Consider the following 56,686-nt stretch of genomic DNA (forward strand, 5'->3'; position numbering starts at 1 on the left):
CGGACTGCGGGGTGTAGCCGATGTGGGCCATGACGGGGATGCCGGCGTCGACGAGGGTGCGGATCGTCGGGGCGATCTCCACCCCACCCTCGATCTTGACGGCGGCGACGCCGGTGGACTTCATGAAACGCACGGCGGTCTCCAGGGCCTGGGCGGGGGAGACCTCGTAGGAGCCGAAGGGTAGATCGGTGACCACGAAGGCGCGGGAGGTGGCGCGGGCGACGGCGGTGGCCATGCTCATCATCTCCTCCACGGTGATCGACAGGGTCGAGTCCTGGCCGAGGATGACGTTCGCGGCGGAATCGCCGACGAGGAGCAGGTCGATGCCGGCCTCGTCGAAGATGGCCGCGGTCGGGGCATCGTAGGCGGTGAGGCAGGAGATCTTGCGCCCCTCGGCCTTGGCCTGGGCGAAGTGGCGGGTACGCATCCGGGAAACCATGGCTTCAGAGTATAAGGGGTGGCCTGGAAAGGGGGAGGCGGGCCGGAGCTCAAACTCGACGGCCCGCCTTGAGGAGGGACTGGATCGGTGGCAGCCCACCGGATGGACGCGATCCGATCCAGTTACGCCGCTATGATAGCTCACATGGAGCTGGAGGGGAAGCTTGCCGCACAGACAGTCTCGAGGATCCTGGAACTTTCATCCAGTGAAGCGAAGTGGAACCGTCGACTCTGGAGAACGGGAACTCTACAGCTAGGACGTGAGTTTCTGGGGCAAGTAGTCGATCCTTCGACCTCGGTGAAGTCGAAGGGTGAACTCGCGAAACACCTGAGAGACGCTTTCCGCAACGATCCCGGGGTGAAAAGCATCAACTCAGACGTGCAAGCTTGCCTCTCGGAAATTGGGAACAGTTCATCGCGGTCGAGCCATGCGTGGCTGATGCTACAGAAGCTTCTGGAGCAGGCTGATCGAGAATACCTCGCGTCATGGCAGGCGCATATCGAGGGGTGCGAGGATTTCGAACCTGAAGGGTGTGCGCGCCGCCTAACTTCGCATCTCGTGGACGTTGGCTACAACAAGCAGAGCATCCACTCGTGGTTGAGGTCCGCTGATGAAGGCAATAAGAGGTCGGTTCTGATTGAGTTCGTCTCGGAAGCTGGCAAGCGAATCGCGAAAAAGTCGTCGTTCACCTTCTGCGTCCCTGTGGCAAATATGCCAAAGTTTCGTCGGCAGAGCGGTCAGAAATGGCTGACTGCCAGTCAGACGCTGGCGTGGAAGAAGGAAAACGCCCCTGAGGCCGAACGAATTCGACACCAAGGCTCTTTCGTCCTGGAAGTAGAGGCCTTCGAAATCAATGGCGCGCTCGAGCGGGCTCGGTCCCAGATCTTTGACCTGCAGTGTCAATTCGATCTTGGGTGCCGCCAGGAACTCAAGATCTGTGATCAGATGTGGTCAGCAGAAAAGGCGCAGTCCTATCCGACCCAGAACCGAAACCGGCATATTGAGGTCAAGACTCTTGCTATCCAGAACCGAGACAAGGACTTAGAGCTTCCTGCCTATATCGGCAGTACGTTGTCCTTGATTCACCCCCTTCGTACCAGTCCTCCGCACCTTGCTTTGTCGACGGGGTGGACTGCGGTTGAATCCCTTCTGACCAGCGAAGATGATCAGGATAAATCGGTAGCGGCGGGCCGCTTTGCCTTAATCATCGCGGTGAGCCTGGTCAGGGCCGAGTTGACACAGCAGGCATGGACCTACGCCAACCAGTTCGAAGATGAGTTGGCGCAGAATATCCGGGGTGCGGAAGATAACTTGACGAGAACGAAGTTGTATCAACAGCTCGTTATGGGCCCTGCCTTCCCAGTTTTTGAGCACCCCGCCGACCAGCTTGCGGTGTCCCGCATGGCAGATCTGCTCGCAGACCCACCCGCTGTGCTTCTCAGAACCAAATTAATCATCGAGCGGGAGCTTCTACGGCTTTATAGGAAAAGGAACCAGGTTGTTCACGGCGGGGAAACTCGTGATGATTCTCTGTTCTCCGCCTCGGAGTTGGTTTCTCCATTGATAAGTGCCGGGATGGATCGCATTGTTTACGTGGGCCTGCGGTACGGAGTTGCGCCCATGGATCTGTCGGCGCGTCTGAACGTGTCGCTATCGACCTACTCGTTGGGGCGGGCTTTCGCGCGCCATGATGTTTTGGAGGCCTTCGAGTGTGGCTAAACGAAGCCCCTACACGCGCCCGGCGGCCAACACGGTCAGCGGCTCCCGCAGCAGCGGGTCGAGGGCGACGGCGCGGGCGATGGCGCGGACCACTTCCCGGTGGGTGGGGATCAGTCGCAGCTGGATCTCTGGGGCGTGGGTGCGCACGGCGGCGGCGAAAAGTTTCGGGGCGGCCGGGTCATCGAGGAACGCGGAGCCGGCGACTACGACGGTGGTGGGGGAGTGCTCTGCCACGAGCTGGCCGGTGAGGGCTCCGAGGTTGCGGGCGCGGGCGTCGAGAAGCGGGCGCGCCGCGGGGTCGGCGGTGGCCTCCGCCAGGCTTGGCCACCGGTCGCCGAGGACCGCGGCGGTGGTGAGGTCGCGCGCTCCGGCGGGCAGGTCGATCTGGCGAACGCCCTGGTCATCGGCGACGGCGGCGCCGATGGAGTCATCGGCGAACAGTGCCATGGTGTCGCTGTGGGAACCGCTCGGCAGGTCGGAGTTCTGGATCTCTGAACCCAGGATCGCGGGTACCGCCGCGGAGACCACCACCGGCACGGAGAACTGGTAGCGAAGTCGGCCGGCGACGTCGACACCGTGCCATCCGAGGTTAGGGGCGTCGACGATTCCGCCGTCGCTGACGCGGCCGGAGGTGGTCACGCCGACGGCGGCCAAGGGGCGCTCGAGACCCGCGGTCAAGCGGTTGAGGCCGGCCATAACGTGCTCGATGAAGTCGGTTTCGCTGAGTTCGGCGACGGGGGTGGGGACATCGGCGTCGCGGATGGTGCGCCCGCGGGTATCGAAAAGTCCGATGTAGGTGGTGGAGGTACCGACGGCGATACCCGCGTAGAGGGAGCCGTGGTTGGTCAGCTCGAGCGGGATGGTCGGGCGGCCACGCCCCTGGGACCGGGTGAGGTCGGTGCGCTCATGGACGAGCCCGGCGCCGATCAGGGCATTGACGGCGCGGGTGATCGTCGGCTGCGACAGCCCGGTGGCGTCCACGAGTTCGCCCCGGGTGACAATCTGGTGCAGCCGGGCCAGGTGGAGGCATTTCGCCGCGGGGGTCCGCGGCCGGGAGAAAACGGTGGCCATAGCGGCATAGTACATAGTTTCAGACTATTCTGTCTAATTTAGTGAACAGATCAGTCTGTCGTGGGTTGGGAGTCCACCGTCTGGGCGCCAGGTTTGAGGTAGTTAGTGAACGAAGGCACGAACACCGCGCACAGCAGCGTTCCGACGATCACCAGCACGCCACCGAGCATCGTCGCCAAGCCCACCCCGAGTGGTGCCGCCGCCCACCCATGTAGGACATCCGCCAGGCGCGGCCCGCCGACAACGACCACGATGTACACGCCCTGGATGCGCCCTTGCACGTGCTCGGCCGCGGACTGCTGCAGAATCGCGGTACGCAGCGCGGCAGAGAACATGTCCGCCGCCCCGCCGAGCACGAGCATGAGCACCACCATCCACGCCCACAGCGTTACCGCCCCAGGGCTGGCCATAACCGCCAAACCTGCGATGATGACGGCCACACCCCAGGCCACGATGCACACGATCACGGCCAGGCCCTGCCGCACCACCCGAGACACCCACCCGGAAAGCAGGCCGCCGAGCACCGCGCCCGCCGCCATCGACGAGTACAGCAGGGCGAGCATCATGCCACCGCCCCCATCGCCACTCTCGCCGAAAGACTCCGCGGCGATTTCGGGGTAGAGGGCGCGGGGCATGCCGAAGGTCATGGCGATGAGGTCGAGCAGCATCGCGACCAGCAGGATCGGCTGGGTCCACAGGTAGGACAGGCCGTCGACAACCGAGCGGAATCCGGCCTTCTGGGCCTGCCCGCTCGGCGGCAGGGTGGGGAGGGCGAAGACGGCGCCGAGCGTCGGGATGAGCAGCGCGGCGTCGAGCGCGTACAGCCACGAGAACCCGATGAGCGGGATGAGCGCGCCGGCAATGAGTGGCCCGACGATCGCTCCGAACTGCATGAGCATCATGTTGAGGCTTGATCCGGCGGGCAGTTGCTCCAGTGGCAGGATCGAGCGGAACACGGCGGTGCGGGTCGGTTGGTTGACGGCGAAAAACGCCTGTTGTAGTGCGAACACCCACAGCAGTGCCCAGACGTTCGTGTTGTCGGCGATACTTAAACCCCAAAACGCCAGGGCGGTGGCGATCATGCCGAGGGTCGTCGCCACCAGTACTTTCCGCTTGTCGAAGCCATCCGCGATCGATCCGCCGTACAGCCCGAAAATCACCAGCGGTACAAGCCCGAACAGGCCGGTCAGTCCGACGTAGGCGGAGGATCCGGTGAGAGCGTAGATCTGCACCGGAACGGCGACGACGGTGAGCTGCGCGCCGATGGTGGTGGCGATGTTGGCGGTCCACAGGCGTCGATAAGCGGGGACCTGCAGGGGCCGGGTATCGGCAAAGATGTCACGAAAGCTCACAAGGCGACATCTTAGGGCCTGAGGTTGGCGGTCTCTGCCGCGACGGCTTCGTAGCGGGCAGCGTCGGGGCCTTCGGCCACGAGGCGGCCGTCGCGCCATGTGTGGTCGACGACGAAAACTTCGGTGACCCCCTCAGCGGTGGTACGCCCGGCGTGTCCGTGGAGGACCTGGACGGTGTTGTCGTCGATGCGACTCGAGTCCTCGATGCTCGTGATCTCTGAGGGAACCGGGTCGGTGATCAACTGGTCGTAGTGGAAGAACACCACGACGGCCGCGACTGAAGCTCCGGTTCCCGCTGGACCGCGTTCATCTCCGTTAGCCCCGCCTATGACTGCCCAGCTCAATGGCAGACAGGGGTCGAAAAAGTCATTGACTCCCTCGGGCCGGAATACGAAGAGGAAGTCGCTCCAGTCGGTAGGGATCGCCGTGTATTCGCCCCACTGTGTTGTCAGGGTTCGCGCGTTGTCGTAGAGCCCGGAGTCCTCGATGGTGGCGTCGGGGTTCGCGCATTCGTCGCCCTCTGCTGTGGTCTCCGGTGCGGGTGACTCCCCGGCCGTTGCCTCCGGAGCTGCTGACTCCCCGGCGGGGGCTTCCGCGGCGTCGTTCACCGTGGTCATAACGGTGACGTTGTCCTGGCTGCCGCCGCTGCAGGCGGTGAGGGCGAGGGCGGCGATGAGGGGGAGTGCGAGCCTTTTCATGTCTGCAGTCTAAGCCGCGGTGACACTCCTGGGCAGCACCTCGGGGATTGGTCCCCTTTCCTTGTCAAATGAAGTATGAGGGGGGACACTGGAGATGACCCCTCTCACAGAAGGAGGACACCATGTCCACCCCATCGCCCGACGCCCACGATCACGACACCCACGCCAACCATCCCCATGAGCACGGCCCCGGTTGCGGCCACGAGGCAATCGAGCACGGTGACCACGTCGACTACCTCCACGACGGCCACCGCCACGCCAAGCACGATGACCACTGGGACGAGCATTAATCCAGAGTTAGTCCCATGACGAGGGCGAGGTCTCCAGGAGCTTCGCCCCGAGCTGTTTGGCCGCGGCCCGCTGCAGGGTCGCGGTGAGCAGCGCGGCAGAGAAGATGTCCGCCGCCCCGCCGAGAACGAGCATGGGCACCACCATCCATGCCCGCAGTGCCACCGCGCCGGCAATGAGTGGCCCGACGATCGCGCTGAACTGCAGGAGTATCATGTTGAGGCTTGATCCCCAGAACGCCAGGGCGGTGGCGATCATGCCGAGGGTGGTTGCCACCAGTACTTTCGGCTTGTCGAAACTGTCCGCGGTCGACCCGCCGTACAGGCCGGTCAGTTCGACGTAGGTCGAGGAGCCGGTAGTGGTGGCGATGTTGGCGGTCCACAGGCGTCGATAAGCGGGGACCTGCAGGGGCCGGGTGTCGGCAAAGATGCCACGGAAGCTCACGGCGTGGCCACCGTTCCCGCAGGGCAAGGCAGTGGTTCACGGCTGAAAGACTGCGATTCGCGGGGCCCTGGGGAGGGGTGTGGGGGTGTGGATCTGAGCCTAGCCCTTGGCAAGAGGCGGGGTAGCAGGTTAGCCTTACCTACGTTCGCCCAACGAACCTATGACATTCATCGACTCTTGCAAGGGGAATACATGCGTTTCACCACGCGCTTCGCCGCGGTTGCCGTCGCAGCCTGCGGTGCCGCGGCCGGATTGGTCGCCTGCGGCAACGGCGACTCAGCTGACACCGCCGGCACCACCGGCGCCACGACCACCTCCGCGGCGCAGGACGAGGGCACCCTCGTCATCTACTCCGGCCGCAGCGAGGACCTCGTCGCCCCGCTCATCGAGGACTTCACCGAGGAAACCGGCATCGAGGTCGAGGTCCGCTACGGCTCCACCGCCGAGCAGGCCCAGCTGCTGCTCACCGAGGGTGACGCCACCCCCGCCCACGTCTTCCTCTCCCAGGAGGCCGGTGCTCTCGGCCTGCTGCAGGAGCAGGGCATGCTCACCGAGCTGCCCGCCGAGACCATCGCCCAGGTCGCCGACGGCTACTCCTCCGAGGGAAACGAGTGGGTCGGCATCACCGGCCGCGCCCGCGTGGTCACCTACGACCGGGACTCCGTGAGCGAGGACGAGGCCCCCGACACCGTCGAGGAGATGGTGGACCCGAAGTGGAAGGGCCAGATCGGCGTCGCCCCGGGCAACGCCTCCTTCCTCGCGTTCGTCACCGCCATGCGCGTCACCGAGGGCGACGACGCCACCCGCGAGTGGCTGGAGCAGCTCGCCGCCAACGAGCCGCAGACCTACAAGAGGAACGGCGACATCCTCGAGGCCGTCGACAACGGTGAGGTCCAGCTCGGCCTCATCAACCACTACTACTGGTACTCCGCCGCTGCCGAGAAGGGCGCTGAGAACATGCGCGCCCAGCTCAAGTGGGGTGCGGACGGCGACCTCGCCGGCCTCATCAACGCCACCGGAGTGGGCATCCTCACCAAGGGTGCCGGCCGCGAGGACGCCCAGGCCTTCGTCGATTTCCTCCTCTCCGAGCAGGCCCAGACCTACTTCGCTGAGGAGACCTTCGAGTACCCGCTGGTCACCGGCATCGCCGGTCCGGAAGGTGTCCCGCCGCTCGATTCCATGCAGGCCCCCGACGTCGATCTGGCACAGCTGGGCACCGTCGAGGAATCCGCCGCCCTCATCGATGAGGCCGGTCTCACCGTCGACTGATGATTAACCAGCAGCCCCCGGGCCGTCGCGCATCCGCGCGTCGGCCTCTCGGCCGTTCCCGGGCCCCGCAACAGCTCCAGCAGTGCCGACCGCCGGTGCCCCGCCGCGCGCGTCTGAGCCGGATGCCTCTGCGTGGCGTTCACCCGGCGCTGCTGGCCCTGGCGTTGATCACCGTTGCGGTGGTGGCCACGCCGCTGGTGTTTCTGCTCACCGAGGTCTTCGCGGCGAACCCGGAGCGCATCGCCGGCGCGCTCCAGCGGCCCCGCACGCTGCAGCTCATGGTGAACACGCTGCTGCTCACCGCGGGGACGACAGTGGGTACCGTGCTCATCGGAGTGCCCACGGCGTTTTTGCTGGTGCGCACGAATCTGGTGGGTCGCCGCTGGTGGTGGGTCGCGGCGGCGCTCCCGCTGGCGGTGCCCTCCTATGTCGCAGGGCTGGCCTGGGTGAGCGCCACCCCGCTGCGCGGCTATCTCGGATCGGTGCTTGTGCTGGTGCTCGTGTCGACGCCGTACGTCACCCTCCCGGTCGCCGCGGCCCTACGACGCGCGGACACCTCCATCGAGGATGTGGCCCGCACCCTGGGCCGGGGCCCGGTGCGTGCCTTCCTCACGATGACCCTGCCGCAGGTCGCGCCAGCGGCGGGGGCGGGGGCTCTGCTCGTGGCGTTGTACACGATCTCGGAGTTCGGTGTCGTCGCCATCATGCGCTACCCGGCGCTCACCCCGGCGGTGCAGACCGCCTTCTCCGGCACCTTCAACCGCGAGTTGGCGATGGTCCTTTCGTTGCTGCTCGTGGTGCTGGCTCTGCTCGTCGTTGCCGCGGAGCGTGCTTTACGACGCCCCGTCACCGCCCTCCGCGTCCGCGGCGACGACGCCACGCCGCTCACCCTGGGCCGCGGCGGCCAGGTCCTCGCCACCCTGGCGTTGGGCGGCGTGTTCCTCGCCTCCGTGGGCATGCCGGTGGCGGTGCTCATCCAGCGCCTGCTGATCAGCGTCGCCGAGCGGGAGGTGGAGGTCGAGCGCTTGCTCGCCGCTGCCCGCACGACGGTGTTGCTGGGGTTGGGCGGGGCGGCCGTCGCCACGCTGCTGGCGCTGCCGGTGGGTATCCTCGCCGCCCGGCAGCGCACCCGCCTGGTGGCTGGCCTGGAGACGGCGACCTTCCTCGGGCACGGACTGCCCGGCATCGTCCTCGGGCTGTCGATGGTCTACCTCTCGCTCAAGGTGGCCCCCGCCCTGTACCAGACCCTCGGGCTGCTGGTCATCGCCTACGGCATCCTCTACGTCCCCAAGGCGGTGGGTTCCGTGCGCACGGCCGTGGCCCAGGTGCCGGTGCGCCTGGAGGACACGGCCCGCATTCTCGGCCGCTCGCCCCTGCAGACATGGACGGAAATCACCGGCCGGGTGGCGTGGCCCGGCATCGCGGCGGGTGCGATGCTCGTGGCCCTCACCGTCATGAAGGAACTGCCCGCCACGTTGATGATGCGTCCCACCGGGACAGATACGCTGGCCACCAGAATGTGGCAGCTCACCGACATCGCGGCCTACGGCGGGGCCGCACCGTACGGACTCATGCTCATCGCCGTGGCGACAATCCCCGCCCTGGTGCTCGCCCGCCAACCACGTCCACCCGCCCGCCACCCCGGAGGAGACACATGACGTCCGCCCCGCGCCCGCCTGCGCTGTCCGTCCGCGGCCTGTGCGCCGCCTTCCCCGGGCCCGGCCGCACCCGGAATCCGGTGCTTCACGACGTCGACCTCGAAGTCCCCGAAGGGGAGCTGCTGGCCGTCCTCGGCCCCTCCGGCTGCGGCAAGACGACGCTGTTGCGCGTCCTCGCCGGACTGCTTCCCGCCACGGCCGGGTCCGTGGATCTGGCCGGCCGCCGCGTCGTCGACGGGCCGCACAGCGTAGCCCCGGAGCGGCGCGGTGTGGGGTTGGTGCCCCAGGAGGCGTCCCTGTTCCCGCATCTCGACGTCGCCGAGAACGTCGCCTTCGGCATCTCCCGTTCCCGCCCCCGTCTGCGGCGCGCGCCGGTGCCGGAGCGGGTCAGTGAGCTTCTTGAGCTGGTCGGCATCCCGGAACTGGCCCGGCGCATGCCCTCGGAACTCTCCGGTGGGCAGGCGCAGCGCGTCGCTCTGGCCCGCGCCCTGGCCCCGGAACCTGATCTCGTGCTTCTCGACGAACCGTTCTCCGCCCTCGACGCCTCCCTCCGCCTACACCTGCGCACGGAGGTCCGGGCGGTGCTCGCTGCCCGCGGCGCCACCGGCCTACTGGTCACCCACGACCAGGACGAGGCACTCTCCGTCGCCGACCGCGTCGCCCTACTCAAGGAGGGCCGCCTCATCCAGGTGGGCACCCCGGTCGAGGTCTACAGTCTGCCCTCGACGGCGTGGGTGGCTGAGTTCGTCGGCAGCTGCGCCCTGCTCAACGGCACCCTCCAGGAGAACCTGGTCAGCTGCGCCCTCGGCACCGTCGAGGCCACCCGTGCCCCCGGCGTCGACACCGTCGGCAAGGTGGTCGTCCGCCCCGAGCAGGTGCGCCTGTCACCGGCGCCGGGCATCGGCGTGCGGGCCGCGGTGACCGCCGTGGAATACGCCGGCCACTCCACCCTCTATCGTGTGCGTCTGGCATCGGCCGGGGAGCACCTCGTGGCCCGTGAGCAGGGACCTGCCCGTTTCGGCGTCGGCGATGAGGTCACGGTGGCGGCGACGTCTACGCTCCACGTTGTGCCCTGAAACAAAAAGGAGCACACCACGCCAAGCACGACGACCACTGGGACGAGCGCTAATCCAAGGTCAACCCCATGACGAGCTGAGGCAGCCCCTGCGCGGCGGTGGTCCGCCAGGACACGTCTGCCACCCGGCTCAGCTCCGTGGGCTCAGGCGAGATCTCCAGGATCTTCGCCCCGAAGTGCTTCGCCACCAGCGGCAGCCCGGCCGCGGGCTGCACCACCCCGGATGTGCCGACTACGACCACCAGGTCGGCGGCCGCCATACGGGCCTCGGCGCGTCCCCACTCGTCCTGGGGCAGCATCTCGCCGAACCAGACCACGCCGGGCCGCACGAGGTTGCCGCACAGGGGGCACTCGGGAGGGGTGAGCCGCGCGACGGGTTCCTCCGGGTAGTCGATCCGCCCTTTCCAGGGGCGTGAGCAGATGGTGCACCGGTAGGCGAAGAGGGAGCCGTGCAGGTGCACGACGTCCTCCGCGCCCCCTCGTTCGTGCAGGTCGTCGATGTTCTGGGTGGTGACGCCGACGTGCACCCCGTCGAGGCGAGCCCAGTCGGCGATCGCCCGGTGCCCGGCGTTGGGTTCTGCGGCGCGGCAGACGGTACCGCGCCACAAGTACCAGGCCCACATCGGTGCGGGGTCCTTCGCCCACGAGTCGACGGACGCGAATGCCACCGGATCGACCTTCGTCCACAGGCCGGTCTGGGCGTCGCGGAACGTGTCGAGGCCGGATTCCGCGGACATTCCGGCACCGGTGAAGATCTCCACCCGCTCGACGTCGCGGGCGAGGGCGAGAGCATCGGCAAACTGGTCGGTTCCCATGCACCCCACGGTACCGGCGATAGAATCGGGGATCATGGGACTGACTTTCCGCCCGATGACCGTCGACGACCATGAGCTGCGCCGCGCGGCCGCCTTCGACAACACCCACGGCGCCGACCCGGATGTCCCCCCGCTCAGCCTCTACCTCGATTTCCGCCCCGAGCGGGGTGATGCCGGTTTCATCGTCCTCGACGGCGACCGCCCCGTCGGCCTCATTCAGGCGACCTTCATCCAGGCCTGGGGGTACATAGACGCCGACATCCCCGAGATCATGCTCAACGTGGCCGAGGGTTACCGCAATATCGGGCTGGGATCGCAACTCATCGACCGCCTCGCCGAGCACGCCCGCGTCCACGGCTGGCCGGGGCTGAGCCTGTCGGTGGAGGAGGGCAACATCGCCCGCCGTCTCTACGAACGTAAGGGCTTCGTCGACCGGGCAGCCGCCGGCACGATGCTGCTCAACCTCTCCGACCGCATCACCTCCGTGGCGGTGTACTGCGGCTCCTCTCACGGCGCGCGCCCGGAGTACACCCAGGCCGCCCGTGAGCTCGGCCACGAACTGGCCCGGCGGAACCTCACCCTGGTCTACGGCGGCGGAGCTGTCGGCTTGATGGGGGTGGTGGCGGACGCGGTCGTCGATAAGCAGGGGGCCGTAACTGGTGTCATCCCGCGCCAGCTCGTCGACCGAGAGCTCGCGCACCCCGGACTGACCCGCCTCGAGGTCGTGGAGACGATGGCCCAGCGCAAATCCCGCATGGAGGCACTCGCCGACGCTTTCATCGCCCTGCCCGGCGGTGCCGGCACCCTGGAGGAGCTTTTCGAGGTGCTCACCATGCAACAACTCGGTCACATCCGCGGGCCTGTCGCACTGTGTAATACGGAAGGATTCTGGGATCCGCAGATCGAGATGCTGCAGCGTGCCGTGGAGGAGGGCTTCCTGCGCGCCAAGTATGTCGACTGCCTCGTCGTCGCTGATACGCCCGCCGCCGTGCTCGCCTCCTTCACTGAATGGAGATCGCCGGGCCGAAAATGGGACTGAAAGGCCCCGCGGCGGTACACTGCCCTGTCATGAGTTCCGATAACCGTCGCTCGCCTTCGCTTCTCGACGCGTCGTGCGAGGGATTCGTCTATGACCTGGCAGCTCTTTCTCCCACCGACGCCACCGCCTGGGGCATTCCCGGCTTCGACGGTGAACTGCAGGACTTCTCCCCGGACTACTGGGAGGCCATCGCCGACCGCACCCGCGAGATGATCGCGGACGTCGACGCCTTCGACGACGGCACCGACGACTCCGATGATGAGGATGACTTCGACGAGGTCGACCACGTCACCGCCGCTGTCCTGCGCGATCGCCTCTGCCTCGAGCTGGATCTCCACCACCACGGCGAGAACCTGGCGCTGCTCAACAACATCGCCTCCCCGGTGCAGACGATCCGCGACACCCTGCTCATCATGCCCACCGACACCCCCGAGCAGATCGACGCGATCCGCTCCCGCCTGTCGAAGGTCCCGGCCGCGCTGGCCGGTTACCGCGAGTCGCTGGCCGAGGCCGCCGGCCATGGCCACGTGGCGCCGATCCGCCAGGTGGACGAGCTGTACTCCCAGTGCCAGGACCTCGTCGAATCGCCCTCGCTTCTCGACGACATCGGCCTCGACAAAGCCTCCGCCGAGGTCGAGACCGCCAAGCAGGCCTTCGCCGAGATGGCCGACTGGCTCTCCGAGCAGCTGGCCACCCACGCGCCGAAGGAGGACGCCGTCGGCCGCGAGCGCTACCAGCGCTTCTCCCACCTGTTCGTCGGCGACACCGTCGACCTCGACGAGGCCTACACCTGGGGCCTCGAGCGCCTGCACGAAATCGACGCCGAGCAGCAGGTACTTGCCCGGCAGCTCTATGACACCGACAGCGTCCGCCAGGCTTACCGCAAGCTCAACGATGAGCCCGCCTACACCCTCCACGGCACCTCTGAACTGCTGGAGTGGATGCAGAAGACCGCCGACAACGCTGTCACCGCCCTCCACGGCTCGGCCTTCGACATCCCCGAGCCGGTACAGACCATCGAGTGCCGCATCGACCCGGCCGGCACCGGCGGCATCTTCTACACCCCGCCGTCCGACGACTTCTCCCGCCCGGGCCGCATGTGGTGGTCTGTTCCCGCAGGGCAGGAGAAGTTCCACACCTGGCAGGAACTGACCACCGTTTTCCACGAGGGTGTGCCGGGCCATCACCTGCAGATTGGCCAAACCCTCGTCGAGCGACAGAACCTCAACCTGTGGCGCCGCGTCGCCTGCTGGAACTCCGGCCACGGCGAAGGCTGGGCCCTCTACGCGGAGCAGCTCATGGAGGAGCTCGGCTACCACGAGGACCCGGCCACCCGCATGGGGCTTCTCGACGCCCAGCGTCTCCGCGCCGCCCGCGTCGTCCTCGATATCGGCGTCCACCTGGGTAAGAAGGTTCCGGAGGGGTCCATGACCTGGGACGCCACCTACGCCAAGGCCTTCCTCCGCGAGAGCACCGCGATGGATGAGGCTAACCTGCGTTTCGAGCTCAACCGTTACCTCGGCTGGCCCGGCCAGGCCCCGTCTTATGCGTTGGGCCAACGCCTCTGGCAGCAGACGCGCGATGACGCCGTCACCCAGGGCATGACCGTGCGCGAATTCCACTCGCAGGCGCTCTCCCTGGGTTCCATCCCGATGTCGATTCTGCGGGAGCATCTGCTCGACTAGGCCCGGCGCCGCTGTCCATTTGGACCTGACGTTAAACCCCGGTTTTGACCCTGTCCTGGGGTTTTCCGGATCTTGTGTCAGGTCCAAATGGACGGCCGACCTGTCACCACCCTTCGGTGCCACCCACCCGGAGGGTGAAGTGCCACCTGAACAGTGACGTGTCCTCGAAGCTGAGCCGCGCTGGCAGGATGTCACTGGACGGCCCCCCGCCGTTGAGCCGCCACACGACGGTGTCCACGATCTGCTCGACGACCTTGTTCGCGTGCCGGTAGACGCATTCCCCGGTGTAGTGCAGGACCAGCCAGCCGCGGCGGGCACCGTCGTTGGCTTTCCAGCGGTCGATGATGAAGGTGGTTTCGTTTTCGCCGCTGGGCAACGCGGCGTGGTAGCGAAAGCTGTCGAGGTCGATGAGGATTTTGGCCTCGGGGATGGCGTAGTCCCAGTGGTAGAAGCCGAGCTCGTGGTTCTGAATGACGCTGACGCCGCGGCCCTTGAGTGCAATTTTCAGGGCCCGGGCGAGTGTTTGTTCTGATTTGCTGTCGGAGGCTATGGAGGCGGATGCGATGATGTCGCGCAGTGAGGCGGGCAGGCGCGGGAATTGCTGGAGATCCGCGGCCAGGGTGGTGTTGCCTTCTCGTCCGGCGTAGTGCTTTTCGAGGAAGGTACGCACGGCCGATGCATCGGTATCCAGCAGGTCTCGGATGGCGGCGAGGGGCGTGACCACTCGGTGTCCGTTGACGCTTCGGTGAGGGAGTGATCGCACCTGGGTGACTGTCAATAGTGGGGTGTCTTGATAGGTGTGTGGCCTGGCCACCTGCCCTTTCAGTGGTGTGATGACGGTCTTCCCGTCGTAGATCTGTCGTGCTGTGGCGCCGGCGAAGACCAGGTGTGGCCGCGTGAGCGCTACAGCTTCGAGTAGCAGGTCCCCTTCGGCGGGTGCGGTGCAGTAGACGCCGTGCTCGACGCGGTGCAGGCGTCCTTCTTTGAGTAATTCTTCTCGACGCCGCCGTCCGATCCCCAGCTCTTTGAGCTGCGCGGCGCGGTATACGGTCCCCATGTTCTTACCCCCTGGCGGTCACTGTAGGGGGTGACAAGCCTCCCCGCACCCGCTAAGCTTGCTGACATGACAACAACAGTGGTTCGCAGTGAGGAGCGCGATCGGTGGCGCGACGCCGCCATCGATTCGCGGCAGTCCTTCCCCGCCACCGGCAACTTCGATCTGGAGGCCAATGCTTTCGGCCTCCTCCTCGTCCACAACGACGACACCGTGGCGCCCGGTGAGGGCTTTGACATGCACTTTCACAAGGACGTGGAGATTGTCACCTGGGTCATCGAGGGTGCTGTCCACCACCGCGACTCCGGTTCCGAGCACATCACCGAGGTCCGCGCCGGTATGGCGCAGCACATCTCCGCCGGTTCCGGCGTGCGCCATTCGGAGGTCAACGCCGGCGGTTACACGTCCGGCCGCACGGTCCGCGTGGTGCAGTCGTGGTTGCCCGCCGATGAGCTCGGCACCCCGCCCTCGCACGCCAGCCACGATTTTTCCGGTAGGCAGGGCCTGACGCAGATCGCGGGTCCGGGTTCGCCGTTGCCGCTCGGCACCTCCGGTGCCTCCCTGTACATCGCGCTTATCGACGCCACCCCCCTCACCGTTCCCGGTTCCGCCTATGTTCATCTCTACGTCCTGTCCGGGCGTATCGACGTCGCCGGGCACACCCTCGCGGAGGGTGATGTGCTGCGGGGTCGGGACGTCGAGAAGCTTGAGGTGACCGGTGACGGCGAGATCCTCGTGTGGATGATGGATCGGGCGATCAACGCCTGAGCAGGCGGGGCAGGTAGCCGGCGACGATGAGCAGGGTGATCAGGCGGATGAGCTGGATCGCCACCACGGCGGGCCCGGCCCCACCTTCCGAGGACAGCGCGAGGACGGTTTCCAGCGCGCCGGGGCTGGTCGCCAGATAAGCCTCGAAGTAGGTGATGTCCAGCCACCAGGCCAGGGGGAAGGCGGTGGCGGCGCACGCGCCGATGACCACGACGATGAAGGTCACCGTCGCCGGCAATTGCCGCGCGAAGACGCGCAGCGCAGGCACGGAGAGCGCGCCGCCGCACAGCCAGCCGATCGCCAGGAAGGCGGCGATGCGGAAGGGCTCGGGTGGCAGCAGCGACCACGGAAATAAAAGGCCGAGGGCCACGGTGATGAGCAGTGGGCCGAGCACACTGGGCACCGGCAGGCGCACGAGGCGACCGAGCGTCTCGCCGAAGTAGGCGATCAGCGCGATGGCTATCACCATGAACCACGGTTGGGGGGCGGTGTCGGTGACGAACATGCCGCCCGGCTGGTGGAACAGCGCGGTGACCAGCGGCAGCGTCACTGACACGGCCAACAGGCGGAGGTACTGGGCCAGGGCCACGAAGCGATAATCGGCACCCAGTTCCCTCGCCAGGACGGGCAGAATCGACGCCCCGCCGGCCAGCATGGATAGGATGCCGGTCTCGCGAGAGATCTCCGCTTCCCGGCGGGCGAGCAGCAGCCCGCCTGCCACGCCGATGCCGATGGTCACCACTGACACCAACAGCCCCGGGACGAGGAGCCCACCGAGCGTCGCCAGCGGAATCCCCACCAGGGGCAGGCCGGCCAGCATGCCGATGACACCGCGGCCAAAACGGTAGACGCCGACGTTCACGTCCAGCTCCCGGCCCGTGCCCAGCGCCATCGCCCCCGACACGATGATCGCCGCGAGGATCCACGCCGCCGGCACGTTCCAGGAGGCGAACAGCCAGCCCACGGCTATCGACGCCGGGGCGACGACCGCCCACCGCCACATCAGCGCCCCCGCAACAGGAAGCGCAGGATCTGCGGCAGCCAACCGGCGATGAGCAGCACTCCCAGCAGGCGGATGAGCTGGATCGCCACGACCGCCGGCCCCGCGCCGCCCTCCGAGGACAAGGCCAGGGCGGTCTCGATCGCGCCAGGGCTGGTGGCCAGGTACGCCTCAAAATAGGTGATGCCCACCCAGTGCATGATCGGGATGGCCAGCAGCGCGCACACCACGGACAGTCCGACGATGAAGATGATCGTCGCGGGCAGCTGCCGGGCGAAAAGTCGCAACGCGGGCATGGACAGCGCACCACCGCACATCCAGCCGACCACCAGGAAGGCGAACACCCGGAAGAATTCCGGCGGCTGCAGCGACCATTCCGCCGGCAATGTCAGCGCCAGTACCACCGTGATGGCCAGCGGGCCGAAGATGCCGGGGGAGGGCAGGCGCAGGAGTTTGCCCAGGTCCATGCCGAAAAATGCGATGAGCAGCACCACAGGGAACATCCACCAGTTCACCTCCGGCTGGGTGATCCCGGCAGCATCGGGCATAGTGAAAAAGGCCGTGACCAGCGGCAGGGTCATCGATACTGCCAGCAGACGCAGGTACTGAGACAGCGCGACGTAGCGGAAATCCGCCCCCAGCTCCTTCGCCAGCATGGGCATCACCGATGACCCACCGGCCAGCATCGACAACACGCCCGTCTCCCGGGAAATCTCGGATTCCGTGCGCGCGAGCAGCAGCCCACCGATGATGCCGGCGGCCACCACGACCAGCGCCACGACCAGACCGGGTGCCAGGTACCCGGCAAGCTCACCGAGTGCCACGCCCGCCAGGGGGATGCCCGCGAGCATGCCGATCGTGCCGCGCCCTACCCGGTTGACGAACTTGTTCAGTGGCAGCTCCACCCCGCTGGCCAGCGCGGAGGCGCCCGACGCCAGAATGCCGGCGAGGATCCACCCGGCGGGCACGTTCCACCAGGCAAACAACAATCCGAGGGCCACAGATGCAGGTGCGACAATCAACCAGCGAGTGACCACATTCTCGGACTTCATACCTCCGACACTACGGCGGGGGTCAAATCAAACCTGTTCAGTCGCGGAACTCTTCCACCTGCTCGGGCGTGATGCGCACGCCCTGGCCGGGTTCGAGGCCGATGGTGACGGTGTCCGCGTCGCGCAGGTCGACGACCGCGTTGCCTACCCGGTACATCTCGCCGCGGGCCAATGAGGCGAGGCCACTGGCATCCGGCGCGGTGTCGGTGCCGGTGTCTACCCGCGAGGGAGCGATCGTGTACGTGGCGTGGTTGCTGCCGTCGGGCCAGGTGAAGTCGGCGTGGCAGTCGGCGATGACACCGTCGTCACGCCCGATCTCACACTGCACTGACTGGTCCGCATTCAGTGGCAGCAGGTAGCGGCCGGTGGGCAATTCCGCGGCGTAGGGGCTGCCGTGGGCGTTGCCCGCCGGCGGCAAACCGGCCTGCGAATCGAGCGGCGGGTTGCGGAAATCAATGACAGGAACGACGCCGCGCAGCTCGTCCGGCGTGGAGTACGCCATGAGTTCCAGGTGGCCGTTCTCCAGGGAGTAGGTCTCCTCGGAGGTGCGCGGTTCCTGGTTGTGGTTCCAGGTGATCATCGCCGCGTTCTCGTGTAGGCGGCGCACATTATCGACGCCCGCGTACAAGTGCGGTTGATAGTTGTCCACCAACTGCTCGCCCGTAAACAGCACGACCGTCCCGGCCGGGCGGGCGTCGTCGCCGTTGATGTCGCCGATGGTGCCGTCGAGAAGCACCCACGACAGTGCGCTGCACGAATCGTAATTATTCTCCTGAATCTGGAAATGGAAGTACTCGGATGTGCTGGTGAGGATGCGGCTGGTGCGCAGGTGCTCGCCGAACTCGCTGTCGCGGAGGTCGCCGGACACGCAGCCCGGCGGGGTGGGCTCCGGGGAGCGGGCTTGGGTGGTGGATGTGGTGGATGTAGTGGTCGTCGGGGTGGGCGCGGCAGTATTGTCAGCGGGGGAGCACGCGAGCAGTGCCGTGGCGGCCAGTAGTGCGGCCACGGCGGTGGGCTGGCGGTGATGACGCATGATGATCGACCTCCTTCTCTTTAACCTTAAATCGTATTGTGTAGCAAAGTGTTAGCGGGAGGCCCTATGGAACTGGAGCTCGGCGGCTGGGCCGTCCTGGTCTTCGGTGCGCTGATCGCGGGCTGGATCGACGCGGTGATCGGCGGCGGCGGATTGGTGCTCATTCCGCTGCTCATGGCGGTGGTTCCAGGTCTGGCGCCGGCGACGGCACTGGGCACGAATAAGTTGGTGAGCATCTCCGGAACGACATCCGCGGCGTGGACCCTGGTGCGTCGAGTTCGCCCGCCGATCACGCCCGGTTATGTGGTGCTGGGCCTCGTGTGCTCGGGGGCGGGTGCCCTGTCGGCCGCGCTTATCGACGCCACCGTCCTCCGCCCCCTCATCATCGTCTTGCTCCTCGCTGTCGGGACGTTCGTGGCGCTGCGCCCGCAATTCGGCACGGAGACTGGCGGCGCGGCGGTGGGGAGGTGGCGTCGCTGGGTGGTGCTGTTGCTCGTCGGCGTCATCGCGTTTTATGACGGTATCTTCGGCCCCGGCACCGGCATGTTCCTCATCATGGCGTTCACGGCGGTGCTCTCCCAGGATTTCCTGCGGTCTGCGGCGCTGGCGAAGGTGGTCAACTCCACCACCAACCTGGGTGCCCTGCTGGTGTTCATTCTCGGTGGTCACGTGTGGTGGCAGCTCGGCCTGGTGCTCGCGGTGGCGAACATCATCGGCGCGCAACTGGGGGCGCGGACCGTGCTCGGCGGGGGCGCGCGTTTTGTGCGGGCGGCGCTGCTGGTGCTCGTGGTGGTGATGAGTGCCTATCTGGGATGGCAGCAGTTCCAGTAACCTTTATTGGCAGAAACTTTCGAATCTGGCAGGGAAATATCAGTTCGCAGGCTTAACATCGAGGCATGAGCATCACAAAGGTCATTCCTTCCGGCCATGATGGGCAGGACCGCCGGGTCCGTCAAGTCACCGCACCGCTGGATTTGCTGGGCGATTCCGCCGCCACCCTTGACTTCCTCAGCGTCGAGTTCTCCCTGGCGAAGGCAAGCGGGAATAAGTGCCTGGAGATCGCTGCCTCCGCGACGCTGCTGCCCCTGCTGGCGACCGCTGCCGGCGCTTTCGACGCCGCCGACATGCCCGAGTACTTCCGTCTGGTGGAGGAATAATCACATCCGTTTCTTGGTCCGCGCCGTCGCAGGGGCCGTCCACGGATCCTCCGGCCACGGGTGCTTCGGGTACCGCCCGCGCATCTCCGCCCTGACCTGCGCATAGGGCCCCGACCAGAAACTGGCCAGATCATCGGTCACGGCCAAGGGGCGCCCGGCGGGGGAAAGAAGATGAAACTGTACCGGTACGCCCGCGAGCGTGGGGGATTCGGCCAGGCCGAAACACTCCTGCAGTTTGACGCTGACCACCGGCCGCCCGCTGGAGTAATCCACACGGTGCCGGCTCCCGCTGGGCACCACCAGACGCTCAGGGGCCAGCTCATCGAGCCGCGTCGCCTCCGGCCACGGCAGCAGTCGCTGGAGGGCGGGGTACATGTCGATGTTGCTTATCGACGTCCCCCGCGCCACCTTCTCCAGTTCCGGCCCGAGCCAGGTCTGCGGGTCGGCCTGCTCTACGTCCGGCCACGGCTGGCCGAGCTGTTCGTGGAGGTAGTCCAGCCGCTCCCGGAGCCCTTGGGCGGCCGCGGAGAAACGGAACATGCCCAGCCCCTCCTTCTCCACGGCGCGGGCCAGCGCTTCCGCGGCCTGATCCGGCGGGACCTGCACCGGGGTGGAACTGAGTTCGATGGCGCCGAGGCTCAAGAGCTTCCGTCCGCGGACCTTCCCGTCCCTGATGTGCGCCACAATGTCCTCCGACACCCCGACGACTTCCCGGGCCTGCGCTTCCGTCAGGCGCGCCGCGGCACGGATCGTCGCGCCCGTTCGCCCGCTGCTGCGGGTGACCTCGGCGACAGCGAGCCACGGCGCACCCGTCAGCCCCAAATCGCCGGGCAACACGGCACGCGTGCCGCTGACCAGCAGGTATTCCTCGCCGACGCGCCGGGCCACCCGGCCGGGGAAGGCCAACGCGGTGATGACACCGGGATCAGACTCCCCGGAACCGCCGCGCACCAGTTTCTCTAGGCGGCGCACCTCCCGCGCTGGGGCTTGCCCCCGGGCCACGTCGCCGCGCGGGGAATCAGCCAGCACCGCCACCGTCCGGGCGGCCGCCGGACCACACTCGACCAGGGCGCGCCCCAACCGCGGATCCACGGGCATCGCCGCCAGCTGGCGGCCCAGGTCGGTGGCCGCCCCGTCGGCGTCAATGGCACCGATGCCGCGCAGCACCGTCTCGGCGGAGTGGAGGGCGGGGGAGGGAGGGGCGTCGGCAAGCGGGAGCCCTTCGCCGCGGGGCGTGCCCCACACGGCCATCGTCAGGGCAGCCTGCGTGAGGTCGCTGGTGGCGATCTCCGGGGTGATATTCGGGCGGAACTGCTGGTAGTCGGCTTGCGAATAGGCGCGCAGCACCCGGCCCGGGCCCTCACGCCCCGCACGCCCGGCGCGCTGATCCACCGTCGACTGCGCCGCGGAAACGGTGACCAGGCCGGTCATGTCGCGGGTGGCATCGCGGCGCGGCACGCGCGAGAGCCCCGAATCCACCACCACGCGCACCCCGGGGACGGTGAGTGAGGACTCGGCGATGGACGTCGCCACGATCACCTGCGCCTGCCCGGACAGCGCCGCGTCCTGCTCGCGGGCGTCGAGCTGGCCATGCAGCGGCACCGCCCCCGGGATGCGGTCGACCAGGTAGGACACTTCGCGCACACCCGGGACGAAAACGAGCACGGCCTCATCATGGCCGCGGGCCAGACCTGCCAGATGGTCGAGGAACTCCCGCGTGTTGCCAACGCGCCCGGGATGCGGGGCATAGTCGATGCGCAGCGGGTGCGTGACGGCGGGGGTGTCCAGCACCGGCGCATTCATGAGGCCTGCGAACTTCTCGACGTCGAGTGTCGCCGACATCGCCACCACCGCCAGGTCATCGCGCAGTTCCGCCAGCTCCAGCAGCATGCCCAGCACCAGATCGGTGTCCAGCTGGCGCTCATGCACCTCATCGACCGCGACGGCCGCCACGCCGCTGAGCTCCGGGTCGGCCATGAGACGGCGCAGCAACACGCCCGGGGTCATGAACTCCACCAGCTCACCCGGATGGTGCTCCCCGCGCACCGAGAAGCCGACGCGCTCGCCGATCCGGGAGCCGTCGAGATGCGCCAGACGCCGGGCCGCCGCCCGCACTGCCACCCGCCGGGGTGCGGTGACCAGCACTTTCCCGCCCGTGTGGTTGTGCAGGGCGGGCGGCACGAGCGTCGTCTTACCCGTGCCCGGTGGCGCCTGCACCACCAGCGTGCGCTCCAACAATCCGGGCAGCTGATCGATCGTCCGGGCCACCGGCAGGCCCGCGCCGATGCGCCCGAGATCAAACATTCTGACCGGTGACCGGCACTCCATCGGGAAGCTCGGTGCGTTCCAGCTCGCCCTCGGTGAGCGAGCGCACCACCCGCGCCGGGGATCCGAGCGCCAGAGAATCTTCGGGGATGTCCTTCGTCACCAGCGCCCCCGCGCCGATAACGCAGCGGTCGCCGATGCTCACCCCCGGCATGACGATGACCCCGGCTCCGAACCAGCAGTCCTCCCCGACGGTGATGGGACGAGCCTGCTCCCACCCGCCGCGGCGCATCTCCACATCGTGGAGCGGGTGGCCGACGGTGATGAACTGACATCCCGGGCCGACGAGGGTGCGGGCGCCGAAGGAGATGTCGGCGACGTCGAGAAGCACCGTATTGACGTTGAGGAAACACCCCTTACCGAAGCTCACATGCCCGTATTCCAGAAACAGCGGGGCGAATACCTCCGGCACGTGCGGGCTGTCGGGCATGATCTCCCCGAGTAGCTCCTCCGCGCGCTCGGATTCCGTGTTGGCCAGCGCGTTGAACTCCTTGAGCAGCCGCGCGACCTCATCGTGGCGTGCGGACACCTCCGCGGAGGCGGGCAGGTACCAGCGGCCGGCCCGTAGATCGTCCAGGGTGCTGTAGGTTGTGGGATCAAAGCTCATAGAAGTGATTGTCCCAGGAAACCCCATGCTTTTCGACGTCCCCCGCCCCGCCGCCCGCATCCGCGACGGCGTCGCGCACCTGCCTGGGTTCCTCGGGCTGCAGGAGCAGGCCGAGCTGGTCGCGCAGGGCCGGGACATCGCCCGCTCGGTGGCTGGCACCCCCGTGGCGATGGCCCGGCCCGTGGTCGGATCAGGCCAGATGAGCGTGTACACCTTGTCGCTGGGCAGGTTCTGGGTGGCCAACCCCTACCGCTACGTCACCTCTGTCGGCGGGGTCGATGCCGCGGCCATTCCTGGGGCGTGGGCGGGGTTGGCGCAACGGGCACTGGAAGCGGCGGCTGCGGTGGCGGATGAACTCGCACCCTGGGCCGACGGGAGCTTCCGCGCCGAAGCCACCCTGGTCAACTACTACACCCCCGACGCGACCATGGGCCTGCATGTCGACGCCAACGAGATCTCCGAGGCCCCGGTGGTCTCCCTGTCCATCGGGGACGAGGCACTCTTCCGCATCGGGCACACCGAGGGGCGCACCCGCCCCTGGGATGACGTCACGCTCATGTCCGGTGACCTCATGGTTTTCGGTGGCCCGGCGCGCCGGGCTTATCACGGGGTGCCGGTGGTACGTCCTGGGACGGCGCCGGAGGGGTGCGGGCTGCGTGAGGGGCGGTTGAACATCACCTTCCGGCAGGTGGAGGTGTAGGGCGTGTGCAAAAGTTGATGTACATACAAGTGGCGAACAGGCATTATGCACGTATTTGAATGCTGTTCAGGTGGATGTTTGCACACCGGGAACCTTTCGCCATTCCCCGCAGTCCAATAGTGGTGACCGTACTGGGGGCGCGAGAGAGGAATGGGATGGAATATCAGGGAGCTCGCATTGATGGATTGATCGCAGAGGGGCTCGGGAGGATTGTCGTCAAGGACGGCTCAACATTGGACAGCAGGGGACTGATCACACCGAAGCCGCTGCGGGAGGTGACGCTGAGTTCAGCGACCCACCTCGCCGCCCCTCTCGAGGACCCGGCAGTGACCGCCCAGGTGCACAAGCACTACCACCGGGTGACGCGGGATTATGTCATCGCGAGGAATCGGACCCGGCCCAACGCGTTGAGCGCCTTCACGGCGCAGTTTCATCCACGGGGCATGCGCTACGTCGTGAATGCGGCCACCCGCGCCGTGGCGCATCTCGCGGAGCGCCCTTCGGCTGTCGCCTCCCATTTCAGCGCGGCCGCCCTGCTGGGTATCACGGACTTTGCGGATGACGCCGACTCTTCGCTTCTGGGCCCTTACAGCCGGACGATAACCAGCGACGTTCAGCTGCCCACCGTGCGGCGGGCCCCCGTCAATCTCCCTACCTGGACCCTTCACCTCGGGGAGCGCCAGCTCAAGGTCACCCCGCCGATGCTCACGCTGGCGCATTGCCTGCGGGTGGTCCTCAGCAACGAACACGCCTGGCGAACACCGGCCGGTATGCCACATGCCGCCACGACCGTCCGGGCGGTGCAGCTCATTGACCGTTTCCGGCGGGAGTTCGGGCTGGCTGAGAAGGAGGTGGCGGAGGGGCTTCGGGGGCTCGTCGATAAGCGCAAGCTGGGCAGGATCCTCGCGCTCAGCGACGGTGGCGCGGACTCCCCGCCAGAAACTCTTGTGCGCCTCATTGCCCGTCACGCTGTTCCGGAGCTCGAATGGCAGTCCCAGGTTACGGTGCTCAAGGACGGAACCATCGGTGACGTCGACTCCGATCCGGCCACCATTCTCACGGTCCTCGATCTGGCAGCGATCGCCGAGCGCAGGTTCGTCTACTACGACGGTGACCATCATCTCGACCGCGCCCAGCGCGACAAGGATTCCCACATCACCGCGCAGCTCACCGCCTGGGGGTGGGGCGGGATCCGGGTGACGGCCGGGATGATCGACGCGGTTCACCAGCTGAACGCGCACCTCAGGGCCCTAAGCTTCCCCGAGTCCCGCGCCGCGTGACCCCGCCCGCCCCTACACTGGCCCCATGACTGAGAAGAAGATTGCTGTTATTACCGGTGGCGGCTCGGGCATTGGTGCCGCCGCAGCCGTCGCCCTCGCTGCGGATGGTTACCACGTGGTGGTGGCGGGTCGTCGCGTCGAGAAGCTGGAGGAGGTTGCCGCGCGCACGGGTGGCACGGCGCTGCGACTGGATGTCACGGATGATGCTTCCGTCGCTGATTTCGCCGCGGAGCTCAAGCAGCTCGGTAACGTCGATGTGCTGGTGAACAACGCCGGCGGCGCGCACGGCCTGGACACGTTGCGCGAGGCGAATCTGGAGGACTGGCAGGTCATGTACGACACGAATGTCCTCGGTGTCGTCCGTGTCACCAAGGCCCTGCTCCCGCTTATCGACGCCGCCGAAGGCCTCATCATCAACATCGGTTCCATGGCGTCGTTCACCGCCTACCCGGGTGGTTCCGGCTACAACGCCGCGAAGTTCGGCCTGCGGGCCCTGACCCGCGCTTTCCGCATGGAGGAGGTGGCCAACCCGATCCGCATCACCGAGATCGATCCGGGGCGCGTGGCCACCGATTTCTCCCTCGTGCGCTTCAAGGGCGATGCCGCCAAGGCGGATGCCGTCTACGCAGACAAGCTCAACCTCACGGCCGAAGACGTGGCGGAGGCGATCCGTTGGGTCGCCTCGCTGCCGAAGCACATGAACATCGACACGATGAACATCATGCCGCGGGACCAGGCCTGAGCCTGGCGGGCTAGACTGGGCGACCATGCACGCCCATGATGTTGCGATCCGCGACGAGACGATCAAGCTCGGCCAGTTCATCAAGCTCGCCAGCCTGGTGGCCACCGGCGGCGAGGCCAAGGAGGTCATCGCTGACGGGGAGGTCACGGTCAACGGCGAGGCCGACACCCGCCGCGGCCGCACCCTGCGCCACGGGGATGTCGTGTGCGTCGCCGGGCAGTGTGCGCGTGTGACGGCGGCCGCCGAGGGCGAGGATGATTTCTTCGACGAGGCCACCGCCGATGATGATTTCGATCCCGAGAAGTGGAGAAACCTCTAGATGCCCGCATTCGAGGCCGTCGGCGGCATGCCGTACTGGATTGACCTGACCACCTCCGACGTGCGGAAGTCCGCGCACTTCTACTCGCAGCTGCTGGGCTGGGAGATCGAGGGCGATGACTACCGCCTGGCACGTGTCGAGGGCTTGCCGGTCGCCGGGTTCATCCCGCAGCCGGAGGAGGGCGGCGCCTACCCCGACACGTGGGTCACCTATTTCCTCGCCGATGACATCGACGGCCAGGTCGCGCAGGTGCAGCGCCTCGGCGGTCGGGTGCTGGCGCAGCCCACTGAGGTGGGCATCGGCCGGATGGCTTTGCTTATCGACGCCGCCGGCGCCCTGTTCGGCCTCGTCGAACCGGGCGGCGAGGATGCTTTCATCGCCGCCGGTGAGCCGGGCACCCCGGTGTGGCACGAGCTCACCGCCACCGCCGGTTTCGATGAGGCCATCGACTTCTACCACGGCCTGCTCGACTGGGAGCTCGTCGCGATGGAGGCCTCCGAGGAGTTCACCTACACCACCGCCATGGTCGACGGCGCCCCCTTCGCCGGTATCTGGAAGGCGGAGGGTGCTTTCCCGCCGCAGGTTCCCAGCTTCTGGCAGTCCTACCTCGGCATCGCGGATATCGACGCCGCCGTCACCCGCGTCCCCGAACTCGGCGGCGAGGTCATCCGTGAACCCTGGGATACCGAGTTCGGCCGCATGTGCATCATCGCAGATTCCACCGGCGCGACCGTCACCCTGTGTGAGGTCGAGGAGTACGTCGAGCAGGACATCCGCGAATCCGACCCGCTGGAGGGCTTCGACCTCTAGACTCGGGCCCATGCGGGGGATTCTCGTTCTGGTGGCGGCGTGCGGGCTGGTGGCCTGCGACGGCGATGGCACGGTTCTGGAGGCGGAACCCAGCGTCGCAGTGGGGGACGCTGCCCGCCCAGTGACCTGGGAGGATGTTCTCAACGCCCCACTGACAGATCCCTGCGACGGGCTGCACCCCTCAGGCCACCTCAGCGATGGTGTCATGGCCGGGGAACCCGGAATGGGGGAGGTGCGGGTACGCGCGCAGTCGCCGGAGGATCCGCACATCGCATTCGGTGACTTCACCGGTGACGGTATCGACGACGCCGTCGTTAACGTCATCTGCACCACCGGCGGTAACATGGGCCGTTCCGCCCTGCAGTTCTACACCGACGGTGACACCTGGGTCACCGAACTCCTCTCCCAGGGTGATGAGGACCACCGCTCCGGCGGAATGACAGGCATCGAGATCATCGACCAGAAGGTGCACCTCACTTTCGCGCACTTTGCACCCGAGGACCCGAACTGCTGCCCTTCACTGGAGGACACCCAAGTCTGGATCTGGGATGGCCGAGATCTCATCCTCGGTTGAGGCGGTGCTGCGGGTCGTCGATAAGCTCTCTCCAGGTGAGGTAACTACCTACGGTGACGTGGCCGCGGAAGCCGGCACCGGCCCGCGCCAGGTAGGACGCATTATGGCCGAATACGGGCACCTGACCGCCTGGTGGCGAGTCGTGCGCGCCGACGGCTCCTCCCACGACCCCGCGCGCTCGGTCCCGCACTGGGACTCGGAGGGTATCCCCCACAACGGGCGGGCCGTGCGCTGGGCCGACTACGCTCGGGGATCATGAGCACCGCCTCCGGCCACCGACCCCGCCTCACCTCCCGCGGCTGGCGCTACGTCATCGGCCGGGCGATGCGCGAGTTCTGGCTCGGCGGCGGCACCGATCTCGCCGCCAAGCTGACCTTCTTTACCGTGCTATCCTTCGCGCCCACCATCCTGGCGGTGTATTCCCTGGCCACCGTCGTGCTGGCCAACAACTCCGAGCTCGTCGAGGAGCTGACCACCGACTTCATCGCCGGCTACGTGCCCGAGGAATACCGGGAGACGGTGCGCGGGATCATCGACATGGTCATCGGTTCGCAGACCGGGGGCGTCGTCGGTGTCATCGTCGGTGTGGCCATCGCCTTGTGGTCGGCCTCAGCCTATGTGCGCGCGTTCTCCCGCACGGCGAACTCGATCTACGACCAGATCGAGGGGCGCACCCTCATCCGCCTCTGGGCCACCATGTTCCTGCTCACGTTCGCACTGCTCATCGGCATCGTCGGGGTCCTGGTATCCGTCATGCTCAACGAGACCGTGGTCACTGCCACCCTGGGGCAGGTCGCCGAACCCCTCGGCCTGGGTGGCACCCTCGAATTTCTCCTCGGGGCGTTCCTACCCGTGTGGCGGTGGGTAAAATGGCCCATCATCTTCGCGCTGGTGGCCGTGCTCATCGCCGTGCTCTACTACTTCACACCCAACGTGAAGCAGGCGCGTTTTCGCTGGCTGAGCGTCGGGGCACTCGTCGCACTTTCCGGCCTGGCAATCGTGGCCGGCGGATTCTGGCTCTACCTCGCCTACTTCACGTCGCTGAGCTCCTACGGCGCGATCGGCACGATCCTGGCGCTTATGTTCGCGCTCTGGGGATCCAACATGATGCTCGTGCTCGGCATGAAAGTCGACGCCGAGATCGAGCGCGCCCGCCAGCTCAAAGAAGGCCTGCCCGCCGAAAAGGAGATCCAGCTCCCGCCGCGCGCGACCCGGCAGGTCGAGAAGCAGGAGGCCATGCGGGAAAAGCTGGAGTCCCGCGGCCGGGACCTGCGGGAGTCGCAGCCGGGCGGGGATGGGTGACTGCTACCGGATTGCCGGGAATCCCTATGTGTCTGGTTCGACCCGGGGCTTCTTCCGGATGGCTTTGGGGATCCGTGCTGGTCCCGCGATAAGACCCTCTGACCCAGGCCACAGCGATCCAACCATTCGACTCGCCGCACGCGGTGCCAGGTCCGCAGTTCCTCAACATTTAGCAGTGGTTCAAGGTGAGAGGCTCTGTTGCGGGCGTAGATCAGAAGTGACGACCAATAGTAGGCCGTTCCTGCTGAAGCATTGAACCCTGTCCCCGGGGAGCAAACCGTCGAGTTGACGTTAATAGCCTGATCCCACATATCTACCTGAGGAGCTCCCGCGCGTCCGCCCAAGCTGACCGGCCGAGGGAGCATGTGCTTCCAAGTTCCGAAAGTCAACGCTGCTACTAGGTCATCGTGGTTTGGGGCGGTGTTGGTTGGGCGTCCAAGGTGATCTTTCATTCCTCCGATAGCTCTGGCTTCCCACCATTGTGGGTGCAATTCGCCAGGCCTGCGAGAGCGATGGTTTCTCCAGGTGGGGGAGGGGGTGGATCGGACAATGTGCGCGAGGACTCCTTGCGGGTTAATTATCCACTCCTCGGTCCCCCCCTTTAAGAAGATTCCACTCCTTGAGTTTGAGGTCGATGGTACTGCGCAAGGCGACTTCTACGATCGCTAGTGTCCCGGACACCGCTGCTGCAGCATCGATGTTCCACTTGTAAAGCTCTAAGGCCAGCGCTGGGTCTTGGTGGGCTTCGTTCAGATAGGTCTGAAACCTTGGAGCAGGAATGTGATTGATTATCCTCTGGCGCGTGGTTGCTTTCATGGCCGTTCCTTCTTCCCCAGAGGACTGTCGGTTGACTAGAGTTCATCAGGGAACTACATTGTTATGTACTGAGCAGGCATCACCTGCAACCAAAAAGAAATTTCGGTCTCGAGCTTAACGCTCGGGACCGTTTTTCCTTTCCCAGCGCTCAGGCCCTATGCCTGCGCCCGCAGGAACTCCGCCACATCCGCCACCCGCTGCCGCGCGACCTCCGGGGTGGAGACGCGGTGGCGGGAGACGTACTCGCGCACCTCGTGGTCGCCGGTGTCCGGGCGCCCCGCAATCTCATCCTGGAGTGCGATCTGCACGAGGGTGCGCGGCCAGGTCTCCGGGCCGGGGACGGACTGCTCGGCGCGGACCTCATCGGGGAGACCGGCGACGCTGCCGAGGTCGGGGAAGGTGAGGAGCAGGGCGTCGACATGCGAGGCATTCATGGCCGCCAACGCTGCACCGGAGGAATAACCCCACGCGGTGATCGAGCAGGCGTTGTGGTGCTGGGCGTAACCGATGGCCTTACGCACCACGGCGTTCATCTCTGCGACGGTGGATTGTGGGGCCAGGGGGTAATCCAGGTCGAGGATGACCGTGCCGGAGCGCTGCGCCGCGGCCGCTACCTCGGGGCGCCAGGACATTTCCAGTGCGTTGCCGGAGCCCCGCCACCAGCCACCGGAGTGGAAGCTGATGGCCCAGGCGCCGCTCGGCTTGGAAGGGGTGAACAGGCGGCCGCCAACCTCGGGCACCTCGGAGACCTCGACTCCTGCGGACCACACCACCCCCGGCATGGAGTGGTCGAGGCCGGAACCGAGCATGAGCATCGCGGCGTGGGTGGTGCGGTCAGGCAGGCGGGCGATGTAGTTGTCGGCCGGATCCGGGTCACCTGCGCCACCCTTCCACGGTGGGGTGAAATCGGGGAGTTCATAGTGGGCGTCGAGGTAGGAGTAGAGCTGTTCCAGCTGTTCCTCGGCGGGCATCTCGCGGTCGACGCCGCCGACCTGGAACTCGGCGCGGAACTGCTCTTCCTGCAACTGCTCGGGTGTCTTTTCGCTCATGAAGGCCATGCTAGCGGTCATCCGGCTACGCTGGGACCAAGAACTTATCGACACAAAGGGAGCCCCACCATGAGCGGCGAAGCACTCATCTACGACGCAGACCTCGACCCCACGAAGGATGACCTGGCGGCGCGCTACGCAGGCATTGTCACCCTGCTGGGCAGCTACCGTCTGGTCGATCCGGAGGGTGAGGTGGGCATCGAGATCCTTATCGGCTCGGACCTTGATGGCCGCGGTGTTCAACTCCCTCTGACCTATCGTCCCTCCGAGCTCGATCCGGCGCACACCCTCACCGAGATGGAGCACAGCGTCCTCGGTCACCGCTGGGTGTCCAACGCGCTGGGCGATCCGGTGGCGGTCAAGCAGCTGCTGCGCACCATCCTCGAAGGCGATGACGGTGCCACGCGTTCTGACGGGGTGCCTGCCGCGCTGGATATCCGCGGTTCCGGGGACAAGGAAAAGGTCGAGATCGAGGACGTGGAGCTCACCGAAGTCACCCGCCAGCGGGCCGTCGGTTACGCGCGATTCAATGGTGAGCAGCGCGAATTTCAGCTCATCGTCCCGCACCTGCTGCGCCGCCTCAATCTCACCGGCACGGACGCCAACACCGCTCGCCTGCACCTGGTGGGGTGGCTGCCGTCCATGCCGGAGAAGCAGCGGGTCTGCGCGGAGCTGAGCATCCGCGAGTAGGGGGGGGGCAATCTGCAAAAGTCCCCCTGAACAGGGTTCAGTTTCGTGCATTTTCCCTGTTCGGGGGATGTCTGTATGGGGACTTTTGCAGGCGGGTGCCGCCTACCAGATGGTGACGCGCTCCGCGGGGCGGATCCACATGCCCGAGTCTTCCGTGACCTCGGGGAATGCCTGGTAGAACTCGTCGATGTTCGCGGCGATGACGTTGCAGCGGAACTCGGCGGGGGAGTGGGGGTCAATCGCCAGGTACTGCTGCGCCATCTCCGGGCGGATGGCGGTGCGCCACACCCGCGCCCAGGACAAAAACAGCCGCTGCAACCCGTTGAACTTACGGCCCACCAGCTCGGGGGAGGCATCCGTGGCCTCGAACTCGGCGAGGGGGGAGGTGTCGAAGGTGAGGCCGCGGTCGGCGAGGTAGCGTCGATAAGCAATGACGGCGATGCCGAGTCCACCGAGATCGCCGATGTTCTCCCCGAGGGTGAACTCGCCGTTGACGCCCTCGGAGTCGATGCCGGCGTCGCGCAGCACGGAGGGGATCAGGCCGGTGAACTGGCCGACGAGCTTGTCGGTGAGCTGCGTGAACGCCTCGCGATCCTCCTCGGTCCACCAGGAACGCAGGTTGCCGTGGCCGTCGTACTGGGAGCCCTGATCATCGAAACCGTGGCCGATCTCGTGGCCGATGACGGCACCGATGGCGCCGAAGTTCTCCGCGGCATCCATGTCGGGGGAGTAGAAGGGGGCGCGGAGGATAGCGGCGGGGAAGGTGATGTCGTTGACCACCGGGTTGTAGAAGGCGTTGACGGTCTGCGGGGTGCTAAACCATTCATCCCGGTCGGCGGGCTTGCCGATCTTGTCCAGCTCATAGTCCTGCAGGAACGCCGAGGCCGCGCGCACATTGTCCAGCAGCGCGCCGCCCGCGGCGGAGAACTCCAGGCCCTCATAGGAACGCCACACATCGGGGTAGCCGATCTTCGCCTTGAACTGATCGAGCTTTTCCAGTGCGCGCCCGCGGGTGGCCGGGGTCATCCACTCCAGCTCGGTGATGCGCTCGCGGTAGGCCTCCACGAGGTAGTCCACGAGCTCGAGCATCTCGGTCTTGGAGGACTCGGGGAAATGGCGCTCGACGAAAATGCGGCCCACTTCCTGGCCCACGAGGGATTCCACCAGGCTGACGCCGCGCTTCCAGCGGTCACGCTGCTGCGTCGCCCCGGAGAGCAGGGTGCCGTAGAACTCGAAGTTCTTGGCCCCGACCTCCTCGGGCAGCACGCCGGCGCGGGAGCGGAGGATGTGCCAGGTGGCCCAGAGCTGCCAGTCGGCGAGGCGGTCGTCGGTGAGCAGGCCGGCCAGGTGCTCCACATACGAGGGCATCATGGACACCAGCCGCTGGGCGGGCACGCCGGTGGCGGTGAGCAAGGAACGGATCACGGCCGGCAGGGAATCGAACTCCACCGGGTTGTACGTCTTCACCGCATCGCGGGTGGCCACCACATCCCAGTGGCCGGCGGCGATCTCCGTCTCCAGGGCGACGATGCGCTCGGTGGCGATCTCCGGGGTGAAGCCGAACAGGCGCGCCGGGTCGAGGAAGGCGAGCATGTCGGCGATGTGGCGTCGATATGCAGCCACAACAGTGGCGTGGCGCGGCTCGCGGTAATACGCCTCATCGGGCAGCCCCAGGCCCGACTGGATGAGGTAGGCGACGGCGTCCTCAGAGTCAGAATCCTTCTCCACCCAGAACGTCAGCGGGGCGGCGACGCCGAGACGCTCCAGCTCGCCGAGGCGGGCGGCGAAAGCGGTGGCATCGGGGGTGCTGAGCAGGTCGAGGTCCGCGTCGAGCGGGGCCATGCCCGCGGCGTTGACACCCGCGACGTCCATAAAGGAATCAAAAAGGGTGCCGGCGCGTCCGGTGTCGGTCTCGACGATGTCGCGGACATCGGCCTCGGCGTCATCGCGCAGCTTATGGAAGGTACCGTCGACGCCCCGGTCCTCCGGGATCACATGGGTGGCCAGCCAGGGGCCGTTGACGTACGCGTAGAGATCATTCATGCCACCACTGTAGGCGAGGACAAGGGCACTAGTCTGGGGAGTCATGACCCTTTATCGTCTCCAGCCGGATCGTGACCGGCGCTGGTGGCTGGCCCTGTTCGGGATCACCGCCGCCATCCTGCTGCTGCCGGCGATGCTGCTCCCGGTCGTGCCCGCGCGCGAGGTCTCCGAACGTGTGGTCCTCGGCGGGGAAAACTGGGAGGTTCCACTGGACATGGAATGCCGCCCCGCGACGGATGTGCTGCTTTCCGGCTGGTCCTGCGGCGATTTGCAGGTGCAGACCATCCTCGTGGAGGGCGGTGAAGATCCCGACCGCACCCTGCGCCGCATGATGCGCGCCATGCTCATGTTCCCGCCGCCGCAGGATGCGGAGATCCTCAAGGAAGGCGACGCCAGGATGCTTATCGACGACGCCACCCGGTCCGTCGGCCTCTCCCTGGAAGGCACCGGTGAGCGCGAGGGTCTGACGATTGTCACCGTCCTCACCGGACCGGGCACCGCGATCTCCCCGGTGGCTGATGACGTATGGCACGAGTACGCCGGCCGCGGTCTGCCGGAGATTGTCCGTTCAGCAATTGAGGCGCCGCCCCGCGGGACGGATGAGGGCTTCCGTCTCCCCTTTGAACCGGAGGTATTGACAGCATGAGCACGATTTTTCGGGTGAGTGCCCTGCTCGGCACCATCACCGGGGCGCCGGTGCTGCTCTACTTCCTGGCGACCAATTTCCTTTTCTCCTGGGTCGGGGCGCTCATGGGCCTGGGCTTTGCGGTGCTCTACCTCGTCGTGGTGCTGTGGTTGCTCTCGCGTTCGCCGATGTGGCCGCAGCGCAACGGGGCCGGGTGGAAGTGGGTGCTGGCCTCACTGATTTGGGGCGGCGGGGTGAGCTTTGTGCTGGTCATGATCGGCGGGCTGCCCATCACCATCCTCACTGAGCGGTTGGGTTGGAAACTGGTGTCGGCCTCTTTCGGTGGGGCGTATCCGGAGGAGATCGCCAAGGTGCTCGGTGTGGGCGTCATGCTTTTTGCTTTCCGGGCTCTCAACCGACCGTGGCACGGGTTGATGACGGGTGCGCTCATTGGTCTCGGTTTCGAGGTCGCCGAGAACGTCATGTACGGCTCTTTCGGGGCGACGATGGATCCGAACTCGGATGTGGAGGGCAGCCTCTTTGTCTGGGGCGTGCGCGTGTTCGCGGGCCCCGGACTGCACATCGTGTTTTCCGCGCTGGCTGGCTGGGGGCTGGGGCAGGCGGTGTTCATGGCCGGGCGTTCCACGGCGTGGCGCGTGGGGGTGGCAGCCTGGTGGCTGTTTGTGGCCTTTGCGCTGCACTTCGCGTGGAACCTCATGTGGCCCAAGGAGATGTGGCTGCTGGTCAACTACCTGGTGGTCGCCGCGGTGATGTATCCGCTGGTCATCTGGGTATGGGTGCGTGCCCACCGGATGGCGAAGGTGGATAGCAGCTACGCCTTCAGCCCGGCCCCGGTTACCTCCGTGCAGCCTGTGGGATAAGTCACACTCGCGCAATTACCTATTGCGCGACAGGCTTCCCTGATGTTTTCTGTAGACCGATAGACAGATAACGCGAGGAGGCCGAAAAATGGCACGACTGTACAACCCAGCCCACGAGCACGACGCCTGCGGCGTGGGCTTTGTCGCGGACTTGCACGGGCGGGCGTCGAGAAGCATCGTGGACCAGGGCCTGACAATCCTCGCCAACATCGACCACCGCGGGGCCGCTGGCGCTGACCCTGACACCGGCGACGGCACCGGCATGCTCCTCCAGATTCCCGACGCCTTCTACCGCGAGGTCTCCGGCCTGGAACTCCCAGCCCCGGGGCACTACGCCACCGGCATTGCCTTCCTGCCCACCCGCCGCATGGATCTTCTCGACGCCCGCCGCGAGATCGAACTCATCGCCACCGAAGAAGGCGCACAGGTCCTCGGTTGGCGCGAGGTCCCCGTCGACCCGCGCGGCCTGGGCACCGCCGCGCGCGAGGCCATGCCCCGCTTCCAGCAGCCCTTCATCGTGGCGGAAGGCAAAGCAGGCATCGAGCTCGACCGCGTCATGTTCTTCGTGCGCAAGCGCTGCGAGCGCGAACTGGGCACCAAGCACGGTGAAAACACCGTCTATTTCCCCTCGCTGTCCGCCCGCACGATCGTGTACAAGGGCATGCTCACCACCCCGCAGCTCGGGCGCTTCTACCTCGACCTGGCCGACCGCCGCCTCACCTCCGCGATCGCTCTGGTCCACTCCCGTTTCTCCACCAACACCTTCCCGTCCTGGCCGCTGGCGCACCCCTACCGGCTGGTCGCGCACAACGGAGAGATCAACACCGTCACCGGCAACGAGAACTGGATGCGCGCCCGCGAGGCCCTCATCACCTCGGAGGCACTCGGCCCGCTCGAGCGCATCCTGCCCGTGTGCAGCCCCGGCGCCTCCGACACCGCGCGTTTCGACGAGGCGCTCGAACTCCTCCACCTCGGCGGATACTCCCTGCCACACGCCGTCGCCATGATGATCCCGCAGGCCTGGGAGCACAACCCCACCATCGACCCCGAGCTGCGGGACTTCTACGAGTACCACTCCTGCCTTATGGAACCCTGGGATGGACCCGCCGCCGTCGCGTTCACTGACGGCCAGCTCGTCGGCGCCGTCCTCGACCGTAACGGCCTGCGCCCGGGGCGTATCTGGGTGACCGCCGACGACACCGTCATCATGGCCTCGGAGGCTGGCGTCGTGCCCGTCGAGCCGAAGAGCGTGGTCAAGCGCACCCGCGTCGAGCCGGGCCGCATGTTCCTCATCGATACCGCCGCCGGGCGCATCATCCCTGACGAGGAGATCAAATCCCGCCTGGCCGCCCACGAGGACTACCGTCGCTGGATCGCCGAGAACTTCGTGCCGCTGGCCGACCTGCCGCAGACCCGCTACGAGTACATGCCGCACGAGCGTGCTGTGCTGCGCCAGCGCGTCTTCGGCATCACCGAGGAAGACGTCGAGCTCATCATCACCCCCATGGCACTCCACTCTGCTGAGGCCCTGGGCTCCATGGGGTCCGACACCCCGATCGCCGCCCTCTCCCAGCGCCCGCGGATGCTCTACGACTACTTCTCCCAGCGTTTCGCCCAGGTGACCAACCCGCCGCTGGATGCCATCCGGGAGAAGCCCGTCACCTCCATGGACACCCTGCTGGGCGCCCAGTCGGACGTGCTCAACCCCGGCCCGGAAGCCGCCCGCCGCATCCGTATCGACGGCCCCGTCCTGGACAACCACGACCTGGCCACCCTCATCCACGCCGATGACCACGGGGAGTGGACCTCCTTCCACGCTGCGGTCATTTCCGGGCTCTACTCCGTTGCCCACCACGGGCATGGCATGCGTGAAGCCATAGACCGCGTCCTGCGCGAGGTGGACAACGCCATCGCCGGCGGCGCCTCCCTCATCGTCCTCTCCGACCGCGAATCCGATGAGCGCCAGGCACCTATTCCCTCGCTCCTGCTCACCTCTGCGGTGCACCAGCACCTGGTCACCGAGCGCACCCGCACCCGCTGCTCGCTCATCATCGAATCCGGTGATGCCCGCGAGGTCCACCATCTGGCCATGCTGGTCGCCTTCGGTGCCGACGCCGTCAACCCCTACATGGCGTTTGAGACCATCGACGAGCTGCGCATGGTCGGCCAGCTCGGCGACCTCAGCCTCGATGAGGCCTGCACCAACTACGTCACGGCCGCCACAAACGGCGTGCTCAAGGTCATGTCCAAGATGGGCATCGCCACCGTCGCCTCCTACCGCGGCGCCCAGCTCGCGGACGTCACCGGCCTATCCCAAGAGCTTCTCGACGCCCACTTCGGCGGCCTCCCCTCGCCCATTGCGGGTGTCGGTCTGGACGAGCTGGCGGCGGACGTCGCCGCCCGCCACCGCTCGGCCTTCCTCCCGCGCCCCGAGGAGCTCGCCCACCGCGATCTCGACCTGGGCGGCGAGTATAAGTGGCGCCGCGAGGGCGAATACCACCTGTTCAACCCGGAGACCATTTTCAAGCTCCAGCACGCCACCCGCACCGGCCAGTACGCCATCTTCCGCGACTACACCCGCGCCGTCGATGACCAGTCCACCCGCCTGGCCACCCTGCGCGGCCTGCTGGAACTTGCCCCCGACCGCCCGCCGGTCCCCCTCGAGGAGGTCGAGCCCGTCTCCGCCATCGTCGCCCGCTTCTCGACGGGCGCGATGTCCTACGGCTCCATCTCCGCCGAGGCCCACGAGACCCTGGCTATTGCCATGAATCGCCTCGGTGCCATGTCGAACTCCGGCGAGGGCGGCGAGGACCCGGCCCGCTTCCCGGTCGAGCGGGGCGGCGACTGGAAGCGCTCCGCCATCAAGCAGGTGGCCTCCGGACGTTTCGGCGTGACCAGCCACTACCTCAACAACTGCACCGACATCCAGATCAAGATGGCCCAGGGTGCCAAGCCCGGCGAGGGCGGCCAGCTGCCCCCGGAGAAGGTGTACCCGTGGATCGCGAAGGTGCGCATCACCACCCCGCACGTCGGGCTCATCTCCCCGCCTCCGCACCACGACATCTACTCCATCGAGGACCTCGCCCAGCTCATCTTCGACCTGCGCAACGCCAACCCCGATGCCCGCATCCACGTCAAACTCGTCGCCGAGCAGGGCGTGGGCACCGTCGCGGCCGGTGTGGCCAAGGCGCACTCCGATGTCATCCTCATCTCCGGGCATGACGGCGGCACCGGCGCCTCCCCGCTCACCAGCCTCAAGCACGCCGGCGGCCCCTGGGAGCTCGGCTTGGCTGAGACCCAGCAGACCCTGTTGCTCAACGGTCTGCGCGACCGCGTCCGTGTGCAGTGCGACGGTCAGCTGAAGACCGGCCGCGACGTCATCATCGCCGCCCTGCTCGGGGCCGAGGAGTTTGGTTTCGCTACCGCCCCGCTCGTCGTGGAGGGCTGCATCATGATGCGCGTCTGCCACCTGGACACCTGCCCCGTTGGCATCGCCACCCAGAACCCCGACTTGCGCGCCAAGTACACCGGCCGCGCCGAGCACGTGGTCAACTTCTTCACCTTCCTCGCCGAGGAGGTCCGCGAGTACCTCGCCGAACTGGGCTTCCGCACCCTCGACGAGGCCATCGGCCAGGCCCACCTGCTGCGACAGCGCGAATCCGCATCCCAGCTCGACCTCAGCGCCATCCTCGACATGCCCGCCGGCACCCCACGGCAGACCACCCGGCAGGACACCGGCCTGCGCGGAGTCCTCGACGAGCGCCTGCTTTTCGACGCCGAGGACACCATCGAGGCCGCCGCCCGCGGCGTCGCCAAGCGCATCGATCTGAGCTACCCGATCACCAACATCGACCGCACCGTCGGCACGATGACCGGCTCGCGTATCACCCGCGCGACCGGAGGCGCCGGGCTGCCCGCCGACACCGTCCACGTCACACTCACCGGCTCCGCCGGTAACTCCGCCGGCGCCTTCATCCCCGCCGGGCTGACCCTCAACCTCATCGGCGACGCCAACGACTTCCTGGGCAAGGGCCTGTCCGGCGGACGCATCATCCTCAGTCCGCATCCGGAGGCCCCGCCGCAGCTCACCGGGGATCAGCCGGACATCATCGCCGGCAACGTCATCGGCTTCGGTGCCACCTCCGGTGAGATCCACATCCGGGGTGCTGTCGGCGAACGCTTCTGCGTCCGCAACTCCGGGGCGACCGCGGTGGTCGAGGGCATCGGCAACCACGGCTGCGAATACATGACCGGCGGCCGCGTCATCGTCCTCGGCGAGGTCGGCGACAACTTCGCGGCTGGCATGTCCGGCGGTATCGCCTACCTCGCCCCCGTCGGCGACCTGGACCGGAAGATCAACCCGGGCCTGGTGGACGTCGAGAAGCTCTCGGAGGAGGACATCGCCTTCCTGGAGGACGCCATCGACCGCCACCGCCGGCTCACCGGATCCACCAGCCCCTGGCAGGCCCGCGACCTGGTCAAGATCATGCCCCGGGACTACAAGCGCGCACTCACCCAGCAGAAGAAGGAGGTTGCCCACCATGGCTGACCCGCACGGCTTCCAGAAATACCCCCGTACCGAACTCCCGCACCGCCCCGTACCGCTGCGGCTTATGGACTGGCAGGAGGTCACCGAGCTCGGTGATGTCACCCAGCAAGCCGCCCGCTGCATGGACTGCGGCGTGCCGTTCTGCCACTCCGGCTGCCCGCTGGGCAACATCATCCCCGAGTGGAACGACCTCGTCCGCCAGGGCCGCTGGCGCGAGGCATGGGACCGCCTGCACGCCACCAACAACTTCCCCGAGTTCACCGGCCGCGTCTGCCCGGCGCCGTGCGAGGGTGCCTGCGTGCTCGCCATCAACGACGACGCCGTGGCCATCAAGGACGTCGAAGTCGCCATCGCCGAGCACGGCTTTGCGGCCGGTTGGGCCGAGCCGGTGGTGCCCTCGCTGCGCACCGGCATGCGTGTCGCCGTCGTCGGTTCCGGGCCCGCGGGCCTGGCGGCAGCGCAGCAGCTCACGCGCGCCGGGCATGACGTGGTGGTTTTCGAGCGCGACGACGCCCCCGGTGGCCTCATGCGCTACGGCGTGCCCGAGTACAAACTCGAGGACCGCTTCCTCGACCGCCGTCTCGAGCAGATGCGTGCGGAGGGCACCCGCTTCGAGTGTGGCGTCTCTCCTTCCGCCGCTGACCTCGCGCTTTTCGACGCCACCGTCCTCGCCACCGGCACCCCCATCGCCCGCGAACTCCCCGTGCCGGGCCGTGAATTGTCCGGCATCCACCAGGCGATGGAGTACCTGCACGGTGCGGAATCTGCGTCGCGGGCGATCGACGCGCGCGGCAAGAACGTGGTCATCATCGGCGGCGGTGACACGGGCACCGACTGCTTCGGTACCGCCATGCGCCAGGGCGCAGCGAGCGTCACCCAGTTCGACATCCGCCCCCGCGCCCCGAAGACACGCGCCGCCTCCACCCCGTGGCCCATGTACCCGCTGGTGTGGCGCCTGGCCACCGCCCACGAGGAGGGCGAATACGTCGAGACCTCCGAGCGTCGCTTCTCCGTCAACACCGTGTCGTTTTCCGGTGTGGACGGGGCGGTGAGCACCATCCACGGCAATGAGGTCTCCGTGGTGGAAGGCCGGAGGGTGCCCCAGCGCGGCACCGACTTCGAGATCGACGCCGACCTCGTCCTCATCGCCCTCGGCTTCTCCGGGGCGGAGCAGGGCGGATTGCACGCCGAGCTGGGTGTGGAATTCGACGACCGCGGCCGCATCGTCCGGGACTCCCAGTACCGCTCCACAGTGCCCGGCGTGTACGTCACCGGTGACAACGGGCGCGGTCAGTCACTCATCGTGTGGGCCATCGCCGAGGGGCGCGCCGCGGCCGCCGCCGTCGACGCCGACCTCATGGGCGAGACTGCGCTGCCTGTTGCCGTGGCCCCGGGGGATGCGCCGATGGGTGTGTAGGGGTGCGACTAAGTTCGCCGGCGGAATCCCCCACGTTGGTACATTTCCACTGTGCATGTGTACAGCGAATATGCACCAACGTGGGGGAACTATCCCTCGTGGTGAATCACCTTTGGCACGCCGGGAACCTTTTGCCCCTCCGTTGAGTCCAATAGAAGGACAACTACCACGAGGGGGAACCATGAAGACCACGTACGTCAGGCAGCTTCTGGATCGCTGCGTCATCCGCGCCGACGGGTTGATCCTGCGCAGCGACCAACTGAATATGCCCGACGCTTCCAATGTCATGCGGATGCTCATCAGGCACGGGGCGATCGTGCAGATAGGGCGCGGCGCCTACGTCATCACGCAGGACTATCAGCGGCTCCGCGGGTGGGAGCGGTTCCGGCTGCAGGCCATCGGATTGGGTAACCGGAAGGGGCGGATCCTGGCGGGCTACTCGGCGGCGGAACTCCACAGGCTGTGGACCTATGATTCCGTCCCGCAAACGCACTGCCTGTACCGGCGGGCCAACGGTGCCAGGATCAAGGAGAACGGGCTGGTCACATCCCGGGAGCTGCACTTTCTCATTGATGATGACAACCATCTCCTGCTCGACGGGATCCAGGTGACCACCGTTGCGCGCACCATCGTCGACCTGCTGCGTGTGCACGGTTTCGGGGCGGGGTTCGTCGCTGCCTGCTGTGCCCTGCGGCGACACAAGATCACCGTCGCCGACCTGGAGTCGGAGCTGGAGAAGACGAACGCGCGGCTGCCCCAGGAATTGCTGCTGGGCAACGTCACCGGTGTCGTCGAATCCGCCCAGGAGGCCATGTTTCTTGCCCAGGTAGTGTTCTTCGGGGACTTCGAGGTCATTCCCCAGGTGAAGGTGAGAGGTTCCGACGGCACCGAATACCGCGTGGACTTCAAAGTCAAGGGCAGCACGGAGTACATCGAGCTCGACGGGGATGAGAAATACGGGGCGGATGCGCAGACGCAGGTGAAGTCCCTGCGGAAGGAGAAGAACCGGACGCATGAGCTGGCGCAAGAGGGCGTGGTGCCCAGGTCTTATAACTACCGGCAGGTGGTGAAGTTCCACGCATACCGGGGGACGCTCAACGCCCTGGGGTTGCCCCCGCGGCTGCACCTGCCGATGATCCACCGCAGCTAATCACCCCACGGTGGTGTATTTCCGCTGTACACATGCACAGTGGATATACACCAACGCGGGGAGCCCCGAGCCCCGAGCCCAACTAGCTCTTCGTCGAGATATTCATCTCCGAGGGCTTCCACCAGCCGGAGCGGGTGATCACCTCGTAGTCGATCTCCGCCTCAACGGGCGCCTCACCCCTGGAGTCGGTGCGCAGTTCGTAGATCTCGATGGATCCCCAGTCGCGGTGCCAGTCCTGGCGGGTGTAGCTGGGTAGCTCGTAGGAGGAGTTGACGGCTTCGGCGGTGCCCATGACGCCGCCGCCCTCGTAATCCTGGAAGGGGGTGAGGGTGGCCTTGCCCGGGTGGTCGGGGGAGATGCGGTATTCGGGGATCTCGGCGACACCGGCGTAGTGGTCGAAGGTGCGCTGGCAGGGGAACTGCAGGGCGACGGCCCAGTCGAGGAGGCCGGGCTTCTCGGAGCCAATGATGTTGTGCAATGAGTCCAACGAGGGCACGCGCGGTGGGGTGAACGCGATCCACTGGTCCGGATCGAGGCTGAGGTCGGTGGCGACGATGCGCACGACGTTGGCTTCCTCGGGCAGGGCGTCGATAGGCAGGCGCAGGTTACGCCAGGAGGGCAGGGGACCGATGTCGAGCATCTCAATCTCGTCGACGTTGCTCACGCGGCCGTTGGAGTCGCGGGTGCCGTACTCAAGGAGGAGTTCCTGGCCGTTGTGCTTCACGCCGTTGATGTCGTGGTGCTCGATGCGGCCGGCGACGGAGACGACGACGAGGGGGGCGTCCTCGGTGGCGTCGGGAAGCTCGTACCAGGAGGTGGTGATGCTGGCGGGGAACTGCTGGCCAGCAGTCCAGGAGCCGACGACGGGGACGGTCTCGTAGTCGAGGTTGAAGGGCAGGCGAGCGCGGGAGCCGTTGACGCCGACTTCGGCGCGGGTGCCGCCGGTGTTGCCGGTTTCCTGGCCGGTAGCTTCGTCGGATCCGCCGGAGTTGTCGCTGTCGGCGATGGCACCGACAGATGCGGTGGACACGCTGTCCTGGCCGATGGTGGGGGGCACGTTGTTGGCCGCGAAGCCGCGGTTGTCCTCGGATTCGAGGGATTCGCCGAGGGGGACGCCGTCGATGGGGGTGAGGAAGGAGTCGTTGGAGTTGGTCTCCACCAGCGCGTCATTGGCCAGGCTGCAGGTGTCGCCTGCCAGGGAGCGCAGGTTGCCCATGCCGACGGTGTAGCCGGGGGCCTGGTCGACAAACGCCTTGGCGAAGGAGGCCATGGAGAACAGCACGATGAGGGCGCAGGCCACGGCGATGGGGGCGGAGGCGATCCCGGTCCAGCGGGTCTTCTTCGGGGCGTGCGCCTCGGGGTCTTGTTCACCGTGGGTCTCAGCGCGGGCGGTACGGATGTCGCCGAGGAAGGACTGGATGACGCCAATGAACAGCACAGCCAGGGCGATGAAGAGCATGACGGTGGAGGATTCGATCGCCCGGAATTGGACGGTCTTGTCGAACCACGGGATGCCGTAGCTGGAGACGTACCACCAGCCGTTGATGCCGGCCAGGGAGATCGCCGTGAGGAACAGCACCGCGCCGATCATGAGGGTGCGGGCCCGCGCGGAGCGTAGCGCCAGCGCAGACAGCGCCACGGCGGCGAGGGCGGCCAGGGCTCCGGCGATGCCGGCGTACACGCCGAAGTGGTGGGTCCACTTGGTGGGCGTGAACATCATGAAGAACATGGTGCCGAAGATGATGAGGATCAGCCGCAGTGAGGGGTCCTTCGCTGCGCCGGGCACGCGGCCGTTGCGCAGGATGGCGGCGATGACGATCGCCAGGCAGAAGAACATCATGAGCACGGCGAAGCGGCGGGTGAGTGAACCGTCGACGGTCTGCTCCATGAGCGTCTGGTAGCGGACCCACTCGTCGTACCAGTTCAGGGCCGGTCCCTTGGCGGAGCGCACGCGGATCGCCTCGAGGACGGATGCGAGGGTCTGGTCGCCGAAGACTCCGATCAGGATTGCGGTACCGGCCGCGAGGAAAGGCGCGAGCATCGCGGTCACTGCAGTGACGATGCTGCTTCTCGACGCCCGCTCGTCGTTCGGTCCCCGTCCAGCCCCGAGCAGTGGGAGGCGGCGGTAGAGGATGCGGATGAGGCTCGACAGGGAGGCCAGCAGCGCGGAGACGGCCATGAGGCCGGTGGGTCCGGCACCCAGGGAGATCGTGGCCAGGATGACGCCGATGGCGGCGGGCAGCAGGCGGGAGGTGGCGATGGCGCGTTCGAAGGACGCCCAGGTGAGCACCGCGCCCATCGCGATGATCGGCTCGGGGCGGATGCCGTTGTTGTAGGGCAGCCAGAAGGCGAGGAAGACCATGGCCGCAGTCCAGTGGGCGACCTGGCGGCCGGCGATCTTCGCGCCGAGGCGGGGCAGGATCTCCCGGGACAGAACCAGCCAGATGATGATGCCGGAGATCAACGCGGGCAGGCGCATCCACACCGAGGCGGTGGACACCTGCGTCATCAGCGCCAGAAGGTCGTAGTACGGGGAGCCGAAGGGGGACTCCGGCACACCGAACCAGCGGTAGTAGTTGGCAGTGTAATCCGCACCTTCGGACACGCGCGCCATGGTGAGGATGAAGCCGTCGTCGGAGGTGTTGGCGCCGAAGATGTGCCAGAAACCGAGGATGGCGATGACCACGCCGTCCAGTGCGCGGGGCCGCCACCAGCCGACGGGCAGGAAGCGCCGGGAGGAACGGCCGTCGAGACGGTCGAGGCGGTGCAGGCCCCACAGCGAGACGAGCAGGGCCGCCAGTCCGCCGAACATGGCGACGTACTTGATGAACGTCGGCGCGGAGGTGAAGCGGGAGTTGATCTCGATGTCGGCGCGCAGGCCGGCGTCGATAAGCGGGGCCGTGTCCCCGTCCATCTCGGTGTAGACGCCGGTGATCTGCGGGCGGGCGTCTTCCTCGTCGATGGAGCCCTCGTGGCGGGTGCCCGGGATCTCCACCACCGTCTCTTCCTCGGTGGAGGTGATGCGCAGGACGGCGTCGTCGGGAAGCGCCTGCACCTCGGTTTCCGTCAATTCAAAGGGCACCTGGTTGCGTACCACCACGTCGATGCCCCCGTCCCAGGAACGGACGAACAGGCCGCGGGCGGCGGAATCGGTGGAATCCGAGGGCAGTGTCGACAACAGGAGGGATTCATTCTCCCGCAGCGCAGCCAGGGATTCGGCCACCGGCATCTCAATGTCGAGCCGCTCCGGCGCATAGGACACCAGCGGCGCGTTCACCGAGGTCAGCGAATCACCCTGGGGCCACGACACCGAGGATTGGGTCTGATTGACCGGCAGGAACGGTGTCAGCACGAACAGCAGGAAACCCAGCAGGCCCGAGATGATCGTGACGTTTCTCAGCCAGCGCGGCGCCACCTCATGGGTGGGGGTGACGGGAGCTGGCTCTCGGTGGGACACGGCAGTAGCAGACACAGAAGTGGAGTCTACGTCAGGCCGCGTCCTTTACCCGGCTCGCCACCACGAATGGCCCGATCTGGGAGGTGTGCCACAGATCCTCTGAAAAGACCTCCGGATTAAAGAAGATGCCGCGGTAACGGACATTCGGGTTGTTGGGGTAGATGTCCTCTGCCAGGTGTGACTTCCACCCAGCATCTGGGGTGTCTCCCGCCGGGGTGTCCAGGCTGCCCCGCAGGATGAAGACGTCGGGGCCATGCCACGGGGGGGCATCCAGCATGGTGAGAAATTCCTCCGGGGTGGCGGCCCAGGAACTCTCCGACCAGTAGGAGATCGCCTCGTTGCGCGCGGTGAATTCGCCCAGCGGGTTGGCGTAGTGGCTGGTAAACGCCTGGAAACCGAAGTAGGGGTGGTACGCCATGAAGTTGATCTCATCGGTGTAGACCACCGTATCGAGGGGGCCATAGCCGTGGGAACGGATCTCTTCGTCGATCTGCGGGTAGTAGCGGCCCGCGTCGGGGCCATAACGGTCGGCGCGCTCGCCGTACCCATCGGTGTCGGAGTAGGCGCGGTCGATGGCCATTTGGTTACGTACCGGGATCTGCTGCGCGTAATGCAGGCCTGCCGCGCAGAGGATCACGACCATGAGCACGGTGGTGAGGGAACGCGCCCGTTCGCTCAGCCCTTCCGGGTAGAGGCGGTCCACGCCGAGGAGGCGGATCTCCGCCAGCGCTAGGACACCCGCGGTGGCCAGCTGCAGGACGATGAGAGTGTCCACGCGGAAGCCCAGCAGGGTGGTGCCGGCCAGGGTAGCCACCATGGAGGCAACGGACCACAGGTAGAAGCCGATGAGTCCGATGGACATGCTCAGCGCATCCGAGTTGGAGCCGCGTACCACCAGCCAGATCAGTCCCATCAGGCACAGCACGCCTACGACGGACAGGGAAAGGAAAGGCACGGGCAGCTGCGCCCCGTCGACGGGTAGGTAGTGCGGGGCGGCGGAACCGTCAGTGGGGTGGCCGGTGAGGGTGAGCCATATATAGGGCCCCCACGCGATCGCGGCGATGGCCAGTGATCCGAAACCTATTGCCGCCAGGCGGACGAGGGGATTAAGGGAGCGGTAGATGAGCACAGAGAAGAATGCGCCCGCCGCGACGATCGACAGGGCAACCACGCCGGTGTAGAGCGTGTACGTCGACGCAGAAAGTCCGAGGAACACTGCGGCACCCACCAGGGCAAAGTTCGCGCCGTCGAGGCCACGCCCCGCGATGATCGTCACTGCCGGCACACCCATGGCGGCGATGGCACCATAGGGCTCCTCCGGGGCCATGACCAGTAGGATGCAGACAGTCACCAGCGCGATGCCCACCGCCACCGGCAGCGAACCGGTCAGCCGCTGCCACACGGGGACGAGCATGCAGCCCGCCGCCGCCAGGGAGATCAACGCCCACGGCTGGTAGACCTCCCAGCCAGGCATATCGAGGATTTCGGCCAGACGTCCGCCCATCCAGAACCAGCCCAGTGGGTAGTAGGTGGGCAGGTCGATGTAGTTCATGTCCTGGTTGGCCCACGTCGTGGCCATCCGGGTGAGGAACTGGGTGCGGAACCCCTGGTCAATGTGCACGCCGTCGAGGTACAGGCGGGTCGCTGACAGGGGGATCGCCGTCGTGGAGACCACGAGCGCGGCAGGAGAGAGATAGGTGACCAGGTAGGTCAGCGCCACCCGCCAGGGCGGGCGAACTGCTGCTTCTCGACGCCGCGTGGCCTTCTTTTCGTCATTAAGCCACGCGAGTACCAGCCCGCCGACCGCCAACAGCGTCACCACGGTGACTGCCGTGGACAGCGCGTAGGTCATGTTCGACGTGTTGAACGCCGGCCAGCTGGTGCGCCGCAGGATCAGCCAGGCGGCGAAGGTGAATCCAGCGCCGCCGACCACCGCGGCGAGCATCCCTAGCAGGGTGAACGCGCGGCTCGGCAGGTCAGGGTGGTACTCCTCCGTGGCGGCAGGGGCAGTGGTGGTCAGCGCTGTCGACATGCCTAGAAGGGTAGCCTGCGGAAGATCTGACGCGGGATCACGTTGAACACGGCCGACACGGCCTCGAAAGCCGGGTGGACGAAGATGATGTCCCGGCCCTTGATCACGCCGTCGAAGGTGGCCTCTGCGACCTGCTTGATATCGACGGTCAGCGGAGCCTCCTTCACACCGGCGGACATCTTGGTGCGGACCTGCCCCGGGCGCACGACCAACACCTTGGCGCCGGTGTCGCGCAGGGCCTCACCGAGCTGGGTGTAGAAGCCGTCAAGGCCGGCCTTGGAGGCGCCGTAGACGAAGTTGGAGCGGCGCACCCGCATACCCGCCACCGACGACAGGGCGACGATGGTGCCGTGGCCCTGGGCCTTGAAGCGCTGCCCGAGCAGCACACCCACCGACACGGGGCCGGTGTAGTTGATCTGTGCGGACTCGACGGCCGCGGCCTGGTCCTGCCACAGTGCCTCCTGATCGCCGAGGGTGCCGAAGGCGACGATCGCCACGTCGATGTCACCGTCGGCGAAGGCCAGGTCAATGACATCGGGGTGGGAAGCGAAGTCGGTGGCGTGGAAATCGATGACCTCCACCGACGAGGCGCCGGAGGCGCGGACCTGCTCTACGGCGGCGTCGATACGCGGCGAGTCGGCGCGCGCGGCAAGGATGACGCGGGCGGGACCGCGCTGCAGGAACTCGGCGACGATGCCGAGACCGATCTCGCTGGTGCCGCCGAGCAGCAGAATGTTCTGGGCCTGGCCCACTGCGTTGAGCATGTGATTGTTCTCCTAGTTCAGTTCGAGGCGGCGGGACATGTCGGAAGCGAAGACGCCGGTGGGGTCGATCTCGTTGCGGGTCTTCAGCCACCCCTCCATGCCGGGGTACATCTGGTGGAAGTTCTCCGCCGAGGTGCGGGACTCCTTCGCCAGGTAGAGGCGCCCGCCGAACTCCATGACGCGACGATCCAGGTCATCGAGGAACTCGTTGAGGCCCTTCTTGATGGGGAAGTCGACGCACACGTTCCAGCCCGGCATCGGGTAGGACAGCGGCGCACGGTTGCCCGGGCCGAAGAGCTTGAACACGTTGAGCGCGGAGTAGTGGCCGGAGCGCTGGATATCCCGGATGATCTCCTTGAAAGGCTCCACCGCCTCCGTCGGCACAACGAACTGGTACTGCAGGAAGCCGTTCTTGCCGTAGCCACGGTTCCACTCACCGATGAGATCCAGCGGTTGGTAGAACTGCGTGAGGTTCTGCACCTGGTCGCGATAGGTGCCTGACTTCAGCCACCACAGCTCGCCGATGGCAATCATGGAGAACTTGTTCATGGTGAAGGACGGGAAGACATCCGGCACCGTCACCAGCTGCGGGGCGTTGAACTTCAGCGGATCCTTCGCCAGCTTCGGCGCCAGCTCCTCCAGCTGCGCGAGGGTGGCTAGGGAGCCGCGGGAAATCGCCGCGCGACCCAGCTTCGGCTCCGGGGAGATCGCGTCGAACCAGGCAGAAGAGTAGGTGAAGTTGTGCTCCGAACCATCGGAGTGGAACTCCACAGTCTCGTCGAGGTTCTGGGTGAGGTCGCCGTCCGCGATGAAGTAGGCGGTCTCCGTCCGCGTCATGCGGATCCGCGCGCGCAGGATGATGCCGGTCAAGCCCATGCCGCCGACGGTCGCCCAGAACAGGGTGCCGTCCGGATCGTCCGCGGAGCCCTCCGGCTCGAGGTGCAAGACACGACCGTCGGCCACCAGCAACTCCATGGAAGCGACATGATCGCCGAAAGAGCCGGCCGAGTGGTGGTTCTTGCCGTGGATATCCGGCCCGATGGCACCACCAATGGTCACCTGGCGGGTGCCCGGCAGCACCGGGACCCACAGGCCATAGGGGAGCGCGGCCTTCATCAGCTGGTCGAGGGTGACACCGCCATCGACGTCAACGATCGCCGTATCCGGGTCGATCGAGTGGATCTTGTTCAGCGGCTGCATATCGACAACGAGCCCACCGCCATTCTGCGCCGGGTCGCCGTAGGAGCGGCCCATACCGCGGGCGATGACGCCGCGGCGCAGGTGGGCAGGCTTATCAGCATTGTCATCGGCGACCCGGGTCACCGCTTCGATGATCTTCTCGACGTCCGGCGTCGCCAGCACGTGCGCCGTCGAGGGGGCGGTACGGCCCCAGCCGGTCAGGGATGTCGGGGTGGTCTGGAGTTCCATGCCGTCCAGCCTAGCCCCCGGCTCCGACATCACAGCGGGACCCGCGCGGGGGTGAGCGGGGATGCCCAGGTACTTGCCAGGAGATCAGGACATGCTAAGGTGATGAAGCCTTCTGCAAGAACGTTACATATTGCAGGTCACTAGGGGCAGCGGGGGTAAGCGGGGGTAGGTGGGGGTAACAATTTTCCCTCAGCATGAAACGTCCTGTTGTCCTCCGGCGATAGGGGTGCTACTTTGAGGCTTAACTTCCTTATGGAACGTTTTTGAGTTATCGGCGACGCCAGAGGGATCGCAAGGCGTTCTCCATGGCTGAGTTTCCCCCGGATGGGGGTATCTTTCGATGCGGGTGAGAATCTTTTTCGCGCGTATGTTGGTGCCTGACTTTGGGTGCCTGAACTGGGCAAACGTTAGCTTGAGCTCCGTTGAGCTCGCTTTCGGCTGCCATTTTTCCGGCGGCGGGGGGTTGCCCGGCTTTGGCGTGTCATGCCATTCTTGGTGTCACAAGCACGAACCAACCGGATCGTGTTTCAACCTCGAATCAAGGAGATCAACATGATCAACGACCTCGCACAGCTCTCTTCCGGCATCCTCGTCAACGTTGGCGACGTCTTCTCCCAGGTCATCGTTTCCGTGACCAACATCCTCAACGGCTTCGTCAACCTGTTCTAAGACTGACTAAAGCCTTTCCCCTCAAGCGTCTGCTCTGTCCATGAGCAGGGCAGCAAAGTAAGGGGTAAAGCATAAAAACTCCCGTGTGGCTTTGCCACAGCGGGAGTTTTTGCGATTCTCTAAAGGTCGAGGATCTCGCGGATCCCGTCCGGCAGTTCCTCCTGCGAGGTGATTTCCGGGCCGCCGTCGGCGGCGTATTCGCGAAGCAGTCGGTAGACCTCGGTGCGCTCATGCGAGTCGAGGATGGGTAATTCCTGGGCGATGAGACGGGTCATGAAGTCATTGAGGGGCAGGTTGGTTTGCTCCGCAGCGAGGAATCGGCCTTCGCGCAGATCCTTTTCCTCGTCGTAGCCTTTGCCGCCAGTGGTCTTTTTCTTTCCGAACAACATGTCACCAGCGTAGACACTAGGGTTTAAGCCATGAGCGACAAGACCGATTTCTACACCTTGGACGACACACTGGTGGGCCGTCTCACGCAGGCCGGGCTGGTGGGCACCGCCGTCGCACTCCCCGATTACATCCGCTCTGGCCCGCTGCGGTTACTGGCCACCGGCGGACTGCTTGTCGGGGGTGGGGCCCTGGTGGCGGTACTCAACTCCTTTGATGAGAACCCGAATAATGATCCCCGGTTGATGGTGGATCAGTTCCGTCGCTCTATCGGTGACATCGGCTCGGTGCCGGGCCCGGGGTCGGACACCCCACCGGGTGACTTCTCCACCGCCACCGCGGCGCAGACGTGGACCGTCATCCTGGTTGCGCTGCTGGTCATCGCGTTGCTCGTGCGTCTTGACGCTGCCGTGCAACGCCGCGTCGCCGAATGGTTGTTCAAGCGTGGGGTCTCGCGCCCGAACACGTGGATCGGTGCCGTCGCCGGCACGATCGTCTTCGCCGTGTCCGAGGTGTCCCACCGCCGTCTGGTGGGGCGGGCATGACGCAGAGGGTGATCGCGGTCGTCGATAAGCAGGAGGACGTGACCGTCATCTGGCATGTCCAGACCTCCCCGGACGCACCGTCCGCCTCCGGGATTTTGTCCGGAGCGTGGCTGCTGGGCGATGGGGACGTCGATCCCGCACGCCTGGATGATCTCCTTGCCGACGTGCACATCATCACTACCGGGTCGGATGGCTTGGAACGGATCCGCACGGCAATCGAGAAGCAGCTTGCCCACTACAAGGCGGCGGCTAAGGCGGCGAAGGAGAACAACCCGCAGCTGACGCTCCCGCGCTTCGATGCGCCCGAGCCCATCGACATCGACCTGTTGGCTGAAACGTACCGCGGCGCACCGCAGGGACGCCTGGCCTGGTCGTATGCCGCAGCCGCCGCCCAACTTGTTGAGGCATGGCACACCATCGAGGGGCAACGCCGCTCCCGCAAATACCTGCAAAAAACCTTCGGGACCACGACGCTGCCGCTGCCGGTGGGTGAGTGAAAATCGCTACCCTGGTGGCATGTCCAACAACGGTGCAGGCCACGCGGGCCAGGTCGTCGACCTGACGGCCGTGCGCGCCCGGCGGGAACGCCAACCCCGCACCGTTATCCTCCAGGCCTCCAATGTGCGGGCCGACGCCGAGGTCCACCGCCACATCGGCCTCAATGACGCGCTCCACCTGGCGGATCTCCACGACATCCTCGGTACCACCTTCGGATTTCGCGCCGCCTCCGGCTCCACGCCCTGGCACTTTTCCCCCGCCGACGAGCGGGACGCACGCCTCGACGCCGCCGACCCCATCCACCATCACCTCGCCCAAGCCGGGGACGAAATCTGCTACCACTTCGGCCTGTGGGATGTCTCCCTGCGGGCGGTCGACTCCTATCCGCGCGATGCTGGCACCCCACGCGCCCTATGTGTCGGCGGATCCGGATCTTTCGGCAACGGGGACTTCGACCTCGCCGAGATCAACGCCGCGTTGACCGGCACCGCCACCATCCGCGCCGTGCTGGAGGCCACCCGCCCGGAAGTGCGCGACGTGCTCACCCGCTCCGGCATCTTCGACTTTGTCCCCCTCCTGCAGGCACTCGATCTCTCCCGCGATCCCGACCTGGCCCGGGGGACCGTCGAGCTGCTGCGCCGTTTGCCGGTCGAAAACGACCCCGCCGCCCGTGACGCCTTCTGGACCGTGGTTCTCGCCCTGGCCTGCATGGGCGATGAACAGCTGGGTAACCACGTCCTGGAAACCACCATGGCCGCCCTCGGCTGGGAGGACGATGACTCCACCCCGCTCAGCGGCGCCCGCATCCGTCAGCTCTGCCTTGAATCCCTCACCCTGCTCGCCGACGTCGGTGGCTACGGCGAACACGCCAAATCCCCCGTCGACCGGCTCGACATCTACCGCTGTCTGCTCAGCGGATAGGCTGTTACATCGTGTCCACACCCCACGAATCCCATGCCGACGCCCCTGAGGTCGAGATCACCGGCATGAGCCTGCAGACCCAGGCCAGCCGGTTCATCATCTCCGGTGTTATCTCCGCCGTCGTCGACCTCGGGCTCACCTGGATCCTGCAGATCTTCTTCGGCGCCGGTCCCGTCCTGGCCCGTTCCGTCGGCTTCATCTTCGGCACCACCACCGCGTACCTGATCAACCGCCGTTGGACCTTCCAGGCCCAGCCGTCGATGCGCCGCTTCCTCATGGTCGCCGGCCTGTACACGCTGACCTACTTCGTCAACGTCGGCCTGCACGCCGTGCTCTACCGCCTGCTCACCGGCTGGGACTGGAACGACTCCCTGGCCATCCTCGTCGCCTTCGTCATCGCGCAGGGCACCGCCACCGTGATCAACTTCATCGTGCAGCGGGTGTTCATCTTCCGCTAAGGCCTGGTGAACCGCTCATTGCGCCCCTGGCGGTGCAGTTTGAGCCACTCGAAAAACCCCTTCGGATCCTTCTCCTGCACCAGGAAGAACCAGCCGAAACGCGCGTACTCCTGGGGCAGCAGCTTCCGCATGCCGGGCTGGCTCATGATGTAGCCGCGATTGCGGTAGGTGAAATAGCGCTTGGCGGCGTTATCCGGGTACTGCGTGTGCATCTTCCCACCCAGGATCGGTTTGAACTCATCCGAGCCGTCCGGGTGCAGATAAGCCGTGTTCAGGGCCGTGCCGAAGCGCAGGCCCGAGCGCACCAGCCGGCGGTGGTATTCCACCTCGTCGCCCCGGATGAACAGGCGATAGTCGGGCACACCGATGATCTCCATCGCGCGTGCCTTAATCAGCGCGCCATTAAACAAACTCGCGATCCCCTCGACGACCTCGCCCTCGAGTTCTTCGCGACGCCGCCGCCACACCAGCCCCTGCCGCAGCGGGAACGCCAACTTCTCCGGATCATCAATGTTGCACACCACCGGTGACACTTCGTGGAGACGGTGGGTGACGGCGACGTCGATAAGCGTCTCGAGGACGCGAGCATCTGCCGGACGACCATCATCATCCGCACACCAGATCGCGTCCGCCCCCAGGGCCAACGCCGTGAGGAACCCGTACGCGAAACCACCGGCCCCGCCCAGGTTCGTGCGACTCGGCAGATACACCGCGCGCTCACCCGCCAGCTCCTCCACGAGCTTCTCGACGCTTGCCTCACACCCGTTATCCACCACAATCACCCACTCGACCGGGTGCGACTGACTCACCACCTGCTCCAACGAGGCGCGCAGCAACTCCACGCGCTTATGGGTGACAATCACCGCCGCGACACGGTCGTTGCGGGTGAGGTGAGGAATGGTGGTGGGCATGGGGTTAGTCTAGTCCCCACCCCACCACGCGGGGCCTCTGGTGAACACGTGGTGCCACTTCCACACCGGAAGCCGCTCCGTGACCAGCTGCTCCGGCGACTCCTCGACGACCGCCACGATCTGCTCCACCACCGGCTCCAGGTGATGTTTCACGCAACTGCCCGAATAGCGCAGCACCCGGTAGCCGTGGCGGGTCGCCAGGTTCGCCTTCCACCGGTCCTGGACGAAGGACTCCCAGCTCTCCGCGTTATGGAACCGGTAGCCATCGATCTCCACGATGAGCTTCGCGTGCGGAATGAGAATGTCGAAGTAGTAGTGCCCGAGGAAATAGTTCTGCTCGATGACGAGACCTTCCGCGATGAGCGCCCGCGCCACCTCCCGCTCCGCCTCGCTATCTGCCCCGATCGCCGCGTGGGCCACCAGCCGGTGGAACCGCGCCGGAACCCGCGGCATCACCGCGACCTCCGCAGCCAGAGCCTCCTTGCCTTCCTTCCCTGAGAACTCTGCCTCCAGATAGGCGATGAGTTCTGCGTCAGTGACCCCGTCTGCATCCGCCACCGCCACCGCGCGCGAGGTCACCCGGAAACCCGCGACCATCTCGTGCTGGATATCCTTGCGGCGGACCAGGCTGAGTTTCGACGATGAGTGGCCGGAGTGGCCGACGGCAGTAATTGCCTGCACGGGCAAGGTGATGGTGCCTTCCCGGCGCAACTGCAGGGCTGTGTGACCAGTGAAGACCAGGCCGGGGCGCCGGTGCGCGAGCGCTCGCAACAGCAGCTTCCCCCCGGGCCGGGAAGTGGTGAACACCCCCTGCTCCACGCGGTGCAGATGGCCCGCGAGGACCAGCCTCTCGATTTGTCTCTGACTCAGCCCCTGTCCCCGCAGTGTGGCGGAATCAACGACCTGATTGCTCTCTAATTCCATGAGTTCCCCCTCGGGGCACAGCATAGAGGGAGGAGAGGTAGATCGCCGTGCAGTAGGGGGATTTTGCAGGCCTGAAAATCGGCATACTGCACGGCGATCTACCTCCCGGAGCCGTCCGACCCCTCCTCGTCGAAGCGCTGCAGCAACCGGCGGACGTAGTCACCGGCGCCCTTGCCCTCGTAGTTCTCTACGACTTCGTCGACAAGCCCCGCGGAGCGGATCTCCCCGTGGTCGATCCACAGGGCGGTATTGCACAGCTGCGCGAGGAAGTCGTTGGAGTGGGAGGCGAAGACGAGAATGCCGGAGCGCTTCACCAGCTCCTGGAGGCGGACGCGGGCCTTGGCCATGAAGGCGGCGTCGACGGCGCCGATGCCTTCGTCGAGAAGCAGGATCTCGGGTTCGATGGAGGTGACCACGCCCAGGGCCAGGCGCACGCGCATGCCGGTGGAGTAGGTGCGCAGCGGCATGTTGAGGTACTCGCCGAGCTCGGAGAATTCGGCGATCTCGTCGATCTTCGCCTTCATCTGCTTGCGCGTCTGGCCGAGGAAGAGGCCGCGGATGATGATGTTCTCATACCCCGAGATCTCCGGGTCCATGCCGACGCCGAGGTCGAAGACCGGGGCGACGCGGCCGCGGATGTCCGCGGAGCCGCGCGTCGGCTCGTAGATGCCGGACAGCAGGCGCAGCAGCGTGGACTTGCCGGCGCCGTTATGGCCGACGAGGCCGACGCGATCGCCCTCCCGCAGGTGGAGGTTGATGTTCTTCAGCGCCTCCACGACGACAGTGTTGTCGGAGTTGCGGCCGATCGCGCCACCTGCGGTGGCCAGGAAGGCCTTCTTCATGGAGCGGGATTTGGCGTCGAAAATGGGGAAGTCAACGCACGCGTTGTAGGTGTCGATGGAAACCATGGAAGTCCTCCTAGACCCAGTAGCTCACGCGGAAACGCCACTGCTTCATGGCGAGCAGGGCCAGGATCAGGCCCACGGCCGTGCAGGCCAGGACGATCCACCAGTGGTAGGCGGCCAGGGGCTGGCCGATCATGGGGGCGCGGATGATCTCCATGTAGTGGTACAGCGGGTTGATCTCCGCGAGCAGCGCGCGCTGGGCGATCTCGCCGCCCTGCTCCTTGAGGGTCTGCGTCGTCCACACGATGGGGGTGACGTAGAACAGTAGTTGCACCATGGCCTCCAGCAGCGGGGCGACATCGCGGTAGCGGGTGGCCACGATGCCGAAGAACATGGTCACCCACACGCCGTTGAGGATGAGCAGCGCCATCGCGGGAATGGCCAGCAGCAGGTCCCAGCCAAGGGGGCGCGGGAAGATCATCATGAGCACTGCCCAGATGACCAGGTTGTGCGCGAGGAACAGGGCCTGGCGCCACACCAGCCGGTAGACGTGCACCGATAGCGCGGAGGGGAGCTGTTTGATCAGGCCCTCGTTGTCGATGAAGATCTCGGCGCCGTCTTTGATGCATCCGGAAATAAAGCCCCACATGATCAGGCCGACGGTGACGTGCGGCAGGAAATCAGCCAGCGGCAGCTGGAAGAGCATGGAGTACAGAAGACCCAGGGCCAGTGCCATGACACCGGTGGCGATGGTGATCCACAGCGGGCCCAGCGTGGAGCGGCGGTAGCGCTGTTTGATGTCCTGCCAGCCCAGCTGGAGCCACAGCTCGTGTTGGCGGAAGCCGCGGACGAGGTCGCGCCAGGCGGCGGCGAAGGTCTTCGACTGGGAGGCCGGCGGGTCGGTGTCGACGCCGGCCGTCATCCGGGCGACGTCGGCGCGGAGAGCTTCTCGGGTGGACGATTGTTCCTGCACACAGACCACCCTATCCCCGTGGGCGTCGATGGTGGGCATCCGCCCCGGCCGAGTCACCACCTGTGAATCCTGTGTGTAAGCTGTTTTACCAGGGGATTCATGTCACATCTGTGTTCTCGGGGGCGATGGTGCTTTAGGCTCCGGTAAGGGGCATACTGAACGGACGTGTCTTGCAGGAGAGTTGAGGAGGATCAATGGCCATGGATGTCGCCAAGGTGCGTGGACAGTACCTGTCCCTCGGCGACGGTTGGACCTATCTCAACGCGCATCAGTGCCCGCAGATCCCCGAGAGGGTGTCGGTGGCGGTGTCCCGCGCGTTTCGGCGCGCCCCGGTGCTCGCGGAGACGGAGCAGTCTTCTGGTTCGCATTCTCGTCTGGC

Annotated in this window: 51 protein-coding genes and 2 pseudogenes (1 of these 53 cut by a window edge); 29 read left to right on the top strand and 24 right to left on the bottom strand. The window is 66.4% G+C overall.

The window, feature by feature from the left end; translation table 11 throughout:
• The coding region (locus tag Q4G50_RS00005; protein WP_303375589.1) for a 3-methyl-2-oxobutanoate hydroxymethyltransferase at positions 1–439 on the bottom strand (439 nt) is incomplete at its 3' end.
• A 144-nt stretch (positions 440–583) separates the two neighbouring features.
• Here Q4G50_RS00005 and Q4G50_RS00010 point away from each other — a divergent pair.
• The gene (locus Q4G50_RS00010; protein WP_303375590.1) at positions 584–2,158 is read left to right on the top strand and encodes a hypothetical protein; all 1,575 of its coding nucleotides are present in this window, start codon (positions 584–586) and stop codon (positions 2,156–2,158) included.
• 9 nt (positions 2,159–2,167) lie between these two features.
• On the opposite strand, the gene Q4G50_RS00015 is transcribed toward Q4G50_RS00010, so the two are convergent.
• Genes Q4G50_RS00015 through Q4G50_RS00025 form a run of 3 tightly spaced genes read right to left on the bottom strand, consistent with a single transcriptional unit; the run spans position 2,168 to position 5,279 of the window.
• On the bottom strand, positions 2,168–3,229 hold the full coding sequence (locus tag Q4G50_RS00015; RefSeq protein WP_303375591.1) for an ROK family transcriptional regulator: 1,062 nt from the start codon (positions 3,227–3,229) through the stop codon (positions 2,168–2,170).
• A 50-nt stretch (positions 3,230–3,279) separates the two neighbouring features.
• On the bottom strand, positions 3,280–4,581 hold the full coding sequence (locus Q4G50_RS00020) for an MFS transporter (protein WP_303375592.1): 1,302 nt from the start codon (positions 4,579–4,581) through the stop codon (positions 3,280–3,282).
• Positions 4,582–4,592: 11 nt separating this feature from the next.
• Positions 4,593–5,279: an LppP/LprE family lipoprotein gene (locus Q4G50_RS00025; protein ID WP_303375593.1), complete on the bottom strand. Its 687-nt coding sequence runs from the start codon at positions 5,277–5,279 to the stop codon at positions 4,593–4,595.
• A 149-nt stretch (positions 5,280–5,428) separates the two neighbouring features.
• Here Q4G50_RS00025 and Q4G50_RS00030 point away from each other — a divergent pair.
• Positions 5,429–5,569, top strand: a pseudogene (locus Q4G50_RS00030) (zinc transporter permease); the annotation flags it as partial.
• 163 nt (positions 5,570–5,732) lie between these two features.
• On the opposite strand, the pseudogene Q4G50_RS00035 reads toward Q4G50_RS00030, so the two are convergent.
• A pseudogene (locus Q4G50_RS00035) lies at positions 5,733–6,011 on the bottom strand (MFS transporter); the annotation flags it as partial.
• A 192-nt stretch (positions 6,012–6,203) separates the two neighbouring features.
• On the opposite strand from Q4G50_RS00035, the gene Q4G50_RS00040 reads away from it, so the two are divergent.
• From Q4G50_RS00040 to Q4G50_RS00050, 3 genes are read left to right on the top strand one after another with little or no spacing between them, the layout of a single operon-like run.
• Complete coding sequence (locus Q4G50_RS00040; protein ID WP_303375594.1) at positions 6,204–7,280, top strand: iron ABC transporter substrate-binding protein; 1,077 nt, start codon at positions 6,204–6,206, stop codon at positions 7,278–7,280.
• A complete protein-coding gene (locus Q4G50_RS00045; protein WP_303375595.1) occupies positions 7,280–8,938 on the top strand; it encodes an iron ABC transporter permease in 1,659 nt (552 codons plus the stop codon). Before Q4G50_RS00040 ends, Q4G50_RS00045 begins: the two co-directional genes overlap by 1 nt.
• Positions 8,935–10,014 (top strand): ABC transporter ATP-binding protein, encoded by a 1,080-nt coding sequence (locus tag Q4G50_RS00050; RefSeq protein ID WP_303375596.1) that lies wholly within the window; start codon positions 8,935–8,937, stop codon positions 10,012–10,014. Before Q4G50_RS00045 ends, Q4G50_RS00050 begins: the two co-directional genes overlap by 4 nt.
• Positions 10,015–10,063: 49 nt before the next feature.
• On the opposite strand, the gene Q4G50_RS00055 is transcribed toward Q4G50_RS00050, so the two are convergent.
• Positions 10,064–10,828 carry an NAD-dependent deacylase gene (locus Q4G50_RS00055; RefSeq protein ID WP_303375597.1) on the bottom strand — a complete coding sequence of 255 codons (765 nt, stop codon included), beginning with the start codon at positions 10,826–10,828 and terminating at the stop codon, positions 10,064–10,066.
• Between the two features lie 34 nt (positions 10,829–10,862).
• Between Q4G50_RS00055 and Q4G50_RS00060 the strand changes: the two genes are divergently transcribed.
• Positions 10,863–11,867 (top strand): TIGR00730 family Rossman fold protein, encoded by a 1,005-nt coding sequence (locus tag Q4G50_RS00060; protein ID WP_303375598.1) that lies wholly within the window; start codon positions 10,863–10,865, stop codon positions 11,865–11,867.
• A 29-nt stretch (positions 11,868–11,896) separates the two neighbouring features.
• Positions 11,897–13,552, top strand: a complete 1,656-nt coding sequence (locus Q4G50_RS00065) for a DUF885 domain-containing protein (protein WP_303375599.1) — start codon at positions 11,897–11,899, stop codon at positions 13,550–13,552.
• A 103-nt stretch (positions 13,553–13,655) separates the two neighbouring features.
• On the opposite strand, the gene Q4G50_RS00070 is transcribed toward Q4G50_RS00065, so the two are convergent.
• Positions 13,656–14,609 carry a type IV toxin-antitoxin system AbiEi family antitoxin domain-containing protein gene (locus tag Q4G50_RS00070; RefSeq protein WP_303375600.1) on the bottom strand — a complete coding sequence of 318 codons (954 nt, stop codon included), beginning with the start codon at positions 14,607–14,609 and terminating at the stop codon, positions 13,656–13,658.
• 66 nt (positions 14,610–14,675) lie between these two features.
• Here Q4G50_RS00070 and Q4G50_RS00075 point away from each other — a divergent pair, with 66 nt between their 5' ends.
• Positions 14,676–15,374 carry a pirin family protein gene (locus Q4G50_RS00075; RefSeq protein WP_303375601.1) on the top strand — a complete coding sequence of 233 codons (699 nt, stop codon included), beginning with the start codon at positions 14,676–14,678 and terminating at the stop codon, positions 15,372–15,374.
• On the opposite strand, the gene Q4G50_RS00080 is transcribed toward Q4G50_RS00075, so the two are convergent.
• The 3 genes from Q4G50_RS00080 to Q4G50_RS00090 are packed head-to-tail and all read right to left on the bottom strand — an operon-like array spanning position 15,364 to position 18,459.
• Positions 15,364–16,377: an AbrB family transcriptional regulator gene (locus tag Q4G50_RS00080; protein WP_303375736.1), complete on the bottom strand. Its 1,014-nt coding sequence runs from the start codon at positions 16,375–16,377 to the stop codon at positions 15,364–15,366. The two genes, Q4G50_RS00075 and Q4G50_RS00080, sit on opposite strands and share 11 nt — an antisense overlap.
• On the bottom strand, positions 16,377–17,426 hold the full coding sequence (locus Q4G50_RS00085) for an AbrB family transcriptional regulator (RefSeq protein WP_303375602.1): 1,050 nt from the start codon (positions 17,424–17,426) through the stop codon (positions 16,377–16,379). The genes Q4G50_RS00080 and Q4G50_RS00085 overlap by 1 nt, the downstream gene beginning before the upstream one ends.
• Positions 17,427–17,463: 37 nt before the next feature.
• A complete protein-coding gene (locus tag Q4G50_RS00090; protein ID WP_303375603.1) occupies positions 17,464–18,459 on the bottom strand; it encodes a hypothetical protein in 996 nt (331 codons plus the stop codon).
• A 66-nt stretch (positions 18,460–18,525) separates the two neighbouring features.
• Between Q4G50_RS00090 and Q4G50_RS00095 the strand changes: the two genes are divergently transcribed.
• Positions 18,526–19,290, top strand: coding sequence for a TSUP family transporter (locus tag Q4G50_RS00095; RefSeq protein WP_303375604.1), 765 nt, complete (start codon positions 18,526–18,528; stop codon positions 19,288–19,290).
• A gap of 65 nt (positions 19,291–19,355) precedes the next feature.
• Entirely contained in the window at positions 19,356–19,616 is a 261-nt protein-coding gene (locus Q4G50_RS00100) for a hypothetical protein (protein WP_303375605.1), read from the top strand.
• Here Q4G50_RS00100 and Q4G50_RS00105 read toward each other — a convergent pair whose 3' ends face one another.
• Together Q4G50_RS00105 and Q4G50_RS00110 are read right to left on the bottom strand one after the other, a co-directional pair.
• Positions 19,617–21,920 carry an ATP-dependent RNA helicase gene (locus Q4G50_RS00105; RefSeq protein WP_303375606.1) on the bottom strand — a complete coding sequence of 768 codons (2,304 nt, stop codon included), beginning with the start codon at positions 21,918–21,920 and terminating at the stop codon, positions 19,617–19,619. It abuts the gene before it with no gap.
• Entirely contained in the window at positions 21,913–22,548 is a 636-nt protein-coding gene (locus tag Q4G50_RS00110) for a sugar O-acetyltransferase (RefSeq protein ID WP_303375607.1), read from the bottom strand. The genes Q4G50_RS00105 and Q4G50_RS00110 overlap by 8 nt, the downstream gene beginning before the upstream one ends.
• Positions 22,549–22,573: 25 nt before the next feature.
• On the opposite strand from Q4G50_RS00110, the gene Q4G50_RS00115 reads away from it, so the two are divergent.
• From Q4G50_RS00115 to Q4G50_RS00150, 8 genes are all read left to right on the top strand, one after another.
• Complete coding sequence (locus Q4G50_RS00115) at positions 22,574–23,248, top strand: alpha-ketoglutarate-dependent dioxygenase AlkB (RefSeq protein ID WP_303375608.1); 675 nt, start codon at positions 22,574–22,576, stop codon at positions 23,246–23,248.
• Between the two features lie 155 nt (positions 23,249–23,403).
• Positions 23,404–24,528: a hypothetical protein gene (locus tag Q4G50_RS00120; protein ID WP_303375609.1), complete on the top strand. Its 1,125-nt coding sequence runs from the start codon at positions 23,404–23,406 to the stop codon at positions 24,526–24,528.
• Between the two features lie 25 nt (positions 24,529–24,553).
• Positions 24,554–25,270, top strand: coding sequence for an SDR family NAD(P)-dependent oxidoreductase (locus Q4G50_RS00125; RefSeq protein ID WP_303375610.1), 717 nt, complete (start codon positions 24,554–24,556; stop codon positions 25,268–25,270).
• Between the two features lie 25 nt (positions 25,271–25,295).
• Positions 25,296–25,589, top strand: coding sequence for an RNA-binding S4 domain-containing protein (locus tag Q4G50_RS00130; RefSeq protein ID WP_303375611.1), 294 nt, complete (start codon positions 25,296–25,298; stop codon positions 25,587–25,589).
• Positions 25,590–26,399: a VOC family protein gene (locus Q4G50_RS00135; RefSeq protein ID WP_303375612.1), complete on the top strand. Its 810-nt coding sequence runs from the start codon at positions 25,590–25,592 to the stop codon at positions 26,397–26,399. It abuts the gene before it with no gap.
• A gap of 10 nt (positions 26,400–26,409) precedes the next feature.
• On the top strand, positions 26,410–26,973 hold the full coding sequence (locus Q4G50_RS00140; protein ID WP_303375613.1) for a hypothetical protein: 564 nt from the start codon (positions 26,410–26,412) through the stop codon (positions 26,971–26,973).
• The gene (locus Q4G50_RS00145; RefSeq protein WP_303375614.1) at positions 26,948–27,232 is read left to right on the top strand and encodes an MGMT family protein; all 285 of its coding nucleotides are present in this window, start codon (positions 26,948–26,950) and stop codon (positions 27,230–27,232) included. Before Q4G50_RS00140 ends, Q4G50_RS00145 begins: the two co-directional genes overlap by 26 nt.
• Positions 27,229–28,275 carry a YihY/virulence factor BrkB family protein gene (locus Q4G50_RS00150; protein ID WP_303375615.1) on the top strand — a complete coding sequence of 349 codons (1,047 nt, stop codon included), beginning with the start codon at positions 27,229–27,231 and terminating at the stop codon, positions 28,273–28,275. Before Q4G50_RS00145 ends, Q4G50_RS00150 begins: the two co-directional genes overlap by 4 nt.
• Positions 28,276–28,848: 573 nt before the next feature.
• On the opposite strand, the gene Q4G50_RS00155 is transcribed toward Q4G50_RS00150, so the two are convergent.
• Together Q4G50_RS00155 and Q4G50_RS00160 are read right to left on the bottom strand one after the other, a co-directional pair.
• Positions 28,849–29,091: a hypothetical protein gene (locus Q4G50_RS00155; protein ID WP_303375616.1), complete on the bottom strand. Its 243-nt coding sequence runs from the start codon at positions 29,089–29,091 to the stop codon at positions 28,849–28,851.
• Between the two features lie 155 nt (positions 29,092–29,246).
• Positions 29,247–30,140: an alpha/beta hydrolase gene (locus Q4G50_RS00160; RefSeq protein WP_303375617.1), complete on the bottom strand. Its 894-nt coding sequence runs from the start codon at positions 30,138–30,140 to the stop codon at positions 29,247–29,249.
• 69 nt (positions 30,141–30,209) lie between these two features.
• Between Q4G50_RS00160 and Q4G50_RS00165 the strand changes: the two genes are divergently transcribed.
• Positions 30,210–30,830, top strand: a complete 621-nt coding sequence (locus Q4G50_RS00165) for a hypothetical protein (RefSeq protein ID WP_303375618.1) — start codon at positions 30,210–30,212, stop codon at positions 30,828–30,830.
• A 102-nt stretch (positions 30,831–30,932) separates the two neighbouring features.
• On the opposite strand, the gene Q4G50_RS00170 is transcribed toward Q4G50_RS00165, so the two are convergent.
• Positions 30,933–32,873 (bottom strand): M13 family metallopeptidase, encoded by a 1,941-nt coding sequence (locus Q4G50_RS00170; protein WP_303375619.1) that lies wholly within the window; start codon positions 32,871–32,873, stop codon positions 30,933–30,935.
• Positions 32,874–32,916: 43 nt separating this feature from the next.
• On the opposite strand from Q4G50_RS00170, the gene Q4G50_RS00175 reads away from it, so the two are divergent.
• The 5 genes from Q4G50_RS00175 (at position 32,917) to Q4G50_RS00195 (ending at position 41,495) form a co-directional block, all read left to right on the top strand.
• On the top strand, positions 32,917–33,519 hold the full coding sequence (locus Q4G50_RS00175; RefSeq protein ID WP_303375620.1) for a hypothetical protein: 603 nt from the start codon (positions 32,917–32,919) through the stop codon (positions 33,517–33,519).
• Complete coding sequence (locus Q4G50_RS00180; RefSeq protein WP_303375621.1) at positions 33,516–34,379, top strand: PrsW family intramembrane metalloprotease; 864 nt, start codon at positions 33,516–33,518, stop codon at positions 34,377–34,379. The genes Q4G50_RS00175 and Q4G50_RS00180 overlap by 4 nt, the downstream gene beginning before the upstream one ends.
• 88 nt (positions 34,380–34,467) lie before the next feature.
• Positions 34,468–38,928, top strand: coding sequence for a glutamate synthase large subunit (gene gltB, locus Q4G50_RS00185; protein ID WP_303375622.1), 4,461 nt, complete (start codon positions 34,468–34,470; stop codon positions 38,926–38,928).
• Positions 38,921–40,345 carry a glutamate synthase subunit beta gene (locus Q4G50_RS00190; protein WP_303375623.1) on the top strand — a complete coding sequence of 475 codons (1,425 nt, stop codon included), beginning with the start codon at positions 38,921–38,923 and terminating at the stop codon, positions 40,343–40,345. The genes gltB and Q4G50_RS00190 overlap by 8 nt, the downstream gene beginning before the upstream one ends.
• A gap of 181 nt (positions 40,346–40,526) precedes the next feature.
• Positions 40,527–41,495: a hypothetical protein gene (locus tag Q4G50_RS00195; protein WP_303375624.1), complete on the top strand. Its 969-nt coding sequence runs from the start codon at positions 40,527–40,529 to the stop codon at positions 41,493–41,495.
• An 82-nt stretch (positions 41,496–41,577) separates the two neighbouring features.
• On the opposite strand, the gene Q4G50_RS00200 is transcribed toward Q4G50_RS00195, so the two are convergent.
• From Q4G50_RS00200 to Q4G50_RS00220, 5 genes are all read right to left on the bottom strand, one after another.
• Positions 41,578–44,967, bottom strand: coding sequence for an arabinosyltransferase domain-containing protein (locus Q4G50_RS00200; RefSeq protein ID WP_303375625.1), 3,390 nt, complete (start codon positions 44,965–44,967; stop codon positions 41,578–41,580).
• 16 nt (positions 44,968–44,983) lie between these two features.
• Positions 44,984–46,984: a galactan 5-O-arabinofuranosyltransferase gene (locus Q4G50_RS00205; RefSeq protein WP_303375626.1), complete on the bottom strand. Its 2,001-nt coding sequence runs from the start codon at positions 46,982–46,984 to the stop codon at positions 44,984–44,986.
• Positions 46,985–46,986: 2 nt separating this feature from the next.
• Positions 46,987–47,748, bottom strand: a complete 762-nt coding sequence (locus tag Q4G50_RS00210; protein ID WP_303375627.1) for a decaprenylphospho-beta-D-erythro-pentofuranosid-2-ulose 2-reductase — start codon at positions 47,746–47,748, stop codon at positions 46,987–46,989.
• Positions 47,749–47,760: 12 nt separating this feature from the next.
• Positions 47,761–49,176, bottom strand: a complete 1,416-nt coding sequence (locus tag Q4G50_RS00215; protein WP_303375628.1) for an FAD-binding oxidoreductase — start codon at positions 49,174–49,176, stop codon at positions 47,761–47,763.
• Between the two features lie 788 nt (positions 49,177–49,964).
• Positions 49,965–50,234: a hypothetical protein gene (locus Q4G50_RS00220; RefSeq protein ID WP_303375629.1), complete on the bottom strand. Its 270-nt coding sequence runs from the start codon at positions 50,232–50,234 to the stop codon at positions 49,965–49,967.
• A 30-nt stretch (positions 50,235–50,264) separates the two neighbouring features.
• Between Q4G50_RS00220 and Q4G50_RS00225 the strand changes: the two genes are divergently transcribed.
• From Q4G50_RS00225 to Q4G50_RS00240, 4 genes are all read left to right on the top strand, one after another.
• Complete coding sequence (locus tag Q4G50_RS00225; protein ID WP_303375630.1) at positions 50,265–50,777, top strand: hypothetical protein; 513 nt, start codon at positions 50,265–50,267, stop codon at positions 50,775–50,777.
• Positions 50,774–51,274 carry a hypothetical protein gene (locus Q4G50_RS00230; RefSeq protein WP_303375631.1) on the top strand — a complete coding sequence of 167 codons (501 nt, stop codon included), beginning with the start codon at positions 50,774–50,776 and terminating at the stop codon, positions 51,272–51,274. Before Q4G50_RS00225 ends, Q4G50_RS00230 begins: the two co-directional genes overlap by 4 nt.
• 19 nt (positions 51,275–51,293) lie before the next feature.
• Positions 51,294–52,196 (top strand): hypothetical protein, encoded by a 903-nt coding sequence (locus Q4G50_RS00235; RefSeq protein ID WP_303375632.1) that lies wholly within the window; start codon positions 51,294–51,296, stop codon positions 52,194–52,196.
• Between the two features lie 65 nt (positions 52,197–52,261).
• Complete coding sequence (locus Q4G50_RS00240; protein WP_303375737.1) at positions 52,262–52,654, top strand: GtrA family protein; 393 nt, start codon at positions 52,262–52,264, stop codon at positions 52,652–52,654.
• On the opposite strand, the gene Q4G50_RS00245 is transcribed toward Q4G50_RS00240, so the two are convergent.
• The 4 genes from Q4G50_RS00245 to Q4G50_RS00260 all read right to left on the bottom strand — a co-directional run bounded on the left by Q4G50_RS00245 (position 52,651) and on the right by Q4G50_RS00260 (position 56,307).
• Positions 52,651–53,553: a glycosyltransferase gene (locus tag Q4G50_RS00245; protein ID WP_303375738.1), complete on the bottom strand. Its 903-nt coding sequence runs from the start codon at positions 53,551–53,553 to the stop codon at positions 52,651–52,653. The two genes, Q4G50_RS00240 and Q4G50_RS00245, sit on opposite strands and share 4 nt — an antisense overlap.
• Before the next feature lie 21 nt (positions 53,554–53,574).
• Complete coding sequence (locus tag Q4G50_RS00250) at positions 53,575–54,489, bottom strand: DUF559 domain-containing protein (RefSeq protein ID WP_303375633.1); 915 nt, start codon at positions 54,487–54,489, stop codon at positions 53,575–53,577.
• Positions 54,490–54,587: 98 nt separating this feature from the next.
• Positions 54,588–55,397, bottom strand: a complete 810-nt coding sequence (locus tag Q4G50_RS00255; RefSeq protein WP_303375634.1) for an ABC transporter ATP-binding protein — start codon at positions 55,395–55,397, stop codon at positions 54,588–54,590.
• A 10-nt stretch (positions 55,398–55,407) separates the two neighbouring features.
• Positions 55,408–56,307, bottom strand: coding sequence for an ABC transporter permease (locus tag Q4G50_RS00260; RefSeq protein WP_303375635.1), 900 nt, complete (start codon positions 56,305–56,307; stop codon positions 55,408–55,410).
• 194 nt (positions 56,308–56,501) lie between these two features.
• On the opposite strand from Q4G50_RS00260, the gene Q4G50_RS00265 reads away from it, so the two are divergent.
• Positions 56,502–56,686, top strand: partial view of an aminotransferase class V-fold PLP-dependent enzyme gene (locus Q4G50_RS00265; protein WP_303375636.1) — the 5' end (the start) only. The gene runs 1,018 nt beyond the window's last position; only the first 185 of its 1,203 coding nucleotides appear in the window; the start codon lies at positions 56,502–56,504; its stop codon lies beyond the right edge, outside the window.

The sequence above is a fragment of the Corynebacterium sp. genome, from assembly GCF_030538285.1.
GTDB lineage: Bacteria > Actinomycetota > Actinomycetes > Mycobacteriales > Mycobacteriaceae > Corynebacterium.

Coding starts and splice junctions, on each gene's coding strand:
- Q4G50_RS00135 (WP_303375612.1), top strand. CDS start 25,590: ATGCCCGCATTCGAGGCCGTCGGCGGCATGCCGTACTGGATTGACCTG.
- Q4G50_RS00105 (WP_303375606.1), bottom strand. CDS start 21,920: ATGTTTGATCTCGGGCGCATCGGCGCGGGCCTGCCGGTGGCCCGGACG.
- Q4G50_RS00045 (WP_303375595.1), top strand. CDS start 7,280: ATGATTAACCAGCAGCCCCCGGGCCGTCGCGCATCCGCGCGTCGGCCT.
- Q4G50_RS00240 (WP_303375737.1), top strand. CDS start 52,262: ATGAGCCTGCAGACCCAGGCCAGCCGGTTCATCATCTCCGGTGTTATC.
- Q4G50_RS00215 (WP_303375628.1), bottom strand. CDS start 49,176: ATGGAACTCCAGACCACCCCGACATCCCTGACCGGCTGGGGCCGTACC.
- Q4G50_RS00175 (WP_303375620.1), top strand. CDS start 32,917: ATGACCCTTTATCGTCTCCAGCCGGATCGTGACCGGCGCTGGTGGCTG.
- Q4G50_RS00195 (WP_303375624.1), top strand. CDS start 40,527: ATGAAGACCACGTACGTCAGGCAGCTTCTGGATCGCTGCGTCATCCGC.
- Q4G50_RS00255 (WP_303375634.1), bottom strand. CDS start 55,397: ATGGTTTCCATCGACACCTACAACGCGTGCGTTGACTTCCCCATTTTC.
- Q4G50_RS00150 (WP_303375615.1), top strand. CDS start 27,229: ATGAGCACCGCCTCCGGCCACCGACCCCGCCTCACCTCCCGCGGCTGG.
- Q4G50_RS00210 (WP_303375627.1), bottom strand. CDS start 47,748: ATGCTCAACGCAGTGGGCCAGGCCCAGAACATTCTGCTGCTCGGCGGC.
- Q4G50_RS00085 (WP_303375602.1), bottom strand. CDS start 17,426: ATGAAGTCCGAGAATGTGGTCACTCGCTGGTTGATTGTCGCACCTGCA.
- Q4G50_RS00090 (WP_303375603.1), bottom strand. CDS start 18,459: ATGCGTCATCACCGCCAGCCCACCGCCGTGGCCGCACTACTGGCCGCC.
- Q4G50_RS00155 (WP_303375616.1), bottom strand. CDS start 29,091: ATGAAAGCAACCACGCGCCAGAGGATAATCAATCACATTCCTGCTCCA.
- Q4G50_RS00095 (WP_303375604.1), top strand. CDS start 18,526: ATGGAACTGGAGCTCGGCGGCTGGGCCGTCCTGGTCTTCGGTGCGCTG.
- Q4G50_RS00100 (WP_303375605.1), top strand. CDS start 19,356: ATGAGCATCACAAAGGTCATTCCTTCCGGCCATGATGGGCAGGACCGC.
- gltB (WP_303375622.1), top strand. CDS start 34,468: ATGGCACGACTGTACAACCCAGCCCACGAGCACGACGCCTGCGGCGTG.
- Q4G50_RS00120 (WP_303375609.1), top strand. CDS start 23,404: ATGGAATATCAGGGAGCTCGCATTGATGGATTGATCGCAGAGGGGCTC.
- Q4G50_RS00140 (WP_303375613.1), top strand. CDS start 26,410: ATGCGGGGGATTCTCGTTCTGGTGGCGGCGTGCGGGCTGGTGGCCTGC.
- Q4G50_RS00220 (WP_303375629.1), bottom strand. CDS start 50,234: ATGTTGTTCGGAAAGAAAAAGACCACTGGCGGCAAAGGCTACGACGAG.
- Q4G50_RS00070 (WP_303375600.1), bottom strand. CDS start 14,609: ATGGGGACCGTATACCGCGCCGCGCAGCTCAAAGAGCTGGGGATCGGA.
- Q4G50_RS00115 (WP_303375608.1), top strand. CDS start 22,574: ATGCTTTTCGACGTCCCCCGCCCCGCCGCCCGCATCCGCGACGGCGTC.
- Q4G50_RS00110 (WP_303375607.1), bottom strand. CDS start 22,548: ATGAGCTTTGATCCCACAACCTACAGCACCCTGGACGATCTACGGGCC.
- Q4G50_RS00125 (WP_303375610.1), top strand. CDS start 24,554: ATGACTGAGAAGAAGATTGCTGTTATTACCGGTGGCGGCTCGGGCATT.
- Q4G50_RS00180 (WP_303375621.1), top strand. CDS start 33,516: ATGAGCACGATTTTTCGGGTGAGTGCCCTGCTCGGCACCATCACCGGG.
- Q4G50_RS00225 (WP_303375630.1), top strand. CDS start 50,265: ATGAGCGACAAGACCGATTTCTACACCTTGGACGACACACTGGTGGGC.
- Q4G50_RS00010 (WP_303375590.1), top strand. CDS start 584: ATGGAGCTGGAGGGGAAGCTTGCCGCACAGACAGTCTCGAGGATCCTG.
- Q4G50_RS00250 (WP_303375633.1), bottom strand. CDS start 54,489: ATGGAATTAGAGAGCAATCAGGTCGTTGATTCCGCCACACTGCGGGGA.
- Q4G50_RS00075 (WP_303375601.1), top strand. CDS start 14,676: ATGACAACAACAGTGGTTCGCAGTGAGGAGCGCGATCGGTGGCGCGAC.
- Q4G50_RS00015 (WP_303375591.1), bottom strand. CDS start 3,229: ATGGCCACCGTTTTCTCCCGGCCGCGGACCCCCGCGGCGAAATGCCTC.
- Q4G50_RS00205 (WP_303375626.1), bottom strand. CDS start 46,984: ATGTCGACAGCGCTGACCACCACTGCCCCTGCCGCCACGGAGGAGTAC.
- Q4G50_RS00190 (WP_303375623.1), top strand. CDS start 38,921: ATGGCTGACCCGCACGGCTTCCAGAAATACCCCCGTACCGAACTCCCG.
- Q4G50_RS00235 (WP_303375632.1), top strand. CDS start 51,294: ATGTCCAACAACGGTGCAGGCCACGCGGGCCAGGTCGTCGACCTGACG.
- Q4G50_RS00145 (WP_303375614.1), top strand. CDS start 26,948: ATGGCCGAGATCTCATCCTCGGTTGAGGCGGTGCTGCGGGTCGTCGAT.
- Q4G50_RS00060 (WP_303375598.1), top strand. CDS start 10,863: ATGGGACTGACTTTCCGCCCGATGACCGTCGACGACCATGAGCTGCGC.
- Q4G50_RS00170 (WP_303375619.1), bottom strand. CDS start 32,873: ATGAATGATCTCTACGCGTACGTCAACGGCCCCTGGCTGGCCACCCAT.
- Q4G50_RS00025 (WP_303375593.1), bottom strand. CDS start 5,279: ATGAAAAGGCTCGCACTCCCCCTCATCGCCGCCCTCGCCCTCACCGCC.
- Q4G50_RS00160 (WP_303375617.1), bottom strand. CDS start 30,140: ATGAGCGAAAAGACACCCGAGCAGTTGCAGGAAGAGCAGTTCCGCGCC.
- Q4G50_RS00080 (WP_303375736.1), bottom strand. CDS start 16,377: ATGTGGCGGTGGGCGGTCGTCGCCCCGGCGTCGATAGCCGTGGGCTGG.
- Q4G50_RS00050 (WP_303375596.1), top strand. CDS start 8,935: ATGACGTCCGCCCCGCGCCCGCCTGCGCTGTCCGTCCGCGGCCTGTGC.
- Q4G50_RS00230 (WP_303375631.1), top strand. CDS start 50,774: ATGACGCAGAGGGTGATCGCGGTCGTCGATAAGCAGGAGGACGTGACC.
- Q4G50_RS00065 (WP_303375599.1), top strand. CDS start 11,897: ATGAGTTCCGATAACCGTCGCTCGCCTTCGCTTCTCGACGCGTCGTGC.
- Q4G50_RS00130 (WP_303375611.1), top strand. CDS start 25,296: ATGCACGCCCATGATGTTGCGATCCGCGACGAGACGATCAAGCTCGGC.
- Q4G50_RS00165 (WP_303375618.1), top strand. CDS start 30,210: ATGAGCGGCGAAGCACTCATCTACGACGCAGACCTCGACCCCACGAAG.
- Q4G50_RS00055 (WP_303375597.1), bottom strand. CDS start 10,828: ATGGGAACCGACCAGTTTGCCGATGCTCTCGCCCTCGCCCGCGACGTC.
- Q4G50_RS00040 (WP_303375594.1), top strand. CDS start 6,204: ATGCGTTTCACCACGCGCTTCGCCGCGGTTGCCGTCGCAGCCTGCGGT.